Source organism: Micromonospora sp. KC207 (assembly GCF_004348615.1).
Taxonomy (GTDB): Bacteria; Actinomycetota; Actinomycetes; order Mycobacteriales; family Micromonosporaceae; genus Micromonospora.
In genome coordinates this window covers 1-44220 of sequence record NZ_SMKJ01000013.1, presented here as the reverse complement: position 1 = coordinate 44220, position 44220 = coordinate 1, and the positions used below count along the sequence as shown (strand labels likewise).

The window sequence follows — 44220 nt, the reverse complement described above, 5'->3', positions numbered from 1 at the left end:
CCCCACGGCCGTCTCACCCGCCACCGCTGGATCGTCACCGAGCCGTGGTGGTGCGAGTCGTCCGTCGTCGGCTGCCCATGGGTCCCGGTCACCGGTGGCGTCCCCGGGGAACAGCGGCGTCGAGCGGGGCTTCCTGTGGGCCAGCGGCGCGGTGGACCCGCAGAGCATCGACAACTGGGCGCAGAGCAACGTGACGGTGAGGAACAGCGAGACGTTGACGGCGCTGGAGGTCCGCGTACGGATCGCGCTGACCCCGTACGTGACCAGCACCGGAATGTGGAGCACCATACCGGCCGAGCACCTGGTGACGACTGTCGAGCAGCAGCCGGACGTCCTGGTCTACACGTTCACGCTGAAGCCGGCGGTACGCATCACGCCGGGCTCATACATCTTCGCGGTGCAGTACGGTCACGCCGTGGGCGGCAGGGACCCGAGCCGCGACAGCTACCAGGCGATCGCCACCACCGAGGTTGCCCGGGCCGAGGTGGACGGCGGCTTCTGAATCTTCAGGGCGGCTGAATTCTTCGGGGCGGCCGAGCAACCTTTCCGGTCCGCCGGACCACTGAAGGTCGACTGGTCGACTGAACGGCTGAAGGAGAACACCCGATATGCCCCCTCTGCATCCGCGCCGCCCGTGGCGCATCGCGTTCGCGAGCGCCGTGTCGGTGGTCGTGCTGGCGTCCGTTGCCGGTTGTGGCGGCCCATCTCCGGCCTGGCATGCCGCGCCCACGCCCGCCGCCGGCACCAGCACCCCGGCGGTCGGCACGTCCGGGCCGGGGTCCCCGACCGCGGCGGCTGACGCGACCACCCCCACGACCACCCCCACGACCGCACGGCCGTCGGCCACCGGCAGCCCGTCGCCGAAGTCCGTCGGCGTGGCACCGCTGGCGGGACGGATCCGGCCCAACATTACGTACCGCGGAAAAGCCACCTTCTATGACGCTGCGGACGGTGGAGGGGCCTGCCTGTTCGGCCCGGCCAGTGACCTCATGATCGGGGCGATGAACCAGACCGACTACGAGTCGGCCAAGGCATGCGGGGCGTATGTGCTCGTCAAGGCGGCCAACGGAAACTCCGTCACGGTCCGGATCAACAACCTGTGCCCGTTGCCCTGTGCGCCCGGGCAGATCGACCTGAGCCCACAGGCCTTCGCCAAACTGGCCAACCGCTCACTCGGCGAAGTGCCGATCACGTGGAAACTGCTCAGTCCCAGCATGTCCGATACGATCTCGATCCGGTACAAGGTCGGGTCCAGCCAGTGGTGGTGCGGCATCCAGGCGATCGGCCATCGGAATCCGGTGGCGCTGCTGGAGGTCCGCACCAGCAGCGGTTGGCGCCAGCTACCCCGTCCCGAATACAACTACTTCATCTCTGCCAACGGCAGTGGGTGCGGCGGCCCGATCAGGATCACCGACATCTACGGAGAGAAGTTGACGATCAGCGGGATCAAGCTGAAGCCGGACGTCGTGCAGCCGACCCGGGTCCAGTTCGCCAGGCACTGACCCGCCGGGCCCCGGTCCCCGGCCCTCTCTGCCCAGTTTCCCCGGCCCTCTCTGCCCAGTTTCCCTGACGCTCTCTGTCCAGTTCACACCGCCGAAGCGGCCCTCGCCGAAGGTCTCGGCGACTGCCGCCCCGACACCAATGCGGCGGGCGCAGGCGACGTCGCGGTGCCGGCTGTCGCCGACGAACCAGCAGTCGGCGATCGCGACGCCGAGCGCCCGGGCGGCGGGCCGGGCCAGCTCCGGGTTCGGCTTGCGCAGCCCCGTTACACAGTTCCCTGGACTTCAGGTGAAGAGGTCAGTCCGGTGGTGCGGGATTGGCTACACCGGTCCGGTACGCCACGACGACGGCTTGAACTCGGTCGCGCAGGCCGAGTTTGGCGAGGATGCGGGCGACGTGCGACTTCACGGTGGCCTCGGACAGGTGCAAGCGTTCGGCGAGTTCGGCGTTGCTGAGGCCCTCGGCGAGTAGGCGCAGCACTTCCAGCTCACGGGCGGTCAGTGCGCTCAGGTCGCGGTGGATCGCGGGCGTGTCGGTGTCGCGGCGGGCGAACCGTTCGACGAGGCGGCGGGTGATGGCGGGCGCGAGCAGCGCGTCGCCGGAGCGGACCAGGCGCACGGCGGCGACCAGGTATTCGGGGCTGACGTCCTTGAGGAGGAAGCCGCTGGCCCCGGCGGTCAGCGCCGCGTACACGTACTGGTCGAGGTCGAACGTGGTGAGCATGATCACGCGTGGCTCGTCCGCGGCACCGGTCATGATGCGTCGGGTGGCCTCCAAACCGTCCAGCTCAGGCATCCTGATGTCCATGAGGACCACGTCGGGGCGGGTACGTCGGACCGCGTCGACCGCTTCGGTGCCGTCGGTCGCCTCGGCGACGACGTCGATGCCGTGGCCCGACAGGATCATCCGGAAGCCGGCGCGGACCAATGCCTGATCATCGGCGATCACTACGCGCAGTGGTGGGGCCATGGTGCCTCCAGGGGAATTTGTGCGTGGACACGGTAGCCGCCGCTGAGGCGTGGCCCGGCATGCAGGGTTCCACCGTAGACAGCGAGGCGTTCCTGGAGCCCGATCAGCCCGCGTCCGTTGCCGGTCGTGGCTGACGCACGCGGCACGCCACCGGTGTCAGCCACCTCTACGCGGAGGTGGCTGGTGTCGTAGTCGACGGCGACGGTCGCGGATGCGCCGCGCGCGTGCTTGACGGTGTTCGTCAGCGCTTCCTGCACCACCCGGTAGGCCGCCAGTTCGATTCCGGGCAGCATGGGGCGTGGTTGCCCGGCCACGTTCAACTCGACCGGCACGCCGCTGGCCCGGACGCCTGCGACCAAGGCCTCCAGTCGGTCCAGGCCGGGTTGGGGTGCGAGTTCCGCGGCGCCGGCCGCGTCGGAGCCGGAGACGTTCATCGTCAGCAGCCCCATGACGTGGCGCAGTTCGGACATCGCCGCTCGACCGCCCGCCTCGACCGCGAGCAGCGCCTCCCGGACCTGCTCCTGGTCGGGCGGCATCATTGTGCGGGCGGCGCCGGCCTGGATGACCATCATGCTGACGTTGTGGGTGACGACGTCGTGCAGTTCCCGGGCGATACGGGCGCGTTCCTGCTCGGTCGCACGGCGGAGCGCCTCGTCCCGTTCGCGTTCCAGCGCCGCCGTCCGCGCGCGTTCCTCGTCGGCCCGGCGCCGCCACCGGCGTAGCCCGTCGGTTGCGATCGCGAGCGGGATCAGGACCAGGGCCGGAACGGCGTCGCTGGAGACGGTGGGCAGCGTCGGTGACTGGAGCTGCTGGAGCTGGCTGTACAGCAGGGCCGCCACGAGCTGACTGGCCAGCACCGGCATGCGGTACGGACTGTAGACTGCGGCGCTGTACGCGGCGATCACGCAGACGTAAAACGAAAACCGGATCGTCGCGCGGTCCTCCGTGACCGCCGACACCACCGTGGCCATGGCCATGACGATCCAGAGCACCGCGAGCGGATACCTGCGGCGAGTCACGAGCGGCGCGGCAATCAGCAGCATCACGATCGCCCAGGCGACATGATGGTACGCGAGTGGGTCGAGCGTGTCCGTTGGATCCACCTGGAATTGCGGTCCCGGCCGCTCCGGCAGCGCAGGGCCCGGCGTGCCGGGTCCGGCGGGCCTGGGAAACACGCCGTAGCTCGGCTGGATCACGATGGCGCTGATGCCCAGCGCGAGTATCGCGTCGAATCCCTGGCTGCGCCGCGATGGTCGGGGCAGCGGACCGGACGGGCGCAGCAGTTGCCGGCCCCAGGCCCACAGTCGGTCGGTGATCCCCACCGGGTCCATTCTCGCCGGCCCGCCACAGCCGGCGGTATTGGTCCGGAGAACCAGCGGGCTCCACCGCGCGCCTAGTCCTCGGGGATGAGGCCGGACGCCTTCATCCCTGCGCCCCAACGAGGATGCCTCTCCGGGCCGACGCGCCCGGAATGCCCGCACACCTAGCGTCGATCTCCGCAAGGGTAAGCCGAACCGAGGAGACGAGCATGACCGCGCCGGTGATCGAGTTGCACAACGTGAGCCGCAGGTACGACGAAGGGCCGCCCGCGCTGCACAACACAGCACTGAGCATCGCGCCCGGCGAGGCGGTCGCGATCCTCGGGCCGTCCGGGAGCGGCAAGTCCACGTTGCTCAACCTGATCGCCGGTCTGGACCGGCCGAGCAGCGGCACCGTGACCGTCGACGGCGTCCGCGTCGACCAGCTCAACGAAGCCGCCTCGGCCCGCTACCGGCGGGACAAGATCGGCATGGTGTTCCAGTTCTTCAACCTCCTCGACGACCTGACCGTCGCCGACAACGTCGTCCTGCCGGCGCAGCTGGCCGGGATGGCGCGCGGCGCCGCCCACCACCGTGTCAAGGAGCTGCTCGGCGCGCTCGGCGTCGCCCGGCACGCCGCCGCGTACCCGGGCCGGCTCTCCGGCGGCGAGCGGCAGCGCGTCGCGGTGGCCCGAGCGCTGATGAACCGCCCGACGCTGTTGCTGGCCGACGAACCGACCGGCGCGCTGGACACCGCGTCCGGCGAGGACGTCAAACGGCTGCTCAACGACCTGCACGACGACGGCCAGACCATCGTCCTGGTCACGCATGACCTGTCGCTGGCCGAATCCTGCGCCACCCGCATGATCCGGCTCGTTGACGGCCGGGTCGTCGCCGATGTTCGCACCGTCGCGGCGGGGCGGGCCCGATGAGCGCACTGGGACGTGTGGTGCGCTCGGGCGTGGGCCGCCGCCGGGTGCAGACGGTCGTGATCGGGTTGGCCACGATGATCGCGGTGACCGCGTCGGTGCTCGGCGGGTCGCTGGTCGTGGCGTCCAGCGGGCCGTTCGACCGGGCGTTCGCCCAACAACACGGCGCGCACCTGACCGCGCAGTTCGACGCCGCCAAGACCACGACCGCGCGGCTGTCGGCATCCGTGCGGGCCACCGGTGTCACGGCGGCGGCCGGTCCGTTCCCGACCGTGTCCGCTACCCCGCGCGACGCCGCCGACCGGGAACTGCCACCGATGACCGTCGTCGGTCGTGCCGCGCCGAGGGGAGGCGTCGACGACGTGTCTCTGAGCCAGGGACAGTGGGTGACCGGCCCCGGCCAGATCGTGCTCTCCGCCGACTACCCCACCGGGCCGTTCCCGCTCGGCATCACCCTGCGCTTCGCCGAGTTGCCGGGAAGCCCGACGCTGAGGGTGGTCGGCGTGGCCCGGTCGGTCAGCCAAACCGCCGACGCCTGGGTGTCGCCATCCGACATCGCCACGCTGACCGCGCCCGGCGCGCCCGGCGGCTATCAGATGCTCTACCGCTTCGCCGCGGCGAGCACCGCCACACAAATCGGCCAGGGCCGGGCCGCGGTGACCGCAGCGACCGGCGCGGAGGCGCTGACCGGGACGCAGTCCTGGCTCACCGTCAAGGAGGCCAACGACCGCAACACCGCGCTGTTCCTGCCGTTCCTGGTTGCGTTCGGCGCACTAGGCGTGATCATGTCGGTGCTCATCGTCGGCAACGTGATCGCCGGCGCGGTCGGTGCCGGCACACGGCGGATCGGCATCCTCAAGGCCATCGGGTTCACGCCCGCGCAGGTCGTACGGGCGTACGTGGCCCAGGCACTGATCCCGGCCGCGGGCGGCATCACGGCCGGCGTCGTGGCCGGCAATCTCCTGGCCATCCCGGTGCTGGCCGATGCCGACCAGCTCTACGGCACCAGTACCGCCGGCGTCGCCTGGTGGGTCGACGCGGTCGTGGTCACCGGCGCGCTCGGCGTCGTGGCGCTGGTGGCCTGGGCGGCGGCGCTGCGGGCCGGCCGGCTGCGCACCGTTGACGCGATCGCCGCCGGGCGCACGCCACCTCCCGGCCGCGGCCAGTGGGCGGCCCGGCTGACCGCCCGACTCCCGCTACCCCGGTCGGTGAGTCTCGGGCTGGCCCACCCGTTCGCCCGTCCCGTCCGCGCCGCCTCAATGCTCGCGGCCATCGTGTTCGGCGTCACCACCGTCACGTTCGCCGTCGGCGTGGCAGCCTCGCTGAACCAGGTGCAGGTCGCCAAGGACCACGCCGCCGCCGACGTAATCATCGATACGTTCGGCCCGCCGAGCGGAGCGAACCCGACGCCCAACGCCCCGAGGGCGCTCAGCGCCGACGAGATGGCCAGAATCACCACAGCGATCCAGCGCCAGCCCGGCACGACGAGGTACTACAGCGTCGCCAGCACGCAGGTCGCGATCGCCGGGAGGGCCGGCTCCGTCCGGCTCTACGGGTTCACCGGTGACGCGTCCTGGGGTGGGTACGAGATGGTCTCCGGCCGGTGGTTCACCCGCCCCGGCGAAGCCACGGTGCCGGGCACGTTCCTGACCGCCACCGGCACCCGGATCGGCGACACGGTCATGCTGACCGACCACGGCATGACGGTGCCAGTCCGGATCGTCGGCGAGGTCTTCCACCCCACCAACAACCTGTTGATGTTCGCCGACGCCGGCACGTTCGCGACCACGAAACCGGACCTGGTCGCCGCGACCTACCACATCGGGCTCACCGGCGGCACGGACGTGGCCGCCTACGTGGCCGGGCTGAACACCGCACTGGGATCGTCGGGTTTCACCGCGCAGTCCGGGCACTCCGGCGGCAGCAGCGACACGATTGTGCTTCTCGACGCGCTCGCCGCGCTCCTCACCTTGATGCTGGTCGCCGTCGCCGGGATGGGCGTGCTGAACATGGTCGTGCTCGACACCCGCGAACGCGTCCGCGACCTCACCATCCACAAGGCGTTGGGGATGACGCCCCGGCAGACCATAGCGATGGTCGTCGCCTCGGTCGTCGTGACCGGGCTGGCCGGCGGCGCGATCGGCGCATCGGCCGGCGTTGCCTTGCACCGTGTGGTCGTGCCCGCGATGGGAAACGGCGCCGGCATCACCCTGCCCGCCTCCGTCACCGACGTCTACCAGCCGGCCAGCCTGGCACTGCTCGGCCTCGGCGGTCTGCTGATCGCGATCCTGGGCGCGCTGCTGCCGGCCGGCTGGGCCGCCCGCACCCGCACCGCTGTCGCGCTGCGTACCGAATAGATCTTGGGTGCCGAGATCGGTGCCCGGGTGGTCGGTCGTCGTTGACCTGGGCTTACGCAGGGTGGCGAGAGGGGGTCGGGATGTCGGCCGGGCGATCATCGGTGGTGCCGGTCGGGAGGTCGACGCATCTGATTGCCGCGCGGGCGGGCGGCCCTGCGCGGCGGGCAGCCCAGCTCGCCTTGGATGGCGGGGGCAACTCGCCGCGCGGCACGGATGGCAGTGCGCTGTCATTGCCGATGACCGGGTGCGCGATCTCGGATGACTGGGTCGATCGGTTTAGCCTGGGCCCGTCTCCCGAGATTGCCGGGCGATCTGATGAGGGGCTTGTATCTCAAGCCGCTTGAGATCGCATAGTGGCGTCGTGGACATGAACGAGCTGTATGCCATCGGGGATGTCGCCCGACGGACCGGCCTCAGCGTCAGCGCCGTCCGGTACTACGCGGACGCCGGTGTCGTCACGCCGGCCGCCAACACCCCGGCCGGCCACCGCCTGTACGACGTGTCGGCCATCGCCCGGCTCGAACTGGTCCGGACGCTACGGGAACTCGACGCCAGCCTGGACGAGATCCGGCAGGTGCTGGCCGGCGGGGCGACGCTGCGCGAGTTGGCCACCACCCACCTTGCCCTGCTGGCACGGCAGGAGGCGCGGCTGCGCAGCCGCCGCGCGGTGCTGTCGGCCATCCTGCGGCAGGACTCCACAGCCGAGCAGGTCACGCTGATGCACAAGCTGGTTGGCATGCCGGACGAGGAACGCGATCGGCTGATCGACGAGTTCTGGATTGAGGTCTCCACCGGCTGGGAACCACCGGAGCGGATGGTCGAGTGGTGGCGGGCGGCCCGGCCGGAGCTGCCCGAACATCCCACCGCGGCGCAGTTGGAGGCGTGGATCGAACTGGCCGAGCTGGTCCGGGACACCGAGGTCCGGCAGGCCGTGCGCCGTGAGCTGCACGAGGCGTGCACCACCGGGGCCGGGCCGCTGATGGCCTCGTCGCCGATGCTGGACGCCCTGGAAGCGGGCGCGGCGATCGGACAGCCGCTGATGGACGCGGCGCGGGAGCGGGTGCCACCGGACTCGCCCAGGGGGCGGGAAATCGCCGACCAGTGGATCGGGTGGCTGACCGGCATCTTCGCGACACCGGACAGCCCTGGGATGCCGGACACGCCCGAGTTCCGGATCCAGGCGGCCGACCACATGCTGGCAGGCGCGGAGTGGGACCGCACCCCGCCGGAGCCGGAGGGACCATTCGACCGGTACATGGAGCTGGTCGCGGCCGTGAACAACATGCCACCGGAGAGGTTCCCGTTCGAGTGGCTGGCCGCGGCACTGCGCGCGTCCGCCCTACCGGCTTCCTGATTGGCGATACGCGGCTCGGCGGTTGGCCTGCCTGGTCGCCATAACGCATCGGGCGGATTCCGGCAGGGGACCTTGCGCGGCTACTTTGCACGCTGCGGCCGGTCGACGTTGATCTGACGCTCCTGGTAACCGGTTTCGACCGGGGCCACGGTGGGTCGTGCCGCGGGTGGGGCCATGGTCCACAGTGGTTTTCGCTGCGACTGTCATGATGCGGGCCGGGTCAGGCGAATGACGTGAGTCAGGACGTGTTAACGGGTGCGCTGAAGGCGCTGGTCTGCCGATGACTACGTGTGGTGCGAGGCATCAGGCCGTGGTACCCACCAGTCGCCCAGGGCCTGGCGGAGGATCAGCAGGACAGCGCCGATCAGCATGGCCGCGAGGATGCCGATACCGAAACCGAGAATTCCGGAGTGCCGCCGTTCCACTCTGCTGCGGGCGGCGGCCGGCACTGCGGGACGCGACCACGGGTGGTCCCGGGCCAACCAGAACAGCAGCCCGAGGCCGTGCGGGGTGAGGTAGATCAGCCAGAACCAGAACCACCGAGTGCCCCGAACCGGAGCCGGCCCGGCGACGACGACACCAAGAACGACGGCAGCGAGGAAGAGGTCGATCCAGGTGACGGCGGATGCCGGTGAGGGGACAACGCCAGCTCGGTGTTCGAGCCCGGCGGCCCGCAAGTCCTGGGCAATACCGACGGCGCCAGGTCCGGAGTAGCTCCCCTGGTCGACGGCGCCGGTGGTGGTTACCTGGCCGAAGATGTCGGTGTCGGTCCAGTGCACCCGCCCATCGGGCGTTCTCCACGCGATCAGCGGCCCGAGCGTGCCGGAGCCTTGCAAGGCGGGAGTACCGAACCATCGTGGTGAGCTGCCCACGCCCCATCGGTCGCCCCACTGGTATGCGGTCACGCGGCCTGCAGCCACATCCGCCCTCGCCTGGTCGTAGCTCTGCTTCCGGGGAGCCGTCCACCAGGTCGTCACCGCGGCAAGCAGCCACAGTAGGACCAGGGCGAGCCGCAACGCACCCCACCACCGCCAAGCCCGTCCGGGCGACGCGACCGGGCCACCCTGATCCATGATCACAGTGTTTCAGCCCATAGCCAGCCGCGCTTTCGTCCGGTCGATGCCGCGTCAGCCGCGGCCGCGTACCAGGGGCAGAGACACCTCGTCCACGATCTCGACTAGCACCTCGTCGGGGACCGAGGGGATGCCGCGCATCGCGTACTCGGCGCGTAACAGCATTATCGGTGTCGTCGCCACCCGGTGATGGGGGCCGTCGCCGGCGCCTCTTCGACGAGCTGCACTACGACGCGGTCCGTATCACCGGCGGTGTCCAAGACCGGCTCGAGCTGACCGCGCGGCTCGCGGCCGAGACTGGGCTCGAGGTGTGGTACTGCCCGTTCACCAACGGCCTGGACCGCGACGGGCTCATGGCGTTCGTGCTCGACGGCGCCGAGCGGGCCGATCGGCTGCGGCGCGGCGGCGCGGCCCGATCTGGCGGTGCCGGTACGCAGTTCGTGGTTCTCCAGGTTCATGGAACGCCGAGTCGGCCCAGTCGTAGAAGGGTCCTCCTGATCGACGGTGATGCGGGAAGCGCGGTGGTCAGTGGCGAGTTGAGCGAGGTGATCGGCATTCTGTCGCAGCCGGTCGGCGAGCGGCTCGGGCAGCAGCGGCGAGCAGGCTTGGGCGCGGAGCTCGGTTGCCGCGTTCTCGACTTGGCTGGCGTGCTCGTCGTGCGGGCGATGTTGGCGCAGTTGCTGCGGCATCGGTCGAGGCTTGGTGTGGTCTGGGCGCCGCGGCCGGGGTGGCAGAGTGCTTTGGCGCGGTCGTAGTTGCAAGACAGGAACGCTTCGCTGTTGTGGAAGACGTTGAGGGCGGAATCGGCCAGCAGGCTGTGGGCCTGTCGCGTGGTGGTGATCATTCCGCCGAACCGGCGGTGATCGGCGCCGGCAGCGCTTGTCAGGCGACGCGCGGCTGGTCCGGAGACGCCGCCGCCGTTGTCGAGGGCTTCGTGGACGTCGGTCAGAGAGCCGGCTGGAATCGTGGCGAGGGGCTTCGTCTCCGGTCATTTGGTGGTCGCCGTGAAGGCTGCTGCGAGGAGTGCTGGGGGGCCGTCCAGCGTGCTGCTGTATAGGGCCTCGGTGCGGTGCACCAGTCGTGGTGCGGAGAGGGGTACTGCGTTGATGCCGGGCAGGCCGTCGATCGATGGCTGGGGCAGAAGTGCGAGCCCGTGTTCTGCGGCGATGAGCGCGATGAGTCCGCGCAGGTCGGTTCCTTCGTATCGCAAGGACGCTCGGTAGCCGTCGGAGCCACTCGCGGTGCGCAATTGCGCGAGTGAGATGGCGGTGCCGGGTGCGTCGATCCATCGGGCATCGGCGAGGTCGGCCAAGCGCAGATTGGCGCGGCGGGATAGCGGGTGCTGGGCGGGGAGTGCCACGGCGAGGGGCTGTTCCGCGATGGCCGTCGCCGTGAGCGGGCCGACGTCGGCGAGGTGGAGCGGGTCGCTGGGGGCGGTCATGCCGTCGATCAGACCAAGGTCCAGGGTTGCGGTCGCGACTTCGCGTGGGATGGCCTCGCGGCCGAGGACGCGCACTGTTACCCGCAGGCGGGGTTGCGTCTGGCGCAGGTCGGCAAGCGTCCGGGTGAACTGTGGGTTCAGGGCCAGCGGGGAAGCCCCGATGACGATGTGGGCGGCGGGTGCTGCGGTGAGGCGCGCGATGTCCGCGCGGGCGGCGTCCAACCGCAGCAGCAGCGGTCCGGCGTGCTCCAGCAGCCGGATGCCGACGTCGGTCGGGGCGACAGGGCGTCGTAGCAGGAGGATCGCCCCGAGGTCGTTTTCGAGTGCGGCGATGTGCTGGGAGACCGCTGACTGCGTGTAGCCCAGTGCGCGGGCAGCCTCGGAGAACGAACCGCAGCGGGCCACGGTCACGAACGTGCGGAGAAGGTGCGGGTCCATGCCCATTAGTATCGCTAATGGGAAGGTCATGAATCATCGTTGGTGCTGTACTCGGTTGCCGGGCACGATGTTCACATGCCTGAGCGTTTGAACTTCTCGACAGCCCGCGTTGCCCTGGTGGGCGATCGCTCGCCCAGCGTTCGGGCTCACGCCCGTATCCCCACTCTCCTCGACGCACTGGCCCGACGCGACCAGTTGGTCCTGGACGCGTACTGGATCCCGACCCAGGATGCGGAATCCGCCGATGCCCTGGACGGTTTCGATGCCATCTGGCTGGTGCCCGGCAGCCCGTATCGCAGCGAAGCCGGGGCGATCTCCGCGGCCCGCAGCTCGCGTGAGCGGGGGACCCCGTTTCTCGGCACCTGTGGTGGCTTCCAGCATGCGGTCCTGGAGTTCGCGCGCAACGTGTGTGGACTGTCTGGTGTCCACCACGCAGAGAACCAGCCGGAGGCGGACGATCTGCTGATCGTCGCGCTGGCGTGTTCCCTGGTCGGTCACGAAGGTGTGGTCAATGTGGACGGAGGATCGTTGGCGGAGCGGGTCCTGGGAGCTGACCGGACCGTCGAGCGCTACCACTGTTCCTATGGCACCAGCCCGGACTACCTGGATGCGTTGCGTGCGCACGGACTGCGCTTCAGTGGCGTCGACGAGGCGGGTGAGGTGCGAATCGCCGAGTTGCCGGACCACCCGTTCTTCCTCGCCACCTTGTTCCAGCCCGAACTCGCGGGAGATGGCACCCGGCCCCACCCGATCATCCGGGCGCTGGCTTCCGCCGCCGTCGAACATGCCGCCAAGGGGCTCTACTCGCCGAACTGATTACCGGTCCCGAGGTGCTGGTCGTCACAGCGGGCTACTCCGATGCCCCTGAGCCGCGGGAGCCTTGCCGGTCACCGGAAACCCGGTGAACGGGACGCCGTGCGCGACCGGCATCGCGACTGGCTGTCCGCACATCCGGCCCAGCACCGCGTCGGTCACCGGGTTGGCTGGGCGGATGACGCGGTACTGTTCGGCGCCGAGCCGTCCCCGATGTGTCCGGATCTTGAGGTCTATCCGGTGGCGAGCTGCGCGCGGGCGTGCATCAGCGCGAACCCGAGGAGGTTGCGGCCGCGCCACTGGGCTGGATCGTGTGCGCGGGGGTCCGTGGCGGAAAGGCCGATGCCCCAGACACGATCCACCGGGCTGGCTTCCACCGGTATCCGGTTGCCCGTGCGAGACAGGTACTGCCCGAGGTCGGGGTGCTGGCTGAACTTGGCCACGTTGCCCTGCGAGTGCGAGATCACCGCAGGGTCTAGACGGGGACTTCGGCGCTGAGGACGATGGTGAGTTCCTCCGGCAGGTGCAGGAATTCGGCGTGGCTTGCGGCGTTGTGGGCGAGGGCGATGAACAGTCGCTTACGCCAGGTGGCCATCCCCGGCGTTCGGGTGCAGCGCAGCGTGATCCGCGAGACGAAGTAGGAAACCTGGTAGCTGTCGATACCTTCGGCGAGGGGGTGGGTGGCGCAGCGGCGCAGGACCTCGGGGAAGTCGGTGGGGTCATGGAAGCCGAAGACGGCGGTGATGTGGATGATGCCGTCGTCTGCGTCGCCGAGATCGTCGATGGTGAGGCGCTCATCCCACGGGATATGGGGGACGTTCTCGGTGTGACCGGTGACGATGACGATCTTCTCGTGGCGTACGTGGTTGTGCGCGACGTTCGCCCGTAGCGCCAGGGGAGTGGTCTCCTTGTTTGGGTGGGGGAACACGGCGGTATCCGGCACCCGCGGGGTGTTGGCGGCGTGCAGGCCGTCGATGAATTCGCAGAGGCCCTTCGCGCGATCCGTCGGGCGGTGACCAGCTCGGCTCCGCGCCGCCAGGTCAGCAGGAGCGTGAACAGGACGACCGCGATGAGCAGCGTCAGCCACCCACCGTGGGTGACCTTGGCCAGGTTCGCGGTGAAGAAGGTCAACTCGAGGCTGCCGAAGACGACCCCGAACAACACCAGCCGCCGCGCGTTCCAGTGCCACTGCACCCGCGCGACGACGAGGAACAGGGTCGTGGTGATCAGGAACGTGCCGGTGACCGCCACCCCGTACGCGGCGGCGAGGTTCGTGGACGAGCCGAACGCGATCACCACCAGCAGGACTGCCGCGAACAGGGCCCAGTTCACCCCGGGCGCGTAGACCTGTCCGTATTGGTGATGCGAGGTCTGCCGAATGCGCAGGCGCGGCAGGAAGCCCAGCCGCATGGCCTGCCGGGACACGGAGAACGCCCCGGAGATCACCGCCTGGGACGCGATGACGGTGGCCGCGGTGGCCAGGACGACCATCGGCAGTTGCGCCCAGTCTGGTAGCAGCAGGAAGAACGGGCTCTCCCGGCTGGCGGGTGTGTGGAGGATCAGCGCGCCCTGGCCGAGGTAGTTCAGCGTCAGGGCGGGAAACACGATCGCGAACCAGGCCCGGCGGATCGGGGCGCGCCCGAAGTGCCCGAGGTCGGCGTAGAGCGCTTCGGCGCCGGTGACGGCCAGTACCACGGCGCCCATGGCGATGAACGCGATGACGGGGTGGTCCACGAAGAACAGGACCGCGTAGCTGGGGGACAGTGCGGCCAGCACGCTCGGGTGACGGATCACCTCAGCCGCGCCGACGACACCCAGAGTGGCGAACCAGAGCAGCATGATCGGCCCGAACACCGCCCCGACCCGTCCGGTGCCCCACCGCTGGATGGTGAACAGCAGGGTAAGGATCACCGCGGACACCGGGAGCACCACGACCGCCCACTCCGGGGAGATCACCTCAAGACCCTCCACCGCCGACAACACCGAGATCGCCGGAGTGATCACACTGTCGCCGTAGAACAGCGCAGCACCCAACGCACCCAGCGCCAGCGCCGCAGCGGCGCGCCTCGTGCTGCCCATGATCAGCACTCTTCCGGCAAGGGCGGCCAAGGCCATCACCCCGCCCTCGCCCTCGTTGTCGGCCCGTAGGATGAAGATGACGTACTTGACCGACACGATCAGGATGATCGACCAGAACACCAGCGAGATCACGCCGAACACATCCGGCGCGGTCGGTACCAGGCCACGGTCGAGGGTGAACACCGTCTTCAACGCGTACAGCGGACTGGTCCCGATATCGCCGTAGACCACGCCCAGGGCGCCCAGCGTCAGCCCGAGCCCTGCCGTCCGACGACCCTCAGACGCTGTCCCGGGCGCCAGCTCACCACCCTTCGCCGGCCCCTGGTCGTTCAGGCTGGGCTGTTCGTCGTCCGCTAGCTCCGCCACCCCACAGGCATACCAACCAGCACGCAACTGCCTGGGCCGTATGTCGCAATCGCTCGCGACGGGCACCGACCTGCCGCACCAGCAGGGCAGGCATGACCGCCACGGTCTCCGCTGCGCCGCTGGCGGCCTCCGACTCCCTCGTCGCAGGTTTGAACGGACATATCGCGCACGAAGACAAGAAGAACGCTGGCTCCACTTCCGCAGCCGTCGGCGGCGGAGCGGAAGTTCGGGCGGCACCTGATGGAGCGGGCCAGGGCCGGGGTGTCCCTGGTCGGTTTGGGTGGGCTCCTCGCGGGGATCACCCCCGCCGTGCCCGAATCGGCCCTCGATGCGGAGCTGGACGCGACGCCCACCTCGACGAGGCGGCATCGATGAGACGACCGGTCGGCGGGTCAACGTGCGTAATGTCACGATGCGAAGACGGTGCAGACCGAGGTCGGACCCGTGCGGATCCGGGTGCCGCGGTTGGGATGATCAGGAAGCTACTTGAGTACGGTACCCGGCACGGCAGAAAACATCGAGTATCTTCCATGCGTTGGTAGACGTGTCCGGCGCGGAGAGGTGCGGACGGATGAGCGGAGCGGGCGGGGATGCGCAGCAGGCGTCGGCCTGGTTCGCCGGCGAACTCCGACACCTCCGGCAGCTTTCCGGGGCCCCGTCGTTGAACACCCTGGTCGCCATCTCGACAGCGCAGGGGCAGCCACTGGCCCGCTCGACGATCAGCGACAAGCTGAACGCCAAGTCGTTGCCCGACTGGCCCTTCGTCGCCGCCTTCGTCAAGGCATGTTTGGCGCATGCCCACCGGGCCGGTGTCCGCCTGCCAGCCGAGCTGGCCGAGATGAGGCACTGGGATGCGAGACACTGGCGGCTGCTTCGGATCGCCGACGCCGCCCGTACCGAGGATCGGCTGCGGGCCGCCGCCCACGCCCAGCTCGGCCGCCGATCCGGCGGCGCCGCGCCAGCCAGCCAACCCGAGCCGCCGGCACCCGGACCGTCGCCGACCGGGCAACGGGCGGATGTCCTCGACAGGGTGACGCCCCGGCAACTGCCGACGGCCGTACCCCATTTCGTGGGTCGCAGGGCGGCGCTCACCAGACTGGACGGCCTGCTGGCGCACCGACACCGCGCCCCGGGCACCACGACGATCTGCCTGATCAGCGGTACGGCCGGGGTCGGCAAGACGAGCCTGGCGGTCGGCTGGGCGCACCAGGTCGCCGACCGTTTCCCCGACGGGCAGCTCTACGTCAACCTCCGTGGGTTCGACGCGACCGGGCCGGCGGCGAGCCCGGCGGAGGTGCTCCGCGAGTTCCTCGAAGCTCTCGGAGTGCCGGCGCAGCGCGTCCCGGCGGGACAGGATGCCCGTTCCGGACTGTTCCGCAGCGTGCTGACCGGCAGGCGGGTGCTCGTACTGCTCGACAACGCCGGTGACGTCGATCAGGTCCGCCCCCTGCTGCCCGGCTCGCCGGAGTGTCTGGTGGTGGTCACCAGCCGCGGTCACCTGCCGGGGCTGGTGACCATCGAGGGGGCGAGTCCGCTCTTCCTCGATCCGCTGTCGCGGCGGGAGGCGCACGAGTTGTTGTCCCGGCGGCTCGGCACGGATCGGCTGGAGAACGAGCCGGAGGCGGCGACCAGGATCGTCGACGCGGCGGCGGGGCTGCCGCTCGCGCTGGCCATCGTGGCAGGGCGGGCCGCCGTCCAGCCGGCCCTCGGCCTCGGTCGGCTCGCGGACGAGCTGACCGGGTCGGACGGCCTCGACCGGTTCAGCCAGGGCGATGCGGCCACCGACATCCGGACGGTCTTCTCCTGGTCGTACCGCAATCTGGATGCGACCTCGGCGCGGGCGTTCCGGCTGCTCGGACTGCACCCCGGGCCGGATGTCTCGGTGCCGGCGCTCGCGAGCCTGGCCGGCGCACCGGTGGCGGAGGCGGGTCGGACCCTGGCGGCACTCGTGCGCGCGAACCTGGTCTCCGAGCATCTCCCACAGCGGTACGTCCTGCACGATCTGCTGCGCGCCTACGCGGCCGAGCTGGTCGCCGAACACGAGCCCGAGCAGGCCCGCCGGCAGGCGCTCGGCCGGTTCATCGACTCCTACCTGCACACCGGGTACGCCGCAGACCTGCTCCTCTACGACCAGCGGGACCCGATCAGCCCCGCCCCGGCCCGGCCGGGCACCGCGATCACCGCGCTCACCGACCGGGCGGCGGCCTGGCGCTGGTTCACCAGCGAGCACCGAGTCCTCCTGGCCGTCATCGGCCTCGCCACGGACGCCAGGTTCGACACACCCGCCTGGCAGCTCGCCTGGGCCGTCAACACGTACCTCGATCGGCTCGGGGCCTGGCAGGAGCAGCTCGTGGTCCAGGAGCGGGCGTTGCTCGCCGCGTCGCGGGTGGCCGACCGGGACGGGCAGGCCCGCGCCCACCGGAACCGGGCCGTGGCCTGCCTGCGGCTGGGGGACCACCACCAGGCCCAGGTGCACCTGCGCCGGTCGCTGCGGCTCTACACCGGCCTCGGCGATGCGATCGGCAGCGCTCGGGCTCACCTCAACCTCGGCATCCTGGCCGAGCGCCTGGGCCGGTACGAGCAGGCGCTCCAGCACGCGCAGCAGGCCCTCGGCCTGTTCGCGGCGGCGGAGAACGCCAACGGGAAGGCGAACGCGCTGAACAACATCGGCTGGTACCACAGCCAGCTCGGCAACCACCGACAGGCGATCGACTACTGTACGCAGGCGCTGGTGCTCCAACGGCAGGTCGGCAACCGGTACTGGCAGGCGCACACCTGGGACAGCCTCGGTTACGCGCACCACCGGTTGGAGCAGCAAGCGGAGGCGATCCGCTGCTACCGCAACGCGCTCGCGCTGTGGCGGGAGGCGGCCGAGCGCTACTACGAGGCGACGACGCTGATCCATCTCGGCGACAGCCACCGTGCCGCCGGTGCGCCGGGCCCCGCTCGGCGGGCCTGGCGCCGTGCGCTGGAGATCCTGGAGCTGCTCGGCCACCCGGACGCCGAGCAGCTCCGGGACCGGCTGCGCGCGGAGCCCGGCGGCTTCCCTGACCAGCGGGCCGAAGCGCTGTCGGGGCGGGCAACGGCATCTCGCCGCCCGCCCCGACAGCGCCGGTCGGAGGGATCAACGCCACTGCATGAAGTTGTTGATGATCGGTAGCGTCATCCGGGTGGCGATGTTGTTGGTGGCGCCGGGCCCGACGCCGGAGGGGCCACGGGAGAGGATCGCCAGCACTGTCGGGATCGGGCACACGCAGGGCGGTGGCGGCGGGCACGGGCACGGGATCACCAGCGGCGGCGGCATCGGGCACCAGTCATCCGGGTCGGGCGTGTAGAAGACAGGGCTGCCGTCCAGCCCGTTGACGAGGGGATGCCGGACGTAGAGATAGGTCGCGTCCTCGGCCCGGACGGCGTCGTCGCTCGCCCACTGTCCGGGCCGGTCGGCCGGATATCCCTGGGTCCTGGTGCAGGATCCGGTCACCGGTTGGGTCGGGTAGCCGAGGCCGAGCCAGCCGGTCCTGGTGCCGATGGTGCAGTTGAGCTGCACCGCCCCGTAGTCGAAGGCCGGGTTGCCACCGCCAGGGGCATTGGTCGCGCTGGTCCAGTTCGAAGGGACGAAGAGCCGGAGCGCCGCGCACCCGCCGAAGGGAGCTGTCGTGCCGTCGTGCCCGGGGTACGCGACGACGTTGGTACGCCAGGTGCCGTTGGAGCCGCCGGAGTGCAGGCAGTGGGCGGCAGTCGCCACGGTGCGTTCGCTGATCATGAAGCCGGTGCACTGGCCGCCGGTGAACACCAGCCGCACGATGGCGCTGGCGGGAAACGTGGTGGTCGGGCGGACCGGCACCCGGGTGTCGGGACCGAGGATTGCCTCGGTGCCGACGGCGGGAGTCACGCCGACGGCGGTGCTGGCCACCGGCGCCGTCGTGCTCACGGGCCGGTGACCGGACTGGGTCGCATCGGCGCTGGCAGGTCGGTCGGGAGTCGTGGCGGCAGCCGCTGGCCCGACCGGAGGGGCTGCGGTGCCGACGGCTACGGCGGCAAGGACTACTACCGCCCATCTCTTTCCAAGCATGGCTCTCCTCTGGTCGGACGGGGTTCCCCCGCAGTCACGCCTATCTCGACCAGGCTGCGCAGAGGCCGGGCTGTCCGACCGGTTCCCGGACACCGGAGCACCGTCGGCCGGTCACCGACCGGTCACCGTGAATGCCCATCCAGACGTCGGACACCTGCCGGCTCGGTCGGCGAGACTGCTCCCGCTGTTCGCCGACGACGGCCAACGCGGCGACAAACCCCTGGTCCAGGAGCCCAGATGCGGCCCCCTGCGCCACCACGAAGTGCGCATCGTCGATGCTGGTGGCGCCGGTCAGCTGCATGGTGTACCGGTACTCGCTGGCGGTGCCCTCCAACCAGTCGCCGGTCTCATCCAGCCGCTCGCGGCTGGTCGCGGCCCGCGCCGACCAGCTTCGCGACAAGGACGTCTCGCTCTCCCGGCAACTGGCGCTCGTCGCCCACCGGATCGCACCACCACCGGGGCCCGGTCGAGCCTGATCAGCTCGTCGACGACCCAGCCGGAGGTCCGAATGCTCACCGGCAGGAACCAAACCATGTACGCCGTCACGTTCAGCCCCGACGGGCGACTGCTCGCCGCTGCCAGCGCAGGCGGAACAACCCACCTGTACGACACCACCGACCGCACCCACACCACCCCGATCTACTACTCCCAAGGACCGGCCGCAGCCGCCGCCCCGCGCGCATCCGCCGAGGCGTTGGCCCGGGCCGCTGTCCGCCCACTGCTGTAGGCCCGCCTCTGTAGACACCACTGTTGCCGCCGTCTGCCTTTTCGTGGCAAGTGACGTCACAACAGGCTTACGCAGTATCCGCATCTGCCGCCGAGCGCGCGTCGCAGCACCCAGTGCTCAGTGACCCGGCTGGCCGGCCTGGAAATTGGTTGTTGGCCCGACGGGCGAGCCGTCATGGCCGGGCCGGGCCACCGGCGGTGGCCGCCGGCAGTTCGGACGACGGCCTGCGGGGCCCTTCAACGCGGTGGTGAGACGTACAGGCTGGTTTTGCACCCCATTTCGCCTGGTTCCAGCCATATCCGGTCGTACCCGGGTGACTCGATGGCTCCGCTCGGAGTCCTGACCAAGAGGATGCAGTCACGCTCGGCGGGTACGCCCACCGCGGCGACGAGGGCGCCCTCGTGGGTGACCGTGTCGACGGTGATGTGCTTCTCGGGAAATGCCGCCCGCACCGTGCCCACAAGCGTGTCGGGTGTGGCGGTGCGCAGCGCCGCGGCGAGCCGTTCGCGCCCGTCGTCCGGCAGCCCCGGGCTCGGCGAGGCGGTGGGCACTGCGGGAGTGGCTATCGCCGGGCAGTCGATCTCGTGATACGACGTGTAGCGAGAGAGCTCGAGCAGATAGCGGTAGCATCGTGTGGCCTGACCGGCAGAGTTGCCGAGGTCGCCGAAGGAAACCCCCGGCTGCTCGGCCACCGTCACACCGAACCGGACGTCGATGGTGGCCTGCTCACTTCCGGCGGTTCGACCCGACCAGCCCAACGGCTCACGTCGGACGGTCGAGCCGCTGCCCTTCACCTCTTTGGAGATCTCGGTCGCGGCGATGTACTCGGCGTCCCGAACCCGGTTGCGGTAACCGAGGTCGTCATCGAGGAGCGCCGCTTCGGTGGCTGCGATGTCCCGCGCCAGCGAGTCGCCGTCGCGGTTCTCCGAGCATCCGGTCAGTACCAGGCAGGCCACCGTCACCGCCACGCCGGTCAAAGGCGGGGCTCCGAAACGCCGGCGTGCGCCGCGAACTCTCGCCAGTCGTCGCGCCTTGGCCGGCGATTCAGGTGTCGACATCCGTATCCCCGCTCACGGCGACACGGTACCGCCCGCATCGCGACCCTGGACTCCCGAAGCTCGGTGCGTATCGATCACGTGCGGCTCGGCTAGTGTCCTGCGCCAGAAATTCGCCTACAAATCGGGCGAGTGGTGTCGAGGATCTCCTCGGCGATCTTGGTCCAGACGAACGAGCGTGGGTTGCTGTTCCAGTCCGCGATCAACGACCGGATGTCGGCTTCGAGGGACTGGACGCTCTTGTGCGTGCCGCGGCGGATCTGCTTGAAGTGTCTGCACGTAGAGTCCTGCTACGGCTCAAATTGATCTTTCTGCCCAGCGCACTGATCTGCCGCGAGGGGTGCGCGCGGGATGACAGGCCATCACCGTCCGGGGGTCAGCGTGGGCTTCGATCGTCCTGCGGAGCCCGGCACACGATGCCCACTTAGGTGGACGTGAACCGCCCGATCCATGCGAGTGCTCCTGTGGCTGATCTGCAGCTCAGTCAAGCCAGCAGATCACCGCGTTGCCATCCTTCTCGGCTGCCGCGAAGAAGCTCCGGACGCCCGGCAGATAGTGAGCCACCCACGCAAGCTCACCGGGTCTTTCCCAGGTTCCGGGGTAGATCTCGGCCCGGCTCAACTCCTGCGGGTCGACGTCGCCGATGAGGTCGTCTTCGGTGAGCGTAGCCAGTCGCGAGGCCGCAGCCGCTACCTGGCCCGATGTCAGATAGGAGGGTGGCCCGTAGCCCCAGTCGTCTTCGAGGTTCTCCAGGAAATCAAACATCTCGTCGCTGTCGGGCTCGACGTCTGGCAGCTCCACGAATCCCTCCGCACCTAGGACAAGCGGAATCTCGAAGCCGAGTCGGTCGAGTAGGAAATCGAGCCCGTTCCATGCCTTGTCAGTGGCGGTCCAACGATCGGAGTTTTCGTTCCGTTGCGTCATGGCGAGTTCGTAGGCCCAGCCGAGGTCGGTCCTGGCCTGCTCCAGTTCGTCCAGGGAAACGCGCAGCCAGTTGCCGTTCATGCTCACGGCGCGAGCCTAGGTGCCGACTACGACAGTTCCCCCGTCGGTCCGCGTCGGTCGTAGCCCGACGGCAGCGCTTCCCGCTTCTGCCGCTCTGGGCAGGATGGCGTTCATGCCCCGTGGTGATCCTGACCGGCCGCAGGGGCTGTGCTGACCGGGGTCGCCGTCGCGGTCCGCTGCCGATCGGGGCGATCACCGGTACGTCGTAGCTCGCGAGCCGGACGACCAGGAGCACCCTGACGAGCATCGCGGGAACCAGCACGAACCATACCTCGTGCCCGGAATTGCGGTACACGCGCCGAAATTGCGTGTTCGGAGACCGCCTGCCACCAGGGTGTCTGATCCGCGATGGTAGGACGCCGCCGACACCCCCCGCCCGACCTGATGTGCTGATCTTCCTTACGGACCAGTTCCGCAGCGTCTCGTGACTCATTCGGAAGTCTCGAGGGACGTCGCACTGATGCCACTGCGCTATGGCGTCGTCGTCAGTCAAAATCAGGTCGCCGGGCGGGCCAATGCCGCGTTGGCGGCATTCGGCAAGCCCGAACGACGGTACTGGCCGGGCCTCGGCACCGTGGCCAGCGGCGGGGCGCTGCAGTCCGGCTTTGTCCGCGAGTCACACGGCAATGAGGGTCCGGGCTGCGACGTTCCCGGCCCGCAAGAGCCCCGAAGAGTCTGACCACGACTACCAACGGTTGCTGAAACGTCGCAGCGACGTATCCTTCGGCCGTGGGACTACGGTTCGAGACGCGCCGGTCCGACTCGCCGTGGGTCGACACCGTGTGGACATGCACGAGCGAGCAGGTCACTGCGATGACGTCCGTCGCAGGGGTGCGTTGCGGCCTGGTGTTCTGGGAGCAGGCTGGCCGGGCGTACGCGGGTATCACCGGTCCCGAGAGCCGGACCGGCACGGCGCCGGTACCGGAGGACGCGACCTTTACGGGCATCGAGTTCGCCGTGGGCACCTCGCTGCGGGCCGTGCCCACGTCGGCGCTGGTCGACGGCGGCATCCGACTCCCCGACACCACGCGCCGGACGTTTTGGCTGGACGGCACGCGCTGGGAGACGCCCGGCCCCGACGACGCCGAGGCCCTGGTCGAGAGTCTCGTCCGGGCCGGGATCGTGGTCCGTGACCTGCTCGTCGCCGAGGTGCTGCGGGGTCACCGCCCGGCCGTCTCCAAGCGCACGGTCGAGCGCCGGTTCCGCGCTGCGACTGGACTGACGTGGGGCGCGGTCCGGCAGATCGAGCGCGCCCGCACCGCGGCGGAGATGCTGGCTGCCGGCGACACGGCCGCCGACGTCGTTGCCAAGCTTGACTACTTCGACGAGCCGCACTTGGCCAGGGCATTGCGCTCCTACGTCGGACGCAGCGCCAGGCAGCTGCGTGAGGGCGCCGGCGGCGCGATCGGCCTCGACCTGGATCAGCGCTTGACGTCGTAGACCAGCTTCAGGATTCCGTTCGAGTAGCTCTCCGATTCCCGCAGCGTCAGCATGTGCTTGTCTCGGTCGGCCCGGCCGAACAGGCTCTTCCCGGCACCGAGCAGCACAGGGAAGACGAGCAGGTTGTACTGGTCGATCAGGCCCGCGTCGGACAGCCGCTGGGCCAGCTCCGCGCTCCCGTGGATGAAGATCGCGCCGCCCTCGCCCTCCTTGAGCGCGGCGACGTCCTCGGTCGAGCGCAGTATCGTGGTCGGCCCCCACCCGTTGACGAGGGCGTCGTCAGACAGCGTGGTCGACACCACATACTTGGGCAGCTCCTTGTAGCCGGCGTGGTCCTCCGAGCCGGGCCAGACCGGCGCGAACGCCTCGTAGCTGCGGCGGCCGAACATCAGCGCCGTCGTGTCGGTGAGCTCCTCGCCCTTCAGCGACCAGGCTTCTGGGACGAACTCGAGGTCCTTGACCACCCACCCGCCGCTGCGGTGCTCCTCCCCCGGCCCACCGCCGGGGGAGTCCACGACGCCGTCGAGCGACATGAAACCGGTGTAAACCAGGTTACGCATTGTGCTGTCTCCTCATGTTCGGGCGAGCTGCTGTATCCACGCTAGATCGCGGCTGCGGCGGCCGTCTTGGACGGAAACGACAGTGGGTCCGGGAACCCGTACCGGACACCGCTGCGACCGGCCCGCCCTTGGCCACGTCCCCGGCATGACGTGGGCGAACTGGTGCTGGTCGCCGACCGGCGCTGTTGCGTTGGCGGATTGGTGGGCACGGCGAGCCGTGTCAGCGGTACTGGTCAGATCGCTCGGGCCAGTTCGGTGGACGCGGCGACCACCCGCAGCGCGGGAGCAGGTCCTCGATCACCCTCGGGTAGGTGGGGGCGGCGTCGGTGAAGACTTCGCCGGGTGTGACCTTCAGTGTGGTCAGCGCCCGGTGGAAGAACCGCGGTGGCGTCTCGACGTGTCGAGACTAGCTCGTCGATGACCTGACCATGCTGGTCCACGACCCGGTACCGCCAGGACGCTCACCTCAGCGGAAACCGGAACCCCGCGAACGCCGACGCCGGCGGATACCAGGACCCGACACGAGACAACGACCTCACCAGCCAAGCGGACCACACCGGGCAAGCTGGAATCGATCATGCTTTCGCCCGACGCAACAGAGCCGGTCACTGACACCGGTAGACGCCGGGACGGTGGCCGGTGCGTCGGTGGGAACGTCAATGTGAAAGGACTGAGGCATGACTGCGGAGGAGATCCCGCTCACCGGGGGAAACGTGACGGCGGGCGTGGTGCGGGTCGGAGACACCGTACGACGGCGGGTCGGTCCCTGGACCCCGGCGGTCCACGCGCTGCTCGAACACCTCTGGTCGGTCGGCTTCCGAGGCGCGCCCCGACCGCTGGGCATCGACGAGGAGGGACGGGAGGTGCTCACCTACGCGGCAGGTGAGGTGCCTTGGCCGTTCTTCTTCGACCTTCTGGAGCCGCAGGGCCAGCTCGCCAGGGTGGGCCGGCTGGCGCGGGATTTGCACGACGCGCTGTCGACCTTCACCCCACCGCCGGACGCACGGTGGAACGTCCTGATACCGGCCGACCGAGACGACCTGATCGTGCACCACGACCTTGCGCCGTGGAATCTCGTGATCGGTGAACGCTGGGTCTTCATCGACTGGGACAACGCCGGGCCGGGATCACGGCTGTGGGACCTCGCCTACGCTGTCCACGGCTTCATCCCGATGTCGGCTCACCCCGACTGGCAGCGCGCGGACGCGGGGCCGCGGCTGCGGGCCTTCGCCGAGGCGTACGGGCTCGACGAACAGCAGCGCCGCGATCTGGTACCGATGCTGACCGTACGGACCCGGGCGATGCACGACTTCCTGCGGGATCAGGCCGCGCTCGGATTGGAGCCTTGGGCGACCCATTGGCGGACCGGGCACGGCGACGCGTGGCGCTCGGACGCCGAGTACACCGAGCGCCACACGGACCGGTGGGTGAAGGCGTTGCTGGACTGAGGGCGGGATCGACCGGCTGGTAGCGCTGCGGCGGAGAACAACTGGTCGCCGTACACGGTTGGTCTGCACGCCTGCAACCCGGAGGGTCAGTACGAGACGGCGCAGGATCGGTGGAGGAAGTCACCGACAAGACGGAGCTGTTGGTCACCTACACGCTGAAACCCACGGTGACCGCCAGGGCGACGATGCCATCGCCGGCGTGCGTGTCCGGGGCGCTGTTGCGTTGGCGGATCGGTGGGCACGCTGGCGGCTGCCCGAGCTCGGGCGCGCTGGACCTGGTGGTGTGGCTGGGCCCCCATGCCCGGCCCCGGTCGGCGCCCGCACGACCTTGCCCTGCACGCCTTCGGCGAAGGGCTCGCCGTGCCCGAGCACACGGCGCGGGCGGCGTGGCGCGCCGCCGTGTGGGCACTGCAACATCCCCAACCGTTCGCCGGGGATGGCGCTGTCGCGGAGATGTCTACGACGTTGATGCCCTGTGCAAGCGACTATTTCTGCGGCGAGCTGGAGATAGTCGCGGTGACGCCCACCTTGGTCAGCTGCGCCCGGTCACCAGGCTCTTTGCTTACCCGTCCCTTGTGGGCATGTGGCTGCTTGTCCGACGAGCGTCCCCTGCGCCCTGTCTGTTGATTTTCGGTATGGGCTACGGCCGAAGGCCGCGACTGACAGCATCACCGGTATCGGACGGCGTGGATTACCAGTAGAGTCCGGGGGCAGACCATCCCGTTTCTCTTCGGCCTGCCGTGCCGACGGAACAATCGGGGGTGCGATGGCTGGCCGTTGGAGTCGTTTACTTGGTATGACGTTGTGTGGGGTGTTGGCGCTTACCGGTTGCACCGACAAGACCGGACCGGAGCCGCCGGCGCCCGTGGTGGCCACCGAGGAGTTCGAGCAGCGGCTCACCGAACACCTGTCACGCGCCGTCAATGGGGCGCTGGAACCCGAGGCACAGGCCAGCCCGCCGAGCCACCGCCGGATTGTGGGTTGCGCGGAGTTGCCCGAGGGTGGACCGACCTGGGGTGTCCGGCCGCGAGCGGAGATGACGGTGTCCGCCGGCGGGAAGGCCGAAAAGTACCTCGACGACGTGGACACCTGGATGATCCGCGAGGGTTTTGGTGAACATACCAAGCGGTTGCGGACTGGTACCCCCGCCAACGTCCGGGAAATCACCGCCGAGTATGAGGACGGCACCGAGTTGCTCATGGAGATGGCTCTGGACAGTGGCAGGTTCACCGTCGCGTTGACCGGGCCGTGCACCTGGCCGCCGGATCGGCCCGGCGGCCCGTCCACCTCCGGACGGCTCGCCCCCCTTCCGCCGCCTTCCGGACCGACGCAGACCCGCAGCGACGCTTTCAAAGAACCGTGCACGTCACCGAAGCTCTCCGTCTACAACCTCAGCTCTCGGCCCTTCGCCGGCCGCGGCCCACACCTGATGGCGATGGTCAGATACTCCGACGAGCGGTCGATGGAGTACGCCGAATTCTTCCTGCCCGACGGCTTTGAACCCCGGTACGAACTGGGTACCTCCCGCAGGAACCCCGATCAGGTGCAGCTGCTGGTCTGCGTACGCGTGGTGGCGACCCGGGACTCGCGCCAGGACGTCACCTGCAACTATGCGAGTGAACAGGCATTACTGGCCGGCGGCAGACCCTTTACCTTCGACCTGTTCGAGAGCGTCTACCACGTCACGGTGCGGGAGGCGCGCAGCGGCAAGATGATCAGCAAGTTCACCATCCCGGGGCGACAGGGCGTCGAGGACAGCTGCCCGTATCGCATGAACTACAACCGGAAATTGGCCCGGGGCATCGACGAGGCGGCCTTCCAGCGAAGACTGCGACCCCTCCTCGAAGCACGTCGGTGATCGGTTCGCCGATGGTTGCTGGCCGAGTTGGGGCACCAGGTCAGCGGCAGCGACGCGCGACTCAGCCGTCCTCGTGGCGCTGCGCGCGACCGGCGTTCGGCTGCGCATGGGCAAGTCCACCACCACGGCGATCTTCACCCACATCCTGCGCACCCTCGGGGGAGCACCCGACCTACCTGATCGGCGCCGACCTGACCGGGCCGGGCTCCGGCGCATTGACGCTCGCCGGTTGCCGTCGCCGGCCAGGACCCAGGCAGTTACCAGGAGACCAAGGGCGTTGGTGATGTTGAACCGCTTCCTGCCGTTGATCCTCTTACCGGCGTCGTGGCCGCGGTCCTGCCGATGAGCGGGAACCGCGTCTTCTGGCCTTCCGGCGGAGTCGCCGCGGCTCGGCAGGCACCGTGATGCGTCCTGGGAGTGATCGTCACGCCCGTGGGTAGACGGTCGATGTCGACTCGCTGCGTTGCGGGAGGTGTGATGGTCAGGCGTGGAACCTTCCGTGACGCCGTGGTGCTGATCACGGGGGCGTCGAGTGGAATCGGTCGCGCGACGGCGTTGGCGTTCGCTGCCGAAGGGGCCAGGTTGGTGCTCGCCTCGCGCAGCCAAGAAGCGCTTGCGGAGGTAGAACACGAGTGCCGGGCACAAGGCGGGCAGGTGCTGGTAGTGCCGACCGACATTGCAGATCCGGCGGCCGTCGAGCGGTTGGCCCGGCTGGCGGTGCAACGGTTCGGGCAGATAGACGTCTGGGTCGAAGCGGCGGCCGTCGGCATTGCCGGGCCGCTGGGCTCTGAATCGGTGGACGAGATTCGTCGGCTGGTAGACACCAACGTATTCGGCACCGCGCTTTGCGCCCGCGCTGCCCTGGCCACATTTCAGGCGCAGGGCAACGGGACCCTCGTGCTCGTCGGGTCGTTGCTGTCACTGTTCCCAAACCCGCTGGTCCCGCTCTACTCCATGACCAAGTTTGCCATCAGAGGGCTGGCCTTGAACCTTCAGCAGGCAATCGCCCGTCATTCTCGGATACGGGTCTGTCTCGTGTTACCCGGGCCGGTCGACACGCCCTTCTTCGAGCGGGCCGCCAACCACTCGGGCCGCCAACTACGAGCTATCCCTCCCGCGTACGCACCGGAGCGTCTCGCTGCCAAGATCCTCGCGTGTGCCCGCCGTCCGCGCAGGCAGGCAACAACGGGTGTGGTCTCACACCTGGCGCTGGCCGCCCACCGACTGGCGCCGCGTGCCACCGAGTCGTTAGTCGCCCAGTGGAGCGCTACGTTCTTGACCAAGCCGGCCACAGCCGCACCCGGGTCAGGATCGCTGTTCGATCCACCACCAACCGGGGCAACGCACGGCGGATATCGCCGCAGCCGAATCCGCCGTCGGCTCGGGGAGTGGCTGGGCGTCGCCCAAGCACGCAGGCATGGGCCGACCCCAGGCTGACCGCCAGCCTGCCGGAACTCGCCGCGCAGAAACGGTTGTCTCCTCCCACCGGCACCCGAAACGGCGACCGCCTGCCCCAAGGTCATGTGCACTGATCTGTCGCATGCAACGGGCGGTCCGGTGGTGCCATCCACCCGCCCGTGGCGGTGTCCCGGTCGGCGGGGCTGACGTGTGCCGCGATCAGGCGCCATCCCTCCTCCTCATCGAGGATCCATGTGCGCGTGTAGCGGACCCGGGCGAGGAACGGTTTCCCGGCAAGGGTGCCTTCCAGCGTGCCGAGAAACCAGGTCACCCCGGTGCCGCCGACCACGAGCACCGCCAGGTCACGCGGCCCCTTTCTGAGCCCGGCTCAGACGGCCGATCCCAGATGGGCCATGCGGCGGGGGCGGGTGCAGGCTCCACCGACCGGCGTCCGCCCAGCTAATCGCCAGGTTGCCCATCACCTGGCTGGTTTGGAGCTCGCAGCGCGGACCCTGGGTCACGGCGCCGCAGCCGCGCGTACGCCGGTGGATGCGACTCGAGCAACTGGTACCAGCAATGGACCTGAGTGATCCGCAAGGATGTGGTGTCGACCGTTCCGAGGAGGACAGCAGTGTCAGGTAAGAGAATGATGATCGCCGCGACCACCGTTGCCGTGGTCGCGGCGGGCATCACGATGCTCGGCAGCGTGCCGGCCAACGCGATCGCCAACGGCGAGCCGGTCAAGGATGGCAAGTACCGTTTCTCCGCCAAACTGACCATGACTGGAATCCCGGTCCTAGGCGGAGGAACACGCAACAGCGCCTGCTCGGGCGCGCTGGTGGCGCCCCAGTGGGTGATCACCGCCGGGCACTGCTTCCGCGACGAGAACGGGGTCCGTGTCTCCCGTCCGGTCGCCGCCTCCACGGTCGCGACCGTAGGTCGCACCGATCTGGTCACCAGCCCCGGCGGCCATGACCTGGAAATCGTCGAGGTGCGCCAGTCGGCCACCGCCGACGTGGCCCTCGCCAAACTGGCCGGGCCGATCACCGATGTGAAGCCGCTGAAGGTGAGCAGCCGGGCTCCAGAAATCGGCGACGTGCTGCGGCTCACCGGCTACGGATCGCTGACCAGCACCAACCCGACGCCGGTGACGCATCTGAACACGGGACAGATGGAGGTGGAGTCGTTGCGGGACGCGAACCTGGGCGTTCGCGGCTTGGCACCGAGGCCCGACACCACGCCGTGCCCATACGATTCCGGCGGCCCGTTCTTCCGCGAATCCCGCTGGCGGGCCCCGGAACTGGTGGCCGTGGTGAGCAACGGCCCGAGCTGCCCACACACCGGCATCGAAACCCCGGCACGCACCGACAACATCGCCGACTGGATCCGCGACACCACCGACGGCCGCTGACCCTCAGCAACCCCGGCCCGCCGGCGGAGTCCCATACGCCGCCGGCGGTCGCGGACCTACGTGAGGGCTCGCCGCGCAGGTGACCAGGATGGACGGGATGTCGATGATCAAAGGACAGGCGTCGTAGCAGGTTCCCAGGTCAGCCCTTCACCGCGCCTGCGGTGATCCCCTCGGTCAGGAAGCGCTGCCCGAAGGCGTACATGACCACCACGGGGATGCTGACGAGCAGCGACGCCGCAGCGAGCTGTCCCTGCGGCACGACGTCCCCGGTGATCATCGACTGCATCCCCACGGGAAGGGTCTTGTACTCGTCCTTCGTGATGAACACGAAGGCGAAGAGGAACTCGTTCCAGGCATTGGTCAGGGTGAACAGCGCTACCGCCAGCAGTCCCGGCTTGGCGAGGGGCAGCACCACCCGGCGGAACGCTTGGAGGCGGGTGCAGCCGTCGACCAGCGCGGCCTCTTCCAACTCGACGGGGATCGACGCGAAGTACCCTGCCAGCAGCCAGGTGGCGAACGGAAGCGTGAAGGTGGGGTACGTCACCACCAGAGACCACAACGAGTCGGTGAGTCGCACCCCGATGAGTAGCTGGTACAGCGGGATGAACAGCAGCGCGCCCGGCATCACGTAGGTGATCAGCACCGTGACGGTGAAACTCTGCGCCCCGCGGAACCGCAGTCGGGCCAGCGCGTAGCCAGCCAGGGCGGCGCAGACCAGTGCCACCGCAGTAGACGCCACGGACACCAGCACCGTGTTGAGGTACCAGCGGCCGAAGGGCTTGGTGGCGAAGAGATCAGCGAACTGCTGCAGGGTCCACGGGGTCGGCCACAGGTCGTGGTCGCGCATGACGATCTGACCCTCGGACTTGAAGGCCGTGACGGCGATCCAGTACAGCGGGGCCAAGACGAAGACGAGCAACCCGGCCAGGGCGACAGCGGAGGCCAGCCCTGACACCAGCGACGACGCCCGGCGACGTCCCCAGGCCCCGAGCGCCGAGACCACCCGGCCGACCGCCGCCGCGACCAGCAGGAGCACCCCGAGGACCACCGCCGCCTTCCAGGCGATGTGTGGCGACGCCCAGGCCAGCAGACCGGCGACCGCCGCGGCGGCGGCCCACGGCAGTGCCTTCCGCGCCGTGCGGGCCGTCCGCGCCGTCCGCGCCCTGCGGGCACGGCGGGGCGGCTCGGTGCCGGCGTCCCGGCGTAACAGCCGGACCAGCACGAACACCAGCCCGCCGATGGCCGGCAGCATCACGAGCGTGACCGCTGCCCCCGCGCCGTACTGCAGTTGCAGGATCGCCTTCGAGTAGGCGACCAGCACATACGGCGCTGTCGCGTTGCCCGGGCCGCCTTGCGTCAGCAACCAGATGAGGTCGAAGTTGTTGAACGTCCAGATCGACGACAGGGTCACCGTTACGGTGATCACATGGCGCAGTCCCGGGAGCGTCACGTGGGCGAACCGCTGCCACGGCGTCGCACCGTCCACGGTCGCCGCCTCGTACAGGTCCGTCGGGATGGCCTTCAACCCCGCGAGAAACGCAACGGTGAAGAACGGCACCCCCTTCCACACGTTGACGAGGACCACCGATGGCATGGCCAGCGACGCCTCGGACAGCCAGCCCGCGGGCCAGCTTTCGACCAGGTGTGCCCTGGCCAGCAGAGGCCCGATCCCCGAGTCGGTGAGCAGCATGTTGACGCTGCCGAAGATCGGGTCGAGCAGCGACCGCCAACTGAACGCCGTGACCACCGTCGGGACCACCCACGGCAACAGGAGCAGTCCGGCCAACACGGCCCGTCCACGGCGCCGATGGTGCAGCAACAAGGCTGCGGACAGCCCCAGCACCACCTTGAACACCTCGGCGTAGGCGGTGAAGACGAACGAGTTCACCACGCCCGCGTGGAACTGCTCGTCCCTGGCCAGGGCGGTGTAGTTGGCCAGGCCGACGAACACGCTGTGCTGCCCGTGCCGTTCCGTGGTGCTGGTGACGACCGACCAGGCGATCGGCACGAGTACGAGACCACCGACCAGCACGGCCATGGGAGCCAGGAACAGTGCCGCCAGCCGCCAGTCGCGACCCAGCCGTCGCTGGGTGGCGGTGAGGGAGCCGGCCTCCGGCGGCGAGGATGCTCTCGCCGCCGGGGCCGGTGCTGGACGGATCGACGTCACTGCGGCAGCCCCTGCTGGGTGAAGATCTGCACCATCCTGGCGTGGGCGGCCTGCACGGCCCGCGCCGGCGGCGTGCCCTGGATGACCTGCTGCATCATGTCGGTGAGGAGGTAGGCCCCGACGGCGGCCTGCTGGCCGGCGCTGGCCTTCTGCGGGAAGTCCAGGCCGTTCCTCGTGGACAGCGGCAGCGACTGTTGGGTGATCTTGCGCATGATGGGGAACGCCGGGTCACCGCTGGTGAAGAACGGGTCGGCATCCCAGACCTTGTCCCAGGCTGGCAGCGCCAGGCCGGGTGCCTCCTTCGCCACCCCGAGCAGCGCGGGCGCGGTGACCAGGTACTGCGCCAGGAGCTTGGCGAGTTCTGGGTTCTTGGCGCCCTTGAAGATGACGAAGCTCTGTGACTGGCCGAGCAGCAGGGACTTGTCGGTGGCCGGCCCGATGCAGTCGGGGAAGACGTGGGTGTTCTCGTAGACGGGGTTCTTCTTCGTCTTGGAGTCCGCGTAGACGCTGAACTGGTTGCGGGTGTAGCCGAGGATCCCGGCGAGCCAGTTCTCGTTGTTGCTGGAGTCGGTCCAGGCAGCCACCCCCGGCGGCAGCATCGGCTTGTACCTGGGGTTCGTGTAGATGTCACCGAGGAAGGTCACCGCCTGCACCGTCTCGGGAGAGTCGAACGTGACCTTTCTGCCGTCGTTGGAGGCGATCGCCCCGCCGTAGGAGTTGATCAGTGCCTCGATCATGCCGTTGGCGTCACCGGACCGGTTCACGGTCATGCCCCAGCCGAACCGGCGCTTGGCTGGATCGGAGATCGCCAGGCACAGGTCCCGCAGCTCCTCCCAGGTGTAAATGTCCTTGGGGGAGATGCCCTTGTCCTGCATCCAGTCCTTGCGCAGGAACGACCCGATTCCGATGAAGTGGTAGGGGATGGCGAACCACCTGCCGTCGAAGACGCAGAAGTTCTTGGACTCCGCGGTGGGCTCGCCGTACTTCGCCGTCAGCGCCCGGACGACGTCCGTCACGTCCTCCAGGTCGCCCAGCGCCTGGAACTGCGCGACGAACCGCGAGTCGGTCATGAACGCAAGGTCGCGCGCCACGCCACCTTTGACCTCGGCGTCAATCTTGGCTACCGCGTCACCGGCGTCGGCCTGGACCAGACTGTTCTCGATCTTCGTGCCGGTGGCATCGGCGAAATTCTTGATCGAGCTGTCGAGCGCCGCGTTCGCCGCCTCCGAGTACAGCTTCTGCGACAGCATCCCCATCGAGGAGCCCTTCAACGATGCCGCGGCGTCGATCAGCTCCTTCGGGACCTCGGCCTGTACCCGGGGCGTCGACGGCGAGCTGTCTCCGCATGCGGCCAGACCGGCCGCGCCGAGCAGCCCCACCCCCATTCCCAGAATGCTGCGCCGGGACCGCAACGGGTGGTCCTCCATGTATTCGCCTCCTTCGCCTCGCCTCACCGCTGCACGCCGGAGGGCGGCCGAGAGGCCTGCCGTCTTTTCCGTAGACACCCACGAACCGCACACGAGGACGATCGCCCCGATCGGGGCGATCGCGGCCCGTCTCTGCCGCGCAGTCATCGGAAAGTTGCCCCGGCGCGCGATGGGCCCTCCTCGACCTATCCCGAGACATGCGCCGCCGGCCCGGAACATCGGCTGCCCGGCGGTGCGCTCACTTTACACATTTTGGGAAGTCACGCCTAGGTCTGGAGCGATTTCCGGCAATCAACGCCATTTGTTACAATCAATGTCGCGACTGGGATCTCGGCGCGACCGCGCAGTCAAATCATTGAATGTGATCACTATACCTGTGAAGGCTGGGGCGCCCGGCGTCGCGGAGCGGGGCCCGGCGTCGGGTCGAGGGGGCGCCGCCGGTGGCGGATGTCGTGCGTACGGACATCGCCATTGCCGACATCGTCGTGCTGCTCTGGGCGAGCAGCACGATCACCGAGGCCACCGGGCCATGGCTCGACTGAGCCGTTAGCCTGTGGCCCGGCCATGCGTCGCCGCGTCCCGGGGCCGGATCAGGCTGCGGGCAGCCGCACCTCGAACTGGCAGCCGCGGCTGGTGTTGCGCACGTCGACCCTGCCGCCGTGGGCTTCGACGAGGCCGCGCACGATCGCAAGGCCGAGCCCCCCACCACCACCGGAGCCGGCCGCTCCCGGTGTGCGGGCGCGTTCGCCGCGGAAGGCGACGTCGAAGACCCGGTCCAGGTCCTCCTCCGGGATGCCGCCGCAGGTGTCGGAGACGACAAGCCACACGTCGTCGCGTTCGTGACCGGCCGCGATGTGCACGGTGCCGTCCTCGGGCGTGTACCGGACGGAGTTGATCAGCAGGTTGCTGACGACGCGGGCTAGCTCGCGCTCGCCGGCGTGGACGAGAGGCCAGCCGCTGTCCGCGGCGACGAGACGGATTCTGCGGTTGGCGGCGAGCGGGGCGACGCCGGCGATCGCGTCGGACACGATGTCGCGCAGCGGCACGGTGGTGGGCACGAGCCGCAGCGCCCCCGCGCTGATCCGGGACAGCTCGAACAGGTCGTCGACGAGTTGAGTCATGCGGTCGGTCTCGACCCGGATGCGCCGGTGGTAGTCGTCGATGGTGGCCGGGTCGTCGATGACGCGGTCCTCGAGGGCTTCGGCCATCGCCCGTAGCCCGGCAAGCGGGGTGCGCAGATCGTGTGACACCCAGGCGACGAGTTCGCGCCGCCCGGCCTCCAGCCGCCGTTCCCGGTCCCGGGCCGCCTGTGCCCAGACCGCGGAGGCGGCCAGCCGGCTGCCGAAGATGGCGCCGACGGCGAGGCTGATCACCGCCGAGGCGCTCACGGTGACGAGGACGACCCACAGGTCGTGCGGGGACAGGAACATGGCCTGGGCGACCGTGGCCACGCCGACGACCACGGCGAGCACGGTGACGGTGAGCAGCACCAGGACGTGGACGAGGATCGAGCGTCCGCGCAGCAGCCGTAGCGTCCCGGCGCCGGCCAGCCCGACGACGCCTCCGGCGGCGAGGGCGTAGAGCCCGATGAGCAGCGTGTCGTTCACCGGTGGTCGCCCTCGCCGAGCGGGTCGTAGCGGTAACCGACGCCCCAGACGGTGCGGATGCGGCGCGGTTCGGCCGGCTCCCTCTCGATCTTCTCGCGTAGCCGGCGGACGTGGACGGTCACCGTCGACTGGTCACCGAACTGCCACCCCCACACCTTGTCCAGCAGGTCGCTGCGGGACCACGCGCGCCCGGGGTGACGCATGAGAAAGACCAGCAGATCGAACTCCCGGACGGTCAGCGACAGCGGCGTGCCGTCCAGCTCGGCGACGCGGCGGGCGGTGTCGACGGCCAGCTCCGCGTCCACGAGCCTGGTCAGGCCGGCCGGGCTGGTGGTGTGCCCGGCGGTACGTCGCAGCACCGAACGGATGCGGAGCACGAGTTCGCGGGGCGAGAACGGTTTGGTCACATAGTCGTCGGCACCGACCTCCAGCCCCAGGACCCGGTCGGCCTCCTCGCCGAGGGCGGTAAGCATGATCACCGGCAGGTCGGGCAACTGCCTGCGGATCCGGCGGCACACTTCGAGGCCGTCGATGCCGGGCATCATGAGATCGAGCACCACGAGGTCGGGCCGGTGTATGGCGATCGCCGCGAGGCCGTCGGCGCCGTCGGCGGCCAGCCGGACCTCGCAGCCGTCCTGCTCCAGGTAGCGCCGGACGACGTCGCTGACGGTTAGGTCGTCGTCGACCACCAACACCCGATGTCCCATCCCGGCCACGTTACCGACCGGCCGGTCGCGGGCCGCTCCCGCCGGGTCTTTCGGACTTCTTACGGCCTGCCGCCGACCGGCGTCGCCGGTCAGCTGACAGGCAGGTCAGCAGTGTCGTGCCGGCGACGAGGAGCAGGACGACGGCAAGATTCCGGCCGTACGGCAGCGGCAGCACCGAGGGGTTGTCCGGGGGCCGGCCGAAGCCGAGGACGAGCGGCAACGCCACGAAGGTGATGGCGGCGGCGCTGACCGTGGCGGCACGCGCCACCGACCGGTGGCGGTCCGGGACGAACCGGGCGATCGCCGCGCCGGCCGCCAGCAGCCCGGCCATCCAGACGATGTCGTGACCGGCCAGCATGCCGGCCAGGAAGAGCAGCACCCCGGCCGGCTGCAGGCCGGGGTCGGCGAGAGCGCCCACGGCGGCGTACCCCATCAGCAGGACGCCGACAGCGACGAGGGCTGCCCGGATCCTCACGAAGACTCCCGCACGGTGATCCTCGCGACCCACTTGGTCTGCAACACGCCGGGCCGGTTCGGGGCGATCAACCGTGCCGGGTAGCCGTGGTCGAGGTGCAGGGGTTCACCGCCCAACCGCAGAGCGATCAGCGTCAGCGGGTCACGGACGTGGGCCGGCGCGACCGTCGACGTGCGGTACCGGCCGGCCGCCTCCAGCGACTCGATGAAAACGGCCGCCCGGTCCGGGTTGGCACCCACATGGGCTACCAGGTCCCGCAGCCGTACGCCGGTCCACCGCCCGGTGGCGCTCCAACCCTCCACGCAGGCGATCGGCAGTTCCACGGTGTGCTGCTCGAAGGCGTGGAGGGCGGCGAGATCCAGGTCGGCGTGCCCGGCGCGACCGACGACCGCCAGCCGGTACGACGGATCAAGCGCCAGGGCGGACACCCCGGCGCTGTTCGCGGTCTTGTTGACCGGCAGCCCCTGGGGCCCCACGTCTGGTCGGCGGGGGGCGAGCACCGCCAGGCCGGACAGCGGCCGGAGGGTCTGCCCGACCGTGGTCAGGGTGATCAGCCCGGCTGCGGCGGCGACGCCGCCGAGCACCCCGCGCCGGCTCAGCCGGCCCTGCGGCGGCTCGGGGGCGGTGCGGCTGAGCGCGCTGCGCACGACCGGCAGTTGTACGCCGACGTGCACCAGCAGCGCGCCGACCGCCAGCCACGCCACCCAGTAGTGCCCGGCGGTGAAGAAGAACGGCATCGGCGCGTACCAGCGGGAGATGTTCAGGACCCCGCCGACCACCTGGAACAGCGCCGCCGCGACCAGTACGCCGACGCTGGCGCGTTCGGCGGCATGGGCGATCGAACGGATCGGCGGCCAGGTGAACAGGTGTGGGTAGACCGACCACAGCTTGGCGCCGAGCAGCGGCACCGTGGCGAGACCGGTCGCCACGTGTAGACCCTGGGTGAACCGGTAGAGCCCGACCGGGCGGGCCGGCCACCAGAGCCAGCCCGGCGGGTGCTGGATCAGGTGGCTGAGCAGCCCGGTGAGAAAGCAGACGGCAAACGTCGCACCGAGCGCGACGCCGAGCTGGCTGGTCAGCCGCGTCGACCGCAACCCGGACGGAAACGCGCCAGGTCGCATCGGCCCGCGCCGCAGTGCTGTGGGCGGTGCCGGCAGCGGCATCAGCCACCACCGGGCGAGCCGCCGCAGTACGGTCGGACGGCTGTTCACCGGAGGGCGAGGGTGGCGAACCACCGCCCAGCCTCCGCCCAGGTGTCGAGAACGCGCATCGCCGTGGCCTCGGCAAGCGCTGGAAGACCGTCGAGGGGTACGCAGGCCCAGCGCAGGGGGCCGCCAGTGCCGCCCGGGGCCTGCACCGTGGCCGTGCCGGACCAGGCGGGCGTGCCGGGTGGCGCGAACTCGGCGTGCAGTTGGCCGTCGGCCGCCAGCAGCCGTCGGCAGCGGCGTAGCAGCCGGTACGGGTCGCCACCGATGCCGACGTTGCCGTCGGCCAGCAGCAGGTGTTGCCAGCGGCCGGTGCCCGGCACCGGGTCGAAGACGTCGCGTTGCAGCGCGACCGCGCCGCGGCGACGGGCCAGGCGGACGGCGGTGGCGCTGATGTCGATGCCGAGGGCCGGACGCCCGGCGCCGATCAGCGCACCGGTGAGCCGGCCGGGACCGCAGCCGACGTCGAGGGTGGGGCCGGTGCAGCGATCGAGCAGTGCCGTGTCCCCGGCGGTTGCGTCCCGGCACCAGACGGCCGGGTCGAACCGGAGCACGCCGCCGCTCGGGTGCCGGGCCGTGAACGCGGCGGGGACGCCCGACGCGGCCCGGTCGAACGCGGCCTCGAAGACCGCCACAGCGTTCACCGGGCAACCGCCGCCGGTGACGGCACGTCGGCTGCGACGGCGACGCCGAACCGGCTGCCCGCCGGGCACAACGCGGCCACGGCACGGGCGTCGGCCGCGGTGTCCACGTCACGCAGGCGGGGCAACAGGTGGACCCGCAGGCCGCGACGGTGCAACGCGGCCAGGGTGAGCCGCCCGGTGTGCGCTGCGGAGGTCGGGATCGTGCGCAGGACTTCGGCATGGCCGGGCTCGCGCAGGCCCAGCGCCCACCAGCCGCCGTCGTCGGCCGGCCCGAGCACCGCGTCCGGCCCGTCCACCGTGCCGAGCAGCCCCACCGCGGTGTCTAGGTGTTCGGCGGTGAGCTGCGGGGTGTCCATGCCGATCAGCAGGGTGGCCGTGCCCACCGCGAGGCTGTCGGCGAATGCGTTGGCGAGGCGGTCGCCGAGCGGGCCGCCTCGCTGGGCGACCCTCGTCCAGCCCTTCGGGGTGGGGTGGCCGCCGTCGACGACCAGGACCCGGGCACCGGCCGTGGCCGCGGTGACGGTGTCGAGGGTGTCGGCCAAGGCGGCTGCGGCGATCCGGGCAGCCTGTTCGGGCGTGCAGGGCGGGCAGAGCCGGGTCTTGACCCGGCCGGGTTCCGGCGTCTTGGTCAGCACCAGGAGCTGAGGGGCGCTCACCGGGCCAGCACCGCACTCATGTCCCGGATGGCGCGGGCGGTGCCGAGCAGGGTGCCGGTCACCTTCGAGCGGGTGCCGGCTGCCCGAGGGTGGTAGTCGACGTCGACCTCGAGCACCCGCCAGCCGGCCCGGCCCGCCGCGATCAGCAGTTCCAGCGGGTAGCCGAAGCGGCGGTCGCGCAGCCCCAGCGCCAGCAGGTCGGCGCGGTGCACGGCCCGGATCGGACCGATGTCGTAAATGTCGAGGCCGGTCGTGCGGCGTAGCCGGTGGGCCAGGACGGCATTGGCGGCCCGGGCGTGCAGCGGCCACACGCCACGCGCGGCCGGGCGACGCCGGCCGGTGCCCAGCCGCGCCTCGCCGGCAAGGACGGGATCGGCCAGCCGGGGTAGCTGCGCCGGGTCGAAGGACCCGTCGGCGTCCATCACGCACACCACCCCGTCGGCGGGGTCGGCCGCCAGGACTCCTGCGTGCACGGCGGCGCCGTACCCGGGCTCGGCCACACTGATCACCTCGGCGCCGTGGGCGCGGGCCACGGCTGCCGAGTCGTCGGTCGAGCCGTTGTCCACCACGATCGGCCGGTAGCCGGCCGGCATCCGGGCCAGCAGGCCGGGCAGGGCCGGGGCCTCGTTGCGGCAGGGAAGAACCACATCGGTCATGCCGCGGACGCTAGGACACGATCCGCCCGGAAATTCTTACCTGGCGATGACGGAATCTTACGGAACGGTGACCCGGACCGGAGTCCTTACGAACCGCTGACGGTAGGTCGCGGCCGGGGCGCGTCGCCGCGTCCCGGCTCTACCGTCGGCACCGTGACTCACGTACTCGTTACCGGTGGTGCCGGATTCATCGGAACCCACGTCGTGACCGCCCTGCACGACGCCGGCCACCGGGTGACCGTCGTGGACGCCGGCCATCCCGGCGCACACCGCCTGCCGCTGCCGGACACCGTGGCCGGAGCCCCACTCCTCCGGCTCGACCTGCGCGACCGGCCCGCCGTCGACGGCGTCCTGGCCGGCGTCGACGTGGTGGTCCACCAAGCGGCCATGGTGGGACTCGGCGTGGACCTGGACGACCTGCCCGAGTACGTCGGCTGTAACGACCTCGGCACCGCGGTCCTGCTCGCCGCGATGGCCCGCGCGGGCATCCACCGGCTCGTGCTCGCCAGCTCCATGGTCGTCTACGGCGAAGGCGCCTACGCCTGCGCCGAGCACGGTCCGGTCCGCCCCGCGCCGCGAACCGTCGCCGACCTGTCCGCCGGTTACTTCGAGGCCGCCTGCACGATCTGTGGTGCCGCCGTCGCCCCGGGGCTGATCGGTGAGGAGGCTCCGCTGGATCCACGCAGCGTGTACGCCGCCACCAAGGTTGCCCAGGAGCACCTCACCGCAGCCTGGGCCCGGCAGACCGGCGGCGCCGTCGTGGCGCTGCGATACCACAACGTCTACGGGCCCGGCATGCCCCGCGACACACCGTACAGCGGGGTCGCGGCGATCTTCCGCTCCGCCCTGGAGGCCGGACGGGCGCCTCGGGTGTTCGAGGACGGCGGCCAGCGCCGCGACTTCGTGCACGTCCGCGACGTGGCGGCGGCCAACCTCGCCGCCGTGAACGCGACCGGCACGCGCACCGGCTGGCGTGCGTACAACGTCGCCTCCGGTCGCCCGGCCACCATCGGCCAGATGGCCGCGGAGCTCGCGCGGGCCGCCGGCGGGCCCCTGCCGGTGTTCACCGGCGAGTTCCGGCTCGGCGACGTGCGGCACGTGGTCGCCTCGCCTGCGCGTGCCGAGACCGAACTCGGATTCCGGGCCGCCGTGGGACTCGCCGACGGAATCGCGGAGTTCGCCCACGCGCCGCTGCGCGGATGAGTGTCCGACTGGCGAACCATCCGGCACGAGCCGACCTGATCGCGGCCGCTGGCGCGCTCGGCCTGGTCGCGACGGCCGCCGTCACCGGCGGCGTGCTGTACCTACTGGGACACCCGGTGCACGCCAGCACGGCGCCGCTGTCCGCGCACTGGCTGCCGCACGTGGGCCCAGGCACACCGCCGGCCCTGCTGCTGGCCGTGCTGGTCTGGTGGCGCGGACCCGCGCTGGCCGCCCGGCTGCCCTGGCGGCCGCTGCTCGCGCTGTCCTACGCCACCGCGGCTGCCTGGACGCTGTCGCTCGCCCTGGTCGACGGCTGGCAGCGCGGCGTCGCCGGCCGGCTGACCACCGAACACGAGTACCTGCACGAGGTCCCCGGCGTCACCGACATCCCCGCCATGCTGGGCGAGTTCACCACTCGGATCCTCGACTTCCAACCGGATTCCTGGACCACCCACGTGTCCGGTCATCCGCCGGGGGCACTGGTCGTCTTCGTCTGGCTCGACCGGGCCGGGCTGAGCGGCGGCGGCTGGGCCGGTGTGCTGTGCATCCTGGCCGCATCGCTCGTCGCCGTCGCCGTGCCACACACCGTACGGCTGCTCGGCACCGGCGAGGCGGCCCGTGCCGTACTGCCGTTCACGGTGCTGTTTCCCGGGGCGATCTGGTCGGGGGTGTCGGCCGACGGGTTGTTCGCGGGTGTGACCGCTACCGGGATCGCCCTGCTGGCGCTCGGCATCACCCGGGGCCGTGCCGCAGCCAGCGCCGCCGGCGGCGCCCTGCTGGCCTTCGGCTGCTACCTCTCCTACGGGCTCGTCCTGATGGCACCGATCGCCCTGGTGGCCGTCGTGCTGGCCGACCGGCGCCGGCGCACCGTGGGTTGGGCGTTCGCCGGGGCGGCGGCGGTCGTGGGCGCGTTCACCGCCGCCGGTTTCTCCTGGCCTATCGGCTATCGCCTCGTCATCGAGCGCTACTACCAGGGCATCGCCGCCGACCGCGCATACGGCTACTGGGTCTGGGCCAACCTCGCGCTCGTGGTCGTCGCCGCCGGCCCTGCGGCCGCCGTGATCCTTCGCCGCGCGGTGGTGGCCGGTTGGCGGGCGGTGTCCGCTCCACCGGCACGTGCGGACTACGCCACCTGGCTGCCGACCCTCGCCGCCACGGCGGCGATCGTCGCTGCGGACCTGTCCGGCTACAGCAAGGCCGAGGTCGAACGCATCTGGCTGCCCTTCACCGCATGGCTCATGGCCGGAGCGGCCCTGATCCCACCCGCCGACCGCCGCCGGTGGCTCGCCGTGCAGGCGGGTGTGGCCCTCACGATCAATCACCTGCTCCTGACGACCTGGTAGGCCGCACCGCAGCAACCTCTCGCCCAAACGGCTCCACCGCTGCTCAGCCGTAGCGGGCCGGCCGGTTCGCCCTGCCTGCCCGCGACGTCGCCCCGCACGCCCGCGACTTCTTACCGAACGGTGACGTGCCCGCCGAAGACTGACCGTTCACCGCCGGACGGCCCGTACCGGTTGACGTCAGCACATCACCGAAGCCGGTTTCCAGGCTTGAGGAGATCCCCATGAACCACAGAAGGAACTGGACCCCGCTGGTGCAGTCGCGGCTGGCCAGGCTCGCCATGGCCGCGGCCGTGCTGGTGGCCACCGGCGCGCTCACCGTCACCTTCGTTTCCAGTGGCGGCAAGGGCACCGCGGACGCCGCAACCAGCCTCGACCAGTACGTGCCCATCCAGAACGTGCGGCCGAACGTGCGGAACCCGAAGCCGGCCGCAGCCGCGTCGAGGGGCCGGTTCACCGTCGACTGCGGCACGAACGGCAACGGCAAGTTCAGCCCCGACAACCCGGTGGCCCAGCCCGGCATCCGTAACGGCGCCGAACACGTCCACGACTTCGTCGGCAACCTGGCCATCACCGCGAACTCCTCCAACGCCGATCTGGACGCCTCCGGCACCACCTGCCGCAACGGTGACAAGTCGTCGTATTTCTGGCCGGTCGTGCGCATCGACAAGACCGTCCGCGGCGGCAACCAGGTTCAGCAGGCCCTCGCCCAGACCCAGCCGATGGTCGTCTGCCCCTCGGTCGGTCAACGGCTGCGCGCCGTCCCCGCCGGAGTCCGCGACACCGTCGACCGCCTGCTGACCGAGCTGGACCGCCAACAAGTCGCCGCGAACCAGCGGATGACCGCCAGCCACGGCCGCATCGACGCCGCGCTCAACAAGGAGGTCCTCGATTCGCTGCGCGCGCGCCGCGCCGTTGTCATCAAGGAGATCAGCGCCATGATCACCGCCGCTGGCGGCAACCAGCCCGGCCTGGTTTCGCTGGTCGACTGTGACGTCAGCTACGACGGCATGCACGCCCGGATGCACGGTGCCACCCACCGCGCGGACGTCAAGGCGGCCCAGATCGCGAATCCGCGGATTCAGTGCCCCACCGTGCGGGACAAGCTGCCCGGCGTACCCGACCAAGCCCTTGCCGAGGTGAACCGCAACCTCGACGAACTCGACCGGCAGATCTCCGAGGCCAACGAACGCCTCGTCACCACCCGTGGCCAAGGCGGCCCGGCCTTCGTCGACAACGCCATCCTCGGACCGCTGCGCGCCAAGCGGGTCGCCGTGCTCGACCGGATCGCCATCGCGATCGGTCGGCAGGCCCCCCGGCCGCAGGGTCTGGAGACGCTCGCCACCTGCACAGTGGACCAGGCCCCCGGCACCCCGGCGGCACCGAGCAGCGCACCCAGCAGTGCCGCCGCCCTACCCGAACCGCAGGGGCCCGACCTTGAACTGCCCGGCAACACCGGCGGCATCGTCCGCCCGGCACAGGTGCTGATCGAGTACCGCGGCAACCCCGTCAGCAAGGTGGTGCCGATGCCGAAGTTCCTCCGGGCCCTCACCGGCGACGCCAAACCCACCAGCCGGGGCCCGGCCAACGCCCGCGCCACCTGGACGTGCTCGGGCTTCACCGACCGGCTCTCCGACAGGTATCCGATCTGCCCCGCCGGTAGCCAGGTGCAGCGCGTGCACGACTTCCCAGGCTGCTGGGACGGCAGGAACATCGACAGCGACAACCACCGCAGCCACGTCGCCTTCGCCGACAAGGCCACCGGTGCCTGTCCGCAGGGCTTCGTGGCGATCCCGCAACTGCGGATCACCGTGGCCTACGACATCGACCGCGACGTGCAGGTCAGGGGCCAGTACGCCCTCGATTCCTTCCCCGAGGAGAACCACAACCCCTTCTCCGACCACAACGACTTCATCAACGTCAACTCCGCCCAGACCATGCAACGTATCGCCGCCTGCATCAACAAGGGCAAGAACTGCTCCTGAGGCCGGGGCGAGAGTTCCCTTCGAGACTCCCGCCCCCGTTACCCGCTCTGGTCCGGCTCAGGGCGGAACGCCCGGCGGCGGTGGCCACTGCTCCGCCTCCGCCGGATCCGGCCGGTAACCGGCCGGGTGCGCGACGGGCGGGCGGCGGCATCGAGGGCGGACTGACACTTCGAACAGGTTCGCAGCACGGTCTGGGCGCGCCGCTCACCGCAGCGCTGGCCGTCGAGACGTTCCCGAACGTCATCGCGAATGACCTGCCGCAGCTGCTCATACATCGCTGACCAGGCGGTCAGGAAGGCATCGACGCGGCGAAGTACTCGCGTACGGTTCCCCTTGGCTGGCGCATTTCGTTGGTTGTGTTGAGGCGCTGCCGCGCTGGAACGCGGCAGCGGCGGCGCCCCCACTGGGGCGCCGCCGGCTGTTGGTCGGCGGTGTTGGAGGCCGATGGCCTGCTTCGATGCGGACGAGTGGGTCGATGTCAGGCCGACGGGCAGCAGGATGTGTCCCCAGCGGCTGAGAGGCTTCCCGATCGGGGGCGGGGGGCGAAGAAACCGGCC

General features: G+C 70.1%; 38 protein-coding genes and 3 pseudogenes. 19 read left to right on the top strand and 22 right to left on the bottom strand.

Going from position 1 to position 44220, the window contains the following annotated elements:
• The first annotated feature begins 94 nt into the window (after positions 1–94).
• Positions 95–502, top strand: coding sequence for a hypothetical protein (locus E1258_RS03140; RefSeq protein ID WP_132396632.1), 408 nt, complete (start codon positions 95–97; stop codon positions 500–502).
• A 106-nt stretch (positions 503–608) separates the two neighbouring features.
• On the top strand, positions 609–1502 hold the full coding sequence (locus E1258_RS35530) for an expansin EXLX1 family cellulose-binding protein (protein ID WP_132396630.1): 894 nt from the start codon (positions 609–611) through the stop codon (positions 1500–1502).
• A gap of 135 nt (positions 1503–1637) precedes the next feature.
• Here the strand turns inward: E1258_RS35530 and E1258_RS03130 are convergent.
• The 3 genes and pseudogenes from E1258_RS03130 to E1258_RS03120 all read right to left on the bottom strand — a co-directional run.
• Positions 1638–1760 (bottom strand): annotated as a pseudogene (locus E1258_RS03130) (HAD hydrolase-like protein); the annotation flags it as partial.
• A gap of 37 nt (positions 1761–1797) precedes the next feature.
• Complete coding sequence (locus E1258_RS03125) at positions 1798–2469, bottom strand: response regulator transcription factor (protein WP_007073576.1); 672 nt, start codon at positions 2467–2469, stop codon at positions 1798–1800.
• Entirely contained in the window at positions 2448–3665 is a 1218-nt protein-coding gene (locus tag E1258_RS03120; protein WP_243715144.1) for a sensor histidine kinase, read from the bottom strand. The genes E1258_RS03125 and E1258_RS03120 overlap by 22 nt, the downstream gene beginning before the upstream one ends.
• Positions 3666–3997: 332 nt before the next feature.
• On the opposite strand from E1258_RS03120, the gene E1258_RS03115 reads away from it, so the two are divergent.
• The 3 genes from E1258_RS03115 (at position 3998) to E1258_RS03105 (ending at position 8407) form a co-directional block, all read left to right on the top strand.
• The gene (locus tag E1258_RS03115) at positions 3998–4699 is read left to right on the top strand and encodes an ABC transporter ATP-binding protein (RefSeq protein WP_132396626.1); all 702 of its coding nucleotides are present in this window, start codon (positions 3998–4000) and stop codon (positions 4697–4699) included.
• Entirely contained in the window at positions 4696–7053 is a 2358-nt protein-coding gene (locus tag E1258_RS03110; protein WP_132396624.1) for an FtsX-like permease family protein, read from the top strand. The genes E1258_RS03115 and E1258_RS03110 overlap by 4 nt, the downstream gene beginning before the upstream one ends.
• Before the next feature lie 361 nt (positions 7054–7414).
• Entirely contained in the window at positions 7415–8407 is a 993-nt protein-coding gene (locus E1258_RS03105; protein ID WP_132396622.1) for a MerR family transcriptional regulator, read from the top strand.
• Positions 8408–8691: 284 nt separating this feature from the next.
• On the opposite strand, the gene E1258_RS03100 is transcribed toward E1258_RS03105, so the two are convergent.
• Positions 8692–9480, bottom strand: a complete 789-nt coding sequence (locus E1258_RS03100; RefSeq protein ID WP_132396620.1) for a hypothetical protein — start codon at positions 9478–9480, stop codon at positions 8692–8694.
• A 170-nt stretch (positions 9481–9650) separates the two neighbouring features.
• Here E1258_RS03100 and E1258_RS34295 point away from each other — a divergent pair, with 170 nt between their 5' ends.
• Positions 9651–10235: a hypothetical protein gene (locus E1258_RS34295; RefSeq protein ID WP_243715143.1), complete on the top strand. Its 585-nt coding sequence runs from the start codon at positions 9651–9653 to the stop codon at positions 10233–10235.
• A gap of 233 nt (positions 10236–10468) precedes the next feature.
• Here the strand turns inward: E1258_RS34295 and E1258_RS03080 are convergent, their stop codons facing one another.
• A complete protein-coding gene (locus E1258_RS03080; RefSeq protein ID WP_132396618.1) occupies positions 10469–11359 on the bottom strand; it encodes a LysR family transcriptional regulator in 891 nt (296 codons plus the stop codon).
• Positions 11360–11434: 75 nt separating this feature from the next.
• Here E1258_RS03080 and E1258_RS03075 point away from each other — a divergent pair, with 75 nt between their 5' ends.
• Positions 11435–12175, top strand: coding sequence for a hypothetical protein (locus E1258_RS03075; protein ID WP_132396616.1), 741 nt, complete (start codon positions 11435–11437; stop codon positions 12173–12175).
• 230 nt (positions 12176–12405) lie between these two features.
• Here the strand turns inward: E1258_RS03075 and E1258_RS03070 are convergent.
• The 3 genes and pseudogenes from E1258_RS03070 to E1258_RS03065 form a co-directional block, all read right to left on the bottom strand.
• Positions 12406–12621: pseudogene (locus E1258_RS03070) on the bottom strand (NADAR domain-containing protein); the annotation flags it as partial.
• 26 nt (positions 12622–12647) lie between these two features.
• Positions 12648–13100 (bottom strand): hypothetical protein, encoded by a 453-nt coding sequence (locus E1258_RS35645; protein WP_371688557.1) that lies wholly within the window; start codon positions 13098–13100, stop codon positions 12648–12650.
• Between the two features lie 116 nt (positions 13101–13216).
• Positions 13217–14986, bottom strand: a pseudogene (locus E1258_RS03065) (potassium transporter Kup); the annotation flags it as partial.
• Positions 14987–15188: 202 nt separating this feature from the next.
• Between E1258_RS03065 and E1258_RS03060 the strand changes: the two are divergent.
• Positions 15189–17777 (top strand): tetratricopeptide repeat protein, encoded by a 2589-nt coding sequence (locus tag E1258_RS03060; RefSeq protein ID WP_243715142.1) that lies wholly within the window; start codon positions 15189–15191, stop codon positions 17775–17777.
• Here the strand turns inward: E1258_RS03060 and E1258_RS03055 are convergent.
• Positions 17742–18548, bottom strand: coding sequence for a serine protease (locus tag E1258_RS03055; RefSeq protein WP_243715141.1), 807 nt, complete (start codon positions 18546–18548; stop codon positions 17742–17744). The genes E1258_RS03060 and E1258_RS03055 overlap by 36 nt on opposite strands.
• 422 nt (positions 18549–18970) lie before the next feature.
• Here E1258_RS03055 and E1258_RS03050 point away from each other — a divergent pair, with 422 nt between their 5' ends.
• Complete coding sequence (locus tag E1258_RS03050) at positions 18971–19165, top strand: hypothetical protein (protein ID WP_132396612.1); 195 nt, start codon at positions 18971–18973, stop codon at positions 19163–19165.
• Between the two features lie 56 nt (positions 19166–19221).
• Positions 19222–19416, top strand: a complete 195-nt coding sequence (locus E1258_RS03045) for a WD40 repeat domain-containing protein (RefSeq protein WP_132396610.1) — start codon at positions 19222–19224, stop codon at positions 19414–19416.
• A 236-nt stretch (positions 19417–19652) separates the two neighbouring features.
• Here the strand turns inward: E1258_RS03045 and E1258_RS03040 are convergent, their stop codons facing one another.
• Both E1258_RS03040 and E1258_RS03035 read right to left on the bottom strand, forming a co-directional pair.
• Positions 19653–20384 (bottom strand): hypothetical protein, encoded by a 732-nt coding sequence (locus E1258_RS03040; RefSeq protein WP_243715146.1) that lies wholly within the window; start codon positions 20382–20384, stop codon positions 19653–19655.
• A gap of 567 nt (positions 20385–20951) precedes the next feature.
• The gene (locus E1258_RS03035; RefSeq protein WP_165949613.1) at positions 20952–21476 is read right to left on the bottom strand and encodes a YfbM family protein; all 525 of its coding nucleotides are present in this window, start codon (positions 21474–21476) and stop codon (positions 20952–20954) included.
• A 460-nt stretch (positions 21477–21936) separates the two neighbouring features.
• Here E1258_RS03035 and E1258_RS03030 point away from each other — a divergent pair, with 460 nt between their 5' ends.
• A complete protein-coding gene (locus E1258_RS03030) occupies positions 21937–22155 on the top strand; it encodes a hypothetical protein (protein ID WP_132396606.1) in 219 nt (72 codons plus the stop codon).
• Positions 22156–22205: 50 nt separating this feature from the next.
• Positions 22206–22916 carry a helix-turn-helix domain-containing protein gene (locus tag E1258_RS03025; RefSeq protein ID WP_132396604.1) on the top strand — a complete coding sequence of 237 codons (711 nt, stop codon included), beginning with the start codon at positions 22206–22208 and terminating at the stop codon, positions 22914–22916.
• Here the strand turns inward: E1258_RS03025 and E1258_RS03020 are convergent.
• The gene (locus E1258_RS03020) at positions 22898–23476 is read right to left on the bottom strand and encodes a dihydrofolate reductase family protein (RefSeq protein ID WP_132396602.1); all 579 of its coding nucleotides are present in this window, start codon (positions 23474–23476) and stop codon (positions 22898–22900) included. The two genes, E1258_RS03025 and E1258_RS03020, sit on opposite strands and share 19 nt — an antisense overlap.
• Positions 23477–24153: 677 nt before the next feature.
• Here E1258_RS03020 and E1258_RS03015 point away from each other — a divergent pair.
• From E1258_RS03015 to E1258_RS03005, 3 genes are all read left to right on the top strand, one after another.
• Complete coding sequence (locus tag E1258_RS03015) at positions 24154–24924, top strand: phosphotransferase (protein WP_132396600.1); 771 nt, start codon at positions 24154–24156, stop codon at positions 24922–24924.
• 868 nt (positions 24925–25792) lie between these two features.
• The gene (locus E1258_RS03010) at positions 25793–26782 is read left to right on the top strand and encodes a hypothetical protein (protein ID WP_132396598.1); all 990 of its coding nucleotides are present in this window, start codon (positions 25793–25795) and stop codon (positions 26780–26782) included.
• Positions 26783–27289: 507 nt separating this feature from the next.
• Complete coding sequence (locus E1258_RS03005) at positions 27290–28219, top strand: SDR family oxidoreductase (RefSeq protein ID WP_243715140.1); 930 nt, start codon at positions 27290–27292, stop codon at positions 28217–28219.
• Positions 28220–28301: 82 nt separating this feature from the next.
• Here the strand turns inward: E1258_RS03005 and E1258_RS03000 are convergent, their stop codons facing one another.
• Positions 28302–28535: a nuclear transport factor 2 family protein gene (locus E1258_RS03000; RefSeq protein WP_243715139.1), complete on the bottom strand. Its 234-nt coding sequence runs from the start codon at positions 28533–28535 to the stop codon at positions 28302–28304.
• Positions 28536–28811: 276 nt separating this feature from the next.
• Here E1258_RS03000 and E1258_RS02995 point away from each other — a divergent pair, with 276 nt between their 5' ends.
• On the top strand, positions 28812–29591 hold the full coding sequence (locus tag E1258_RS02995; RefSeq protein ID WP_243715138.1) for a trypsin-like serine protease: 780 nt from the start codon (positions 28812–28814) through the stop codon (positions 29589–29591).
• A 139-nt stretch (positions 29592–29730) separates the two neighbouring features.
• Here E1258_RS02995 and E1258_RS02990 read toward each other — a convergent pair whose 3' ends face one another.
• The 9 genes from E1258_RS02990 to E1258_RS02950 form a co-directional block, all read right to left on the bottom strand.
• The gene (locus tag E1258_RS02990; protein ID WP_132396592.1) at positions 29731–31758 is read right to left on the bottom strand and encodes an ABC transporter permease subunit; all 2028 of its coding nucleotides are present in this window, start codon (positions 31756–31758) and stop codon (positions 29731–29733) included.
• Positions 31755–33185, bottom strand: coding sequence for an extracellular solute-binding protein (locus E1258_RS02985; protein ID WP_132396590.1), 1431 nt, complete (start codon positions 33183–33185; stop codon positions 31755–31757). The genes E1258_RS02990 and E1258_RS02985 overlap by 4 nt, the downstream gene beginning before the upstream one ends.
• Positions 33186–33775: 590 nt before the next feature.
• The gene (locus tag E1258_RS02980; RefSeq protein WP_132396588.1) at positions 33776–34792 is read right to left on the bottom strand and encodes a sensor histidine kinase KdpD; all 1017 of its coding nucleotides are present in this window, start codon (positions 34790–34792) and stop codon (positions 33776–33778) included.
• Positions 34789–35499 carry a response regulator transcription factor gene (locus tag E1258_RS02975; RefSeq protein WP_132396586.1) on the bottom strand — a complete coding sequence of 237 codons (711 nt, stop codon included), beginning with the start codon at positions 35497–35499 and terminating at the stop codon, positions 34789–34791. The genes E1258_RS02980 and E1258_RS02975 overlap by 4 nt, the downstream gene beginning before the upstream one ends.
• 10 nt (positions 35500–35509) lie before the next feature.
• Positions 35510–35974: a hypothetical protein gene (locus tag E1258_RS02970; protein WP_132396585.1), complete on the bottom strand. Its 465-nt coding sequence runs from the start codon at positions 35972–35974 to the stop codon at positions 35510–35512.
• Positions 35971–37185, bottom strand: coding sequence for a molybdopterin-dependent oxidoreductase (locus tag E1258_RS02965; protein ID WP_243715137.1), 1215 nt, complete (start codon positions 37183–37185; stop codon positions 35971–35973). The genes E1258_RS02970 and E1258_RS02965 overlap by 4 nt, the downstream gene beginning before the upstream one ends.
• A complete protein-coding gene (locus E1258_RS02960; RefSeq protein ID WP_243715136.1) occupies positions 37182–37823 on the bottom strand; it encodes a bifunctional 2-polyprenyl-6-hydroxyphenol methylase/3-demethylubiquinol 3-O-methyltransferase UbiG in 642 nt (213 codons plus the stop codon). The genes E1258_RS02965 and E1258_RS02960 overlap by 4 nt, the downstream gene beginning before the upstream one ends.
• Positions 37820–38479 (bottom strand): TIGR04282 family arsenosugar biosynthesis glycosyltransferase, encoded by a 660-nt coding sequence (locus E1258_RS02955; RefSeq protein WP_132396581.1) that lies wholly within the window; start codon positions 38477–38479, stop codon positions 37820–37822. Before E1258_RS02955 ends, E1258_RS02960 begins: the two co-directional genes overlap by 4 nt.
• Complete coding sequence (locus E1258_RS02950) at positions 38476–39135, bottom strand: glycosyltransferase family 2 protein (RefSeq protein ID WP_132396579.1); 660 nt, start codon at positions 39133–39135, stop codon at positions 38476–38478. Before E1258_RS02950 ends, E1258_RS02955 begins: the two co-directional genes overlap by 4 nt.
• Positions 39136–39288: 153 nt before the next feature.
• On the opposite strand from E1258_RS02950, the gene E1258_RS02945 reads away from it, so the two are divergent.
• The 3 genes from E1258_RS02945 (at position 39289) to E1258_RS02935 (ending at position 43663) form a co-directional block, all read left to right on the top strand.
• Complete coding sequence (locus E1258_RS02945) at positions 39289–40338, top strand: NAD(P)-dependent oxidoreductase (RefSeq protein WP_132396576.1); 1050 nt, start codon at positions 39289–39291, stop codon at positions 40336–40338.
• Positions 40335–41681 (top strand): hypothetical protein, encoded by a 1347-nt coding sequence (locus tag E1258_RS02940; RefSeq protein ID WP_165949611.1) that lies wholly within the window; start codon positions 40335–40337, stop codon positions 41679–41681. The genes E1258_RS02945 and E1258_RS02940 overlap by 4 nt, the downstream gene beginning before the upstream one ends.
• Before the next feature lie 221 nt (positions 41682–41902).
• Complete coding sequence (locus E1258_RS02935; protein WP_132396574.1) at positions 41903–43663, top strand: DUF1996 domain-containing protein; 1761 nt, start codon at positions 41903–41905, stop codon at positions 43661–43663.
• Positions 43664–44220: the final 557 nt, after the last annotated feature.

Bases quoted from the DNA above. Each gene is read 5' to 3' on its own strand.
- E1258_RS03035 (WP_165949613.1), bottom strand. From the start codon at position 21,476: ATGAACGGCAACTGGCTGCGCGTTTCCCTGGACGAACTGGAGCAGGCC.
- E1258_RS02935 (WP_132396574.1), top strand. From the start codon at position 41,903: ATGAACCACAGAAGGAACTGGACCCCGCTGGTGCAGTCGCGGCTGGCC.
- E1258_RS03060 (WP_243715142.1), top strand. From the start codon at position 15,189: ATGAGCGGAGCGGGCGGGGATGCGCAGCAGGCGTCGGCCTGGTTCGCC.
- E1258_RS03115 (WP_132396626.1), top strand. From the start codon at position 3,998: ATGACCGCGCCGGTGATCGAGTTGCACAACGTGAGCCGCAGGTACGAC.
- E1258_RS02975 (WP_132396586.1), bottom strand. From the start codon at position 35,499: ATGGGACATCGGGTGTTGGTGGTCGACGACGACCTAACCGTCAGCGAC.
- E1258_RS03045 (WP_132396610.1), top strand. From the start codon at position 19,222: ATGTACGCCGTCACGTTCAGCCCCGACGGGCGACTGCTCGCCGCTGCC.
- E1258_RS03080 (WP_132396618.1), bottom strand. From the start codon at position 11,359: ATGGACCCGCACCTTCTCCGCACGTTCGTGACCGTGGCCCGCTGCGGT.
- E1258_RS03110 (WP_132396624.1), top strand. From the start codon at position 4,696: ATGAGCGCACTGGGACGTGTGGTGCGCTCGGGCGTGGGCCGCCGCCGG.
- E1258_RS03100 (WP_132396620.1), bottom strand. From the start codon at position 9,480: ATGGATCAGGGTGGCCCGGTCGCGTCGCCCGGACGGGCTTGGCGGTGG.
- E1258_RS03015 (WP_132396600.1), top strand. From the start codon at position 24,154: ATGACTGCGGAGGAGATCCCGCTCACCGGGGGAAACGTGACGGCGGGC.
- E1258_RS02940 (WP_165949611.1), top strand. From the start codon at position 40,335: ATGAGTGTCCGACTGGCGAACCATCCGGCACGAGCCGACCTGATCGCG.
- E1258_RS02950 (WP_132396579.1), bottom strand. From the start codon at position 39,135: ATGACCGATGTGGTTCTTCCCTGCCGCAACGAGGCCCCGGCCCTGCCC.
- E1258_RS03030 (WP_132396606.1), top strand. From the start codon at position 21,937: ATGCCACTGCGCTATGGCGTCGTCGTCAGTCAAAATCAGGTCGCCGGG.
- E1258_RS02985 (WP_132396590.1), bottom strand. From the start codon at position 33,185: ATGGAGGACCACCCGTTGCGGTCCCGGCGCAGCATTCTGGGAATGGGG.
- E1258_RS03075 (WP_132396616.1), top strand. From the start codon at position 11,435: ATGCCTGAGCGTTTGAACTTCTCGACAGCCCGCGTTGCCCTGGTGGGC.
- E1258_RS35530 (WP_132396630.1), top strand. From the start codon at position 609: ATGCCCCCTCTGCATCCGCGCCGCCCGTGGCGCATCGCGTTCGCGAGC.
- E1258_RS03125 (WP_007073576.1), bottom strand. From the start codon at position 2,469: ATGGCCCCACCACTGCGCGTAGTGATCGCCGATGATCAGGCATTGGTC.
- E1258_RS03020 (WP_132396602.1), bottom strand. From the start codon at position 23,476: ATGCGTAACCTGGTTTACACCGGTTTCATGTCGCTCGACGGCGTCGTG.